The organism is Chryseobacterium sp. CH25 (genome assembly GCF_004119455.1).
Classification (GTDB): Bacteria; Bacteroidota; Bacteroidia; order Flavobacteriales; family Weeksellaceae; genus Chryseobacterium.
This window is the reverse complement of sequence record NZ_NRQT01000005.1, coordinates 57,672-115,342: the sequence shown is the minus strand read 5'-3', so window position 1 is coordinate 115,342 and position 57,671 is coordinate 57,672. Positions and strand designations below refer to the sequence as shown.

55 protein-coding genes and 1 pseudogene (2 of these 56 cut by a window edge) are annotated in these 57,671 nt (G+C 36.1%); 35 read left to right on the top strand and 21 right to left on the bottom strand.

Annotated features, from left to right (window positions below):
• The 4 genes from BOQ64_RS13415 to BOQ64_RS13400 all read left to right on the top strand — a co-directional run.
• Nucleotides 1-1,046 carry the 3' portion of a TolC family protein gene (locus tag BOQ64_RS13415; protein WP_129057344.1) on the top strand. It extends 211 nt beyond the left edge of the window, so only the last 1,046 of its 1,257 coding nucleotides appear in the window; the start codon falls outside the window, past its left edge; its stop codon occupies nucleotides 1,044-1,046.
• A 5-nt stretch (nucleotides 1,047-1,051) separates the two neighbouring features.
• On the top strand, nucleotides 1,052-2,098 hold the full coding sequence (locus tag BOQ64_RS13410) for an HlyD family secretion protein (RefSeq protein WP_129057343.1): 1,047 nt from the start codon (nucleotides 1,052-1,054) through the stop codon (nucleotides 2,096-2,098).
• A gap of 247 nt (nucleotides 2,099-2,345) precedes the next feature.
• Nucleotides 2,346-3,908, top strand: a complete 1,563-nt coding sequence (locus tag BOQ64_RS13405; protein WP_129057342.1) for an MFS transporter — start codon at nucleotides 2,346-2,348, stop codon at nucleotides 3,906-3,908.
• Nucleotides 3,909-4,010: 102 nt separating this feature from the next.
• The gene (locus tag BOQ64_RS13400; protein WP_262708765.1) at nucleotides 4,011-5,390 is read left to right on the top strand and encodes an aldehyde dehydrogenase; all 1,380 of its coding nucleotides are present in this window, start codon (nucleotides 4,011-4,013) and stop codon (nucleotides 5,388-5,390) included.
• Nucleotides 5,391-5,473: 83 nt separating this feature from the next.
• Here BOQ64_RS13400 and BOQ64_RS13395 read toward each other — a convergent pair whose 3' ends face one another.
• The gene (locus BOQ64_RS13395) at nucleotides 5,474-6,043 is read right to left on the bottom strand and encodes a thioredoxin family protein (RefSeq protein WP_129057340.1); all 570 of its coding nucleotides are present in this window, start codon (nucleotides 6,041-6,043) and stop codon (nucleotides 5,474-5,476) included.
• A gap of 80 nt (nucleotides 6,044-6,123) precedes the next feature.
• Between BOQ64_RS13395 and BOQ64_RS13390 the strand changes: the two genes are divergently transcribed.
• Genes BOQ64_RS13390 through BOQ64_RS13375 form a run of 4 tightly spaced genes read left to right on the top strand, consistent with a single transcriptional unit; the run spans nucleotide 6,124 to nucleotide 9,337 of the window.
• On the top strand, nucleotides 6,124-7,008 hold the full coding sequence (locus BOQ64_RS13390; RefSeq protein WP_129057339.1) for a lysophospholipid acyltransferase family protein: 885 nt from the start codon (nucleotides 6,124-6,126) through the stop codon (nucleotides 7,006-7,008).
• 6 nt (nucleotides 7,009-7,014) lie between these two features.
• Nucleotides 7,015-7,998 carry a glycosyltransferase family 2 protein gene (locus tag BOQ64_RS13385; RefSeq protein ID WP_129057338.1) on the top strand — a complete coding sequence of 328 codons (984 nt, stop codon included), beginning with the start codon at nucleotides 7,015-7,017 and terminating at the stop codon, nucleotides 7,996-7,998.
• Nucleotides 7,999-8,046: 48 nt separating this feature from the next.
• On the top strand, nucleotides 8,047-8,604 hold the full coding sequence (locus BOQ64_RS13380) for a 3'-5' exonuclease (RefSeq protein ID WP_129057337.1): 558 nt from the start codon (nucleotides 8,047-8,049) through the stop codon (nucleotides 8,602-8,604).
• 16 nt (nucleotides 8,605-8,620) lie between these two features.
• Nucleotides 8,621-9,337: a T9SS type A sorting domain-containing protein gene (locus BOQ64_RS13375; RefSeq protein ID WP_129057336.1), complete on the top strand. Its 717-nt coding sequence runs from the start codon at nucleotides 8,621-8,623 to the stop codon at nucleotides 9,335-9,337.
• Nucleotides 9,338-9,340: 3 nt separating this feature from the next.
• Here the strand turns inward: BOQ64_RS13375 and apaG are convergent, their stop codons facing one another.
• From apaG to glgB, 7 genes are all read right to left on the bottom strand, one after another.
• Nucleotides 9,341-9,730, bottom strand: coding sequence for a Co2+/Mg2+ efflux protein ApaG (gene apaG / locus BOQ64_RS13370; RefSeq protein ID WP_129057335.1), 390 nt, complete (start codon nucleotides 9,728-9,730; stop codon nucleotides 9,341-9,343).
• 81 nt (nucleotides 9,731-9,811) lie between these two features.
• Entirely contained in the window at nucleotides 9,812-11,065 is a 1,254-nt protein-coding gene (odhB, locus tag BOQ64_RS13365; RefSeq protein WP_065394207.1) for a 2-oxoglutarate dehydrogenase complex dihydrolipoyllysine-residue succinyltransferase, read from the bottom strand.
• Between the two features lie 38 nt (nucleotides 11,066-11,103).
• The gene (locus tag BOQ64_RS13360) at nucleotides 11,104-13,917 is read right to left on the bottom strand and encodes a 2-oxoglutarate dehydrogenase E1 component (RefSeq protein ID WP_129057334.1); all 2,814 of its coding nucleotides are present in this window, start codon (nucleotides 13,915-13,917) and stop codon (nucleotides 11,104-11,106) included.
• Nucleotides 13,918-14,041: 124 nt separating this feature from the next.
• On the bottom strand, nucleotides 14,042-15,082 hold the full coding sequence (locus BOQ64_RS13355; RefSeq protein ID WP_129059731.1) for an SRPBCC domain-containing protein: 1,041 nt from the start codon (nucleotides 15,080-15,082) through the stop codon (nucleotides 14,042-14,044).
• Between the two features lie 241 nt (nucleotides 15,083-15,323).
• A complete protein-coding gene (locus tag BOQ64_RS13350) occupies nucleotides 15,324-16,592 on the bottom strand; it encodes a glucose-1-phosphate adenylyltransferase (RefSeq protein WP_129057333.1) in 1,269 nt (422 codons plus the stop codon).
• Nucleotides 16,593-16,684: 92 nt separating this feature from the next.
• Complete coding sequence (locus tag BOQ64_RS13345) at nucleotides 16,685-18,091, bottom strand: glycogen synthase (protein WP_129057332.1); 1,407 nt, start codon at nucleotides 18,089-18,091, stop codon at nucleotides 16,685-16,687.
• Between the two features lie 3 nt (nucleotides 18,092-18,094).
• Nucleotides 18,095-20,041, bottom strand: a complete 1,947-nt coding sequence (glgB, locus tag BOQ64_RS13340; RefSeq protein WP_185147077.1) for a 1,4-alpha-glucan branching protein GlgB — start codon at nucleotides 20,039-20,041, stop codon at nucleotides 18,095-18,097.
• Between the two features lie 198 nt (nucleotides 20,042-20,239).
• Here glgB and BOQ64_RS13335 point away from each other — a divergent pair, with 198 nt between their 5' ends.
• From BOQ64_RS13335 to BOQ64_RS13290, 10 genes are all read left to right on the top strand, one after another.
• The gene (locus tag BOQ64_RS13335) at nucleotides 20,240-21,364 is read left to right on the top strand and encodes an alpha/beta hydrolase-fold protein (protein WP_228448371.1); all 1,125 of its coding nucleotides are present in this window, start codon (nucleotides 20,240-20,242) and stop codon (nucleotides 21,362-21,364) included.
• 5 nt (nucleotides 21,365-21,369) lie between these two features.
• Nucleotides 21,370-22,785 carry a leucyl aminopeptidase family protein gene (locus BOQ64_RS13330; RefSeq protein WP_129057330.1) on the top strand — a complete coding sequence of 472 codons (1,416 nt, stop codon included), beginning with the start codon at nucleotides 21,370-21,372 and terminating at the stop codon, nucleotides 22,783-22,785.
• Nucleotides 22,786-22,925: 140 nt separating this feature from the next.
• Entirely contained in the window at nucleotides 22,926-24,140 is a 1,215-nt protein-coding gene (locus BOQ64_RS13325) for an acetyl-CoA carboxylase biotin carboxylase subunit family protein (RefSeq protein ID WP_129057329.1), read from the top strand.
• Nucleotides 24,141-24,144: 4 nt separating this feature from the next.
• On the top strand, nucleotides 24,145-24,405 hold the full coding sequence (locus tag BOQ64_RS13320) for a hypothetical protein (RefSeq protein WP_129057328.1): 261 nt from the start codon (nucleotides 24,145-24,147) through the stop codon (nucleotides 24,403-24,405).
• Nucleotides 24,406-24,452: 47 nt separating this feature from the next.
• Nucleotides 24,453-25,166: an alpha/beta hydrolase-fold protein gene (locus BOQ64_RS13315; protein WP_129057327.1), complete on the top strand. Its 714-nt coding sequence runs from the start codon at nucleotides 24,453-24,455 to the stop codon at nucleotides 25,164-25,166.
• 295 nt (nucleotides 25,167-25,461) lie between these two features.
• Nucleotides 25,462-26,415 (top strand): RimK family alpha-L-glutamate ligase, encoded by a 954-nt coding sequence (locus tag BOQ64_RS13310; protein ID WP_129057326.1) that lies wholly within the window; start codon nucleotides 25,462-25,464, stop codon nucleotides 26,413-26,415.
• Nucleotides 26,416-26,445: 30 nt separating this feature from the next.
• Entirely contained in the window at nucleotides 26,446-27,567 is a 1,122-nt protein-coding gene (locus BOQ64_RS13305) for a carboxylate-amine ligase (protein WP_129057325.1), read from the top strand.
• Between the two features lie 33 nt (nucleotides 27,568-27,600).
• On the top strand, nucleotides 27,601-28,434 hold the full coding sequence (locus tag BOQ64_RS13300) for a type 1 glutamine amidotransferase (RefSeq protein ID WP_129057324.1): 834 nt from the start codon (nucleotides 27,601-27,603) through the stop codon (nucleotides 28,432-28,434).
• A gap of 203 nt (nucleotides 28,435-28,637) precedes the next feature.
• Entirely contained in the window at nucleotides 28,638-29,816 is a 1,179-nt protein-coding gene (locus BOQ64_RS13295) for a hypothetical protein (RefSeq protein WP_129057323.1), read from the top strand.
• Nucleotides 29,817-29,839: 23 nt separating this feature from the next.
• Nucleotides 29,840-30,301: a hypothetical protein gene (locus BOQ64_RS13290; protein ID WP_129057322.1), complete on the top strand. Its 462-nt coding sequence runs from the start codon at nucleotides 29,840-29,842 to the stop codon at nucleotides 30,299-30,301.
• Between the two features lie 34 nt (nucleotides 30,302-30,335).
• Here the strand turns inward: BOQ64_RS13290 and cphA are convergent, their stop codons facing one another.
• Nucleotides 30,336-32,966 (bottom strand): cyanophycin synthetase, encoded by a 2,631-nt coding sequence (gene cphA, locus BOQ64_RS13285; RefSeq protein ID WP_129057321.1) that lies wholly within the window; start codon nucleotides 32,964-32,966, stop codon nucleotides 30,336-30,338.
• Nucleotides 32,967-33,163: 197 nt separating this feature from the next.
• Between cphA and BOQ64_RS13280 the strand changes: the two genes are divergently transcribed.
• The 4 genes from BOQ64_RS13280 to BOQ64_RS13270 all read left to right on the top strand — a co-directional run bounded on the left by BOQ64_RS13280 (nucleotide 33,164) and on the right by BOQ64_RS13270 (nucleotide 35,791).
• A complete protein-coding gene (locus BOQ64_RS13280) occupies nucleotides 33,164-33,778 on the top strand; it encodes a cyanophycinase (RefSeq protein ID WP_317127588.1) in 615 nt (204 codons plus the stop codon).
• Nucleotides 33,778-34,053 (top strand): hypothetical protein, encoded by a 276-nt coding sequence (locus BOQ64_RS24730; protein ID WP_317127587.1) that lies wholly within the window; start codon nucleotides 33,778-33,780, stop codon nucleotides 34,051-34,053. The genes BOQ64_RS13280 and BOQ64_RS24730 overlap by 1 nt, the downstream gene beginning before the upstream one ends.
• Before the next feature lie 557 nt (nucleotides 34,054-34,610).
• Nucleotides 34,611-35,453, top strand: coding sequence for an isoaspartyl peptidase/L-asparaginase (locus BOQ64_RS13275; RefSeq protein WP_129057320.1), 843 nt, complete (start codon nucleotides 34,611-34,613; stop codon nucleotides 35,451-35,453).
• A 101-nt stretch (nucleotides 35,454-35,554) separates the two neighbouring features.
• On the top strand, nucleotides 35,555-35,791 hold the full coding sequence (locus tag BOQ64_RS13270; protein ID WP_129057319.1) for a YtxH domain-containing protein: 237 nt from the start codon (nucleotides 35,555-35,557) through the stop codon (nucleotides 35,789-35,791).
• Between the two features lie 105 nt (nucleotides 35,792-35,896).
• Here the strand turns inward: BOQ64_RS13270 and BOQ64_RS13265 are convergent, their stop codons facing one another.
• Genes BOQ64_RS13265 through BOQ64_RS13245 form a run of 5 tightly spaced genes read right to left on the bottom strand, consistent with a single transcriptional unit; the run spans nucleotide 35,897 to nucleotide 39,603 of the window.
• A complete protein-coding gene (locus BOQ64_RS13265) occupies nucleotides 35,897-36,634 on the bottom strand; it encodes a hypothetical protein (protein ID WP_129057318.1) in 738 nt (245 codons plus the stop codon).
• Complete coding sequence (locus tag BOQ64_RS13260; protein ID WP_129057317.1) at nucleotides 36,631-37,161, bottom strand: PH domain-containing protein; 531 nt, start codon at nucleotides 37,159-37,161, stop codon at nucleotides 36,631-36,633. The genes BOQ64_RS13265 and BOQ64_RS13260 overlap by 4 nt, the downstream gene beginning before the upstream one ends.
• Nucleotides 37,162-37,219: 58 nt before the next feature.
• On the bottom strand, nucleotides 37,220-37,855 hold the full coding sequence (locus BOQ64_RS13255; RefSeq protein WP_129057316.1) for a GNAT family N-acetyltransferase: 636 nt from the start codon (nucleotides 37,853-37,855) through the stop codon (nucleotides 37,220-37,222).
• An 18-nt stretch (nucleotides 37,856-37,873) separates the two neighbouring features.
• Nucleotides 37,874-38,728: a PH domain-containing protein gene (locus tag BOQ64_RS13250; protein ID WP_129057315.1), complete on the bottom strand. Its 855-nt coding sequence runs from the start codon at nucleotides 38,726-38,728 to the stop codon at nucleotides 37,874-37,876.
• Between the two features lie 11 nt (nucleotides 38,729-38,739).
• A complete protein-coding gene (locus BOQ64_RS13245; protein ID WP_129057314.1) occupies nucleotides 38,740-39,603 on the bottom strand; it encodes a PH domain-containing protein in 864 nt (287 codons plus the stop codon).
• Nucleotides 39,604-39,808: 205 nt separating this feature from the next.
• Here BOQ64_RS13245 and BOQ64_RS13240 point away from each other — a divergent pair, with 205 nt between their 5' ends.
• Entirely contained in the window at nucleotides 39,809-40,774 is a 966-nt protein-coding gene (locus tag BOQ64_RS13240; RefSeq protein WP_228448370.1) for a dimethylarginine dimethylaminohydrolase family protein, read from the top strand.
• A gap of 71 nt (nucleotides 40,775-40,845) precedes the next feature.
• Here BOQ64_RS13240 and hisS read toward each other — a convergent pair.
• The 3 genes and pseudogenes from hisS to BOQ64_RS13225 all read right to left on the bottom strand — a co-directional run bounded on the left by hisS (nucleotide 40,846) and on the right by BOQ64_RS13225 (nucleotide 43,139).
• Nucleotides 40,846-42,212: pseudogene (gene hisS / locus BOQ64_RS13235) on the bottom strand (histidine--tRNA ligase).
• A 124-nt stretch (nucleotides 42,213-42,336) separates the two neighbouring features.
• Nucleotides 42,337-42,792 (bottom strand): HRDC domain-containing protein, encoded by a 456-nt coding sequence (locus BOQ64_RS13230; RefSeq protein ID WP_228448369.1) that lies wholly within the window; start codon nucleotides 42,790-42,792, stop codon nucleotides 42,337-42,339.
• 14 nt (nucleotides 42,793-42,806) lie between these two features.
• Nucleotides 42,807-43,139: a single-stranded DNA-binding protein gene (locus BOQ64_RS13225; RefSeq protein ID WP_045497669.1), complete on the bottom strand. Its 333-nt coding sequence runs from the start codon at nucleotides 43,137-43,139 to the stop codon at nucleotides 42,807-42,809.
• Nucleotides 43,140-43,498: 359 nt separating this feature from the next.
• On the opposite strand from BOQ64_RS13225, the gene BOQ64_RS13220 reads away from it, so the two are divergent.
• Together BOQ64_RS13220 and BOQ64_RS13215 are read left to right on the top strand one after the other, a co-directional pair.
• Complete coding sequence (locus BOQ64_RS13220) at nucleotides 43,499-44,374, top strand: AraC family transcriptional regulator (protein WP_129057312.1); 876 nt, start codon at nucleotides 43,499-43,501, stop codon at nucleotides 44,372-44,374.
• 67 nt (nucleotides 44,375-44,441) lie between these two features.
• The gene (locus BOQ64_RS13215; protein WP_129057311.1) at nucleotides 44,442-45,608 is read left to right on the top strand and encodes an iron-containing alcohol dehydrogenase; all 1,167 of its coding nucleotides are present in this window, start codon (nucleotides 44,442-44,444) and stop codon (nucleotides 45,606-45,608) included.
• A gap of 77 nt (nucleotides 45,609-45,685) precedes the next feature.
• On the opposite strand, the gene BOQ64_RS13210 is transcribed toward BOQ64_RS13215, so the two are convergent.
• Together BOQ64_RS13210 and BOQ64_RS13205 are read right to left on the bottom strand one after the other, a co-directional pair.
• A complete protein-coding gene (locus BOQ64_RS13210; protein WP_129057310.1) occupies nucleotides 45,686-46,711 on the bottom strand; it encodes a methyltransferase in 1,026 nt (341 codons plus the stop codon).
• Nucleotides 46,712-46,848: 137 nt separating this feature from the next.
• Entirely contained in the window at nucleotides 46,849-47,640 is a 792-nt protein-coding gene (locus BOQ64_RS13205; protein WP_129057309.1) for a hypothetical protein, read from the bottom strand.
• Between the two features lie 436 nt (nucleotides 47,641-48,076).
• Between BOQ64_RS13205 and BOQ64_RS13200 the strand changes: the two genes are divergently transcribed.
• From BOQ64_RS13200 to BOQ64_RS13160, 10 genes are all read left to right on the top strand, one after another.
• Complete coding sequence (locus BOQ64_RS13200) at nucleotides 48,077-48,679, top strand: HPP family protein (protein ID WP_129057308.1); 603 nt, start codon at nucleotides 48,077-48,079, stop codon at nucleotides 48,677-48,679.
• Between the two features lie 5 nt (nucleotides 48,680-48,684).
• Nucleotides 48,685-49,029, top strand: coding sequence for a hypothetical protein (locus tag BOQ64_RS13195; RefSeq protein WP_129057307.1), 345 nt, complete (start codon nucleotides 48,685-48,687; stop codon nucleotides 49,027-49,029).
• Between the two features lie 28 nt (nucleotides 49,030-49,057).
• Nucleotides 49,058-49,828, top strand: a complete 771-nt coding sequence (locus BOQ64_RS13190; RefSeq protein WP_228448368.1) for a TIGR01777 family oxidoreductase — start codon at nucleotides 49,058-49,060, stop codon at nucleotides 49,826-49,828.
• Complete coding sequence (locus BOQ64_RS24725; protein WP_317127592.1) at nucleotides 49,798-49,968, top strand: DUF1731 domain-containing protein; 171 nt, start codon at nucleotides 49,798-49,800, stop codon at nucleotides 49,966-49,968. The genes BOQ64_RS13190 and BOQ64_RS24725 overlap by 31 nt, the downstream gene beginning before the upstream one ends.
• A gap of 6 nt (nucleotides 49,969-49,974) precedes the next feature.
• Nucleotides 49,975-50,565: a Crp/Fnr family transcriptional regulator gene (locus BOQ64_RS13185; protein WP_129057306.1), complete on the top strand. Its 591-nt coding sequence runs from the start codon at nucleotides 49,975-49,977 to the stop codon at nucleotides 50,563-50,565.
• A 51-nt stretch (nucleotides 50,566-50,616) separates the two neighbouring features.
• Entirely contained in the window at nucleotides 50,617-50,976 is a 360-nt protein-coding gene (locus tag BOQ64_RS13180) for a DUF4406 domain-containing protein (RefSeq protein ID WP_129057305.1), read from the top strand.
• A complete protein-coding gene (gene nudK, locus BOQ64_RS13175) occupies nucleotides 50,963-51,544 on the top strand; it encodes a GDP-mannose pyrophosphatase NudK (protein WP_129057304.1) in 582 nt (193 codons plus the stop codon). The genes BOQ64_RS13180 and nudK overlap by 14 nt, the downstream gene beginning before the upstream one ends.
• Before the next feature lie 48 nt (nucleotides 51,545-51,592).
• On the top strand, nucleotides 51,593-52,051 hold the full coding sequence (locus BOQ64_RS13170; protein WP_129057303.1) for a DUF2750 domain-containing protein: 459 nt from the start codon (nucleotides 51,593-51,595) through the stop codon (nucleotides 52,049-52,051).
• A gap of 9 nt (nucleotides 52,052-52,060) precedes the next feature.
• Nucleotides 52,061-52,720, top strand: a complete 660-nt coding sequence (locus BOQ64_RS13165; protein WP_129057302.1) for a DUF2306 domain-containing protein — start codon at nucleotides 52,061-52,063, stop codon at nucleotides 52,718-52,720.
• Between the two features lie 593 nt (nucleotides 52,721-53,313).
• A complete protein-coding gene (locus tag BOQ64_RS13160) occupies nucleotides 53,314-53,694 on the top strand; it encodes a VOC family protein (protein WP_129057301.1) in 381 nt (126 codons plus the stop codon).
• A 154-nt stretch (nucleotides 53,695-53,848) separates the two neighbouring features.
• Here the strand turns inward: BOQ64_RS13160 and BOQ64_RS13155 are convergent, their stop codons facing one another.
• Both BOQ64_RS13155 and BOQ64_RS13150 read right to left on the bottom strand, forming a co-directional pair.
• On the bottom strand, nucleotides 53,849-56,311 hold the full coding sequence (locus BOQ64_RS13155; RefSeq protein WP_129057300.1) for an SEL1-like repeat protein: 2,463 nt from the start codon (nucleotides 56,309-56,311) through the stop codon (nucleotides 53,849-53,851).
• A gap of 15 nt (nucleotides 56,312-56,326) precedes the next feature.
• Nucleotides 56,327-57,671 carry the 3' portion of a tetratricopeptide repeat protein gene (locus tag BOQ64_RS13150; protein ID WP_129057299.1) on the bottom strand. It continues 956 nt past the right edge of the window, so 1,345 of the gene's 2,301 nt are visible here — the last part of the coding sequence; its start codon lies beyond the right edge, outside the window; its stop codon occupies nucleotides 56,327-56,329.

Below are 57,671 nucleotides of genomic sequence, written 5' to 3'. Positions count from 1 at the left end.
CTACAAAATATGATGCGATCAACGGAATGTATGATTTTACGTTATCCGCTTCCATTCCTGTTTATATGGGTGGAAAAATAAAGAATACAGAGAAAAAAGCAGCTATTGACAGTGAAATTTCGACTTTAAAAACACATCTTGATGAAAGACAGCTTACAATGGAAGTGATTACGGCCTTTCTTCAAATCCATCATTTGAAAGAACAGCAGCATCTTATTAATGATAAAATGAAGGAAGATTCAGTAAACATTAAACAGGTAAAAGCTTTAAAAGCAAATGGCGTAGTTACGGTGAATGAAGTATTGAGAACTTCACTACAGCTTTCTAACCACAAAATGAGCTGGACAGAACTGGACAACGACATACAGATTGCTGAGCATAAACTTAAAACTCTTCTTTCCCTTCCGGAACAGCAGGAAATGCATGTGGATACCCAGGATCTAATCTCGGATAAAGCAGCTATTCCTTACGTTGATGAGTTAACAGAAACTGCTTTAAACAAAAATGAATCCGTTGAAATTACTCACAGAAACCTTTCATTAAAACAATTGGATCAGAAAATCATTAAAGCCAATTATTTACCCAAAGTTACTGCTGGTGGAGAATATTTCTTAAAATATCCGAATATGATGTTCTTTCCCCCTGAACCTTATGCCTATCGTTTGGGAATGATTGGCCTTAACCTTACCTATCCTATCGAAAACCTGTACAAAAACAAATATAAAATGCAGGAAGCAAGGGAAAATATTGATCTGGCTAAACTTCAGATTGAAGAAAACGAAGAAAAAGTAAGGCACAATGTGTATGAAGCATACAAAAAGTTTGAAGAAACAGACCAAAAAGTAAAAATAGCAGAGGAAGCTATTGATCAGGCAAAGGAAAATTACCGTATTGTAAGAACAAAATATGCCAACAAATTAAGCCTTATTACAGAGCTTATTGATGCAGACAATACCTATCTGGAAGCAGAATCTAATCTTATTTCCGTAAAAATTAACAGACAACTTAAATACTATCAACTCCAGTATACGATTGGAAACTTATAAAAACTATGGCACAGAAACAACTGACACAAAAAGAAAAAAGAATTAACAAGAGTATTACTTTACTTGCATGGATTCTTATCATCAGTGGAATCACAGGAATGGTAAGCTTCTATCTTTTTTCGAGAAAAAATGTTACCACCAACGATGCCCAAATCGAACAATATATTACTCCTGTCTCCAGCAAGGTTTCAGGATTCATCAAAACAATAAAGTTTAACGAAAATCAGTTTGTACACAAAGGAGATACACTCATTGTTATTGACAACAGGGAATTTGTCAACCAGGTGCATATGGCTGAAGCCAATCTGAATGCTAATACAGAAAATATCACCACCATTCAAAGCAGCGTTAATACAAAGGCAAGTGATACAAAGATTATTGATGCTAAAATTGCTTCTGCAAGAATCGATATATGGAGAACGGAACAGGATTATAAAAGATATAAAAATCTGTTAGCTGAAGATGCTGCTACAGAACAGGAATTTGAAAATGTAAAAGCATCTTACGAACAGTCTAAAGCCAACCTTTTAGCACTGGAACAGCAGAAAAATGCCGTAAGAGCTGGTGCTAGTGAACAACAGACCAAAGTTGCTCCGGCTAAAAGCCAGATTCAACAAAGCTCAGCCAGCCTTAATAATGCCAAATTATTCCTTTCATACACTGTAATTACAGCTCCTTATGATGGCTGGGTAGGAAAGAAAACAATTCAGGAAGGACAACTGATTAAAGAAGGCCAAGCATTAGTACAGATCGTAAGCAAAGAAAAATGGATCATTGCCAACTATAAAGAAACTCAGCTTGGACAGATTGATCAGACTCAAGAAGTCATCATCACCGCAGATGCTTACCCGGATGTTGAATTCAAAGGAAAAATTCTTTCAGTTTCTCCTGCATCAGGATCTCAGTTCTCTTTAGTAAAACCGGATAATGCCACCGGAAACTTTGTAAAGATTGAACAGCGATTTCCAGTAAAAATTATTCTGGATCATAACAAAGACAATGAGAAACTGCTTTCCGGGATGAATGTTCTGGTGAGTGCTAAGAAGATTTAGGGTTGAGAGTATTAGAGTACGAAAATATCCGGTTGTATTATCATTTTCAAATTAGTTCATTTTCAAATCTTCAAATTAAAATTATTTTTTTGCGAAAAGGCAAGACCGCAAAATACAGATCTGCTGATTTTTTCTTTAAGCATATTTGTTATTTTACCTTTTACTTTTACCCCTTTGCCCTTTTGTCTTTTCGCTTTTTTATTATAACCATGGCTAAATACTGATTTTATTAGCCTTCCAAACAACTATGCAACACAATACAGTTTATCATAAATGGGTACCACAATGGCTGAAACTGCCATTACTTATATTGGCATTGTTTCCCCACCTGATGCTGTTATCACTGTTACATTCCAACAGTGCCTTCACATCTTCTTTTATGGATGTAGATTCAGACGACATCCAATACCTAATGATTTTGATGTATGGGACCTTTGTGGTTACCCTTTTAGTTTTACAAAGATTTATGGCTTACTTCAGTGTGAAATATTATGTTCTGCTGATGTCTTCCATTTCGGTAATTATCCTTTATGTTTTATCAGTTACCAATGATTATCATATCATTCTCGTCATCCGTTTCTTAGAAGGAATTTTTGGACTTTTGGAAGGAGCTATTTTCCTGCCTCTGATTATTGCAGAACTGAAAACAAAACACGCTAAAGTTCTGGCTTATCTTTTTATGTATTCTATTATGCTTACTGGCGGAACCGTAACCACTTCCCTATTGAAATCTAGTATTGAAGACTATGATTTCCAGCATATGGTCTTAATGATGGTATATTTCCATGTATTTGTACTTATCATCGGAATTGCCATCTTCAACAGAAACAGATTTTTCCCTAAAAAACCATTATATCAACTGGATATTTCCAGCTGGTTTTTACTTTGGGTATGTTTACAGGCCGGTGGTTATGCCATTATTTATGGAAAAAGACTGATGTGGTTTGAATCAGACACCATCATTATATGCCTGTTTGTATTTCTGCTTTCAGGCGGATTGTTTATGTTAAAACAGAGAAATTCCAAGAGACCTTTATTTCATTTTGAAGTTTTCAGTTCTAAAAACGTCATTGCAGGGATGATTCTCTTTTTTATTTTTTATCTAATCCGTTCAGGGTTAAACAATGTATACAGCATTATGGCCACCGTATGGAAATGGCCATGGGATTATATTGTCAATATTCAGTACTGGAATGTTGCGGGAACACTTTTGGGTGTTTTTTTATCAGGAATCTGTCTGGTGAAAGGAGTTTCATCAAGAATTGTATTCTTCACAGGATTTCTTTTACTGGCCATAGACTGTGCCTGGTTTACCTATACATTCTATCCGGATACTACCCTTTCCACAATTTGTCCGCCATTATTTCTGCAGGGAGTCGCACAGGGATTATTATTCACACCTCTGGTTTTCTTTCTTATTTCAGCCACACCGGAAGAGTATGTTTCCAATGCTACAGCTCTTGGGACTACTACCCGCTTTTGGACAACCGCTATCGGATATGCTTTGATGCAAAACCTGATGTTATTTTTAACTCTAAAACATACTGATAGCCTAAGTTCTAATTTTACAGATACCAATCCGGTCTTCTACAGTCAGTGGAATCAAATTTTCGGAGCTAATATGGCAAAACTCCCGGTTAATGAATCATTATCCATGACTGCAGGTGCCTTTAAAGCCAAAATAAATGCTCAATCTATCCTGCTTTCCAACATGGAAATTTTTACAGGTTTGTTCTGGCTGGCTTTGATTACAGCTCTCCTATTACTCCTTTATCATCCGGTGAGAATAGCAGTTAGAAATATTATGTAGAGAAAAAGAAAGCTGAAATTAAAATAATCCTTAAATACCCACCATCTCCAAAACATCAAAAATAACTCCCAACTTTGGCCGGTTTATTGTTGCTTGTTTTCAATACAAAAAAGCTATCGTATGGAAATTGAAAAAGTTCTACAGAGTCAGAGAGATTTTTTTAAAACACAGCAGACCAAAAGTCTTGCCTTCAGAAAAATGTATCTTGAAAAGCTCAGAAAGCTTATCATTTCCAACGAAAATCTATTGTATGAAGCTATTTACAAAGATTTCGGAAAATCTAAATTCGATACGTTTACCACAGAAATCTCTTTTATTCTGAATGATATTGATTATTATCTGAAAAATTTAAATTCACTTTCCAGACCAAAAAAAGTAGGCACCAACCTTGTTAATCAGCTTGGAAAAAGTAAAATTCATTCCGAACCGTTGGGCAATATTCTGGTAATCGGAGCATGGAACTATCCTTATCAGCTGTCTCTTTCACCCATTATTGCTGCTATTGCTGCCGGGAACTGCTGTATTCTGAAACCCAGTGAAATTGCAGAAAACACAATGAAAGCAATGTCCACAATCGTCAATGAAAATTTCCCTTCCGAATATCTGTATGTTTACGAAGGTGGCATTGATGAAACAACAGAGCTTCTGAAATTGAGATTTGATAAAATATTCTTTACAGGAAGTACCAAAGTAGGCAAAATTGTATACAAAGCAGCTGCAGAGCAGTTAACCCCTGTAGTTCTTGAGCTTGGCGGAAAATCACCAGTCATTGTTACTAAAAATGCCAATCTTGAGGTTGCTGCCAAAAGAATTGTCTGGGGAAAATTCCTGAATGCCGGACAAACCTGTGTTGCTCCGGATTATTTATTGGTTGAAGAATCCATACAGGAACAGTTTCTGGAGATGTTGAGAAAATATATAAAAGAGTTTCAATACCGTCCGGATTCTGAACAGTATACAAAAATCATCAATCATCGTAACTTTCAAAGACTGGTTCATCTTATTGATAAGAAAAAAATATATTTCGGCGGAGGTTCTGATGAAGAAAAACGATATATAGAGCCTACCATTCTGCACCATATAGATTGGAGCGATCCTATTATGGAGGAAGAAATCTTTGGACCCATTTTACCTGTCATCGGTTTCCAGAATTACAATATGGCCCTGAATGCAATATTAGAAAAGGAAAAACCTCTGGCAGCCTATCTTTTTACCAACCATACTGAAGAAAAAGAAAACTTTACCCAAAGATTGTCTTTTGGTGGCGGATGCATCAATGATGTTGTAATGCATTTAAGCAATGATCATTTACCGTTTGGTGGTGTGGGAAATTCAGGAATAGGAAATTATCACGGGAAATTCGGCTTTGAAGCATTTTCTCACCAAAAAGCAGTGCTTGAAAAAACAACATGGGGTGAACCGAATATTAAATATCCACCATATTCTGAGAAAAAATTAAGCTGGATTAAAAGGTTTTTATAATTCTCGCAGTTTTTACGGATTACGCAGTTTTTTTTACGGAAAATAAAAAAGGTTGCTTCAAGTAGAAACAACCTTTTAATTTTTTATGCTTTAGGTTTCCAGGTATTGAAGAACTCTTTTACCTTGTCCTTGCTGTACCCTTTTCCTTCTTCAAATACATCGCTCTGCTGAACTTTAATCATCTTCCCATTTTTATCCAAAACAATGAATACAGGGTATCCGAACTTTTCACCAGGATTATCATACTGAGCAAAAACTTTCTCATTCTTATTATCCGGAGAATAATTCAGGTGGTAGTATAAGAAATTTTTATCTACCAAAGCTTTCAATTCAGGAGTTTCCTGTACGAAATTATTAAATCTAAGACACCAGATACACCAGTTTCCACCAGCCTGGATCATAATATTTTTACCTTCTTTTTTAGCCTGCGCTACCAATTTATTAATATCTGCCTGAGCATCTGCTTTTGGATTATATGGCTTAGGAAGTTTTGCTTTTTCTTCAGCAGCTTTCTTCTTAGCATCCAATTCTTTCTGTTCAGTCGGCACAATAAGAGCCGTTTTTTGCTTTCCATTATCTGGTAAGTCCTTTACGTTCTGTGCAAAAGTTAAAGTCCCTAACCCCAGCAAAGCGATCAATGTCAATTTTTTCATAACATAAAAATAAAAAAATAATACTTATCTCCCTGCAAAAATAGAACCATAATTTTATTATCACTAAATTTGCCTGTTTTATGAGCTTTTTAATTAAAATATTATTTTTCATCTCAAAACTTCCGCTTAAAATATTATATATTTTCTCGGACGTTATATTCTTCCTAAATTATTATCTGGTAGGGTATAGAAAAAAGGTGATTACCCAGAACCTTAGAAATTCCTTCCCTGATAAAACTGAAGATGAGATTAGAAAAATCCGAAAAAAATTCTATCGCAATTTCTCAGATTATCTGGTAGAAACTATAAAGTCATTCAGTATTTCTGAAACGGAATCCAGAGTAAGAATGCAGCATATTAACCAGGAACTTTTTCACGAAGCCAAAAAGGAAGGTAAAAACATCATTTTACTGGCCGGCCATGTGTTTAACTGGGAATGGATTAATGCATTGGCCAGGATTATTCCGCAGGCTCACTGCCATCCGGTTTACAGGAAGGTAAACAGTGATTTTTGGGAAAATCAGATGAAAAAGGTGAGAAATAAGTTCGGGAATGAAGCTCTGGAAGCCAATGAAGTGATCCGAAATATCTTCAGATCTGAAAACAACGGAGATTCTGCGTATATGTTTGTAGCAGATCAAACCCCACACTTTTCTCATGTTACCTATGGATTAGAGTTCATGCACCAAAGAACTCCAGCATTCATTGGTTACGATAAACTGGCAACCCGAATGGATCTTGCTTTTATCTATTGCGAAATGAAAAAGGTAAAACGTGGCTATTATCAGGTAAACTATTATAGAATCTATCCGGATAATGAAAAATTTACAGAGCATGAAGTGGTAAGGAAATTCCACAAAATGCTTGAAAACACGTTAAATAAATATCCGGACAACTATCTTTGGTCACACAGAAAGTGGAAGTATCAGGATTCTATCAAAATTTTTGATACTGAAAAAAATTAGATTTACATGCAGAACAAACTGGCTGTTGCCATCTTAAACTGGAATGGAAAAAACTGGCTGGAAAAATTTCTTCCAAGTGTAGTTCAGTTTTCTCAACATGCAGATATTTATGTTATTGATAACCTTTCTACTGATGATTCCATAGCATTTCTGAACACCCATTTCCCTACCGTAAAAATCATTAAAAATGATAAAAATTACGGATTTGCCGGTGGTTATAATGAAGGGTTAAAGAAAATTGACTATGAGTATTACTGTCTTCTTAATTCAGATGTAGAAGTTACGGAAAACTGGATAGAACCTGTGTTAAATCTATTTGAAAAAGATGCTTCAATTTCTGCTGTTCAACCTAAGGTTTTATCCTACAATCATAAAAATTTCTTTGAATTTGCCGGAGCTGGCGGTGGTCTGATTGACAACCTTGGTTATCCGTATTGCCGGGGACGTGTTTTTGATGATCTGGAAGAAGATAAAGGACAATATGATGATGAAACAGAAATCTTCTGGGCATCGGGATGTTGCTTTTTTATCCGTTCCAAAGATTTTTGGGAGCAGAAAGGTTTTGATGAGCGTTTTTTTGCGCATCAGGAAGAGATTGATCTTTGCTGGAGACTTATTAATTCAGGAAAGAAAATCTTTTATACCGGAAAGTCTAAAGTATATCATGTAGGTGGTGGAACTCTGAATAAGCAAAGTGCTCAGAAGACTTATTTGAACATAAGAAATAACCTATCTATGATGCTTAAAAACCTGCCATTTCCTAAGCTGATCTGGCTGATCTTTTTCAGGCTTTGTCTGGATGGTGTAGCCGGAATTTATTTTGGGCTAAAACATGGCTTTCCTCACCTTTGGGCAGTTGTAAGGGCACATTTCGGCTTTTATGCACAACTTCCGGGAACATGGAAACTTCGTCAGAAACACCAAACAAATCAGTTCTATCAGTCGAAATGGTTAATCTTTAATCATTTTCTAGGTGGAAGCAAAAAGTAAAAACACATAGTTTTAAACTATACACAATTTTAAACTTTAAATACAGTTATGGATTTCTGCGCAATAGATTTTGAAACAGCCACTCATGAGAAAAATTCTGCCTGTGAGATGGGAATCTGTGTGGTACAGGACTCTAAAATTGTAGAAACCAAAACATGGCTCATCAAGCCACCTAGCTTCCCCTACTTCAACAAATTTAACATTGCAGTGCATGGGATACAGCCAGAAGATGTACAGGATGCTCCTACTTTTGATGAGATCTGGCATGAAGCAGAGGAATTAATGTACGGATCATTGATGATTGCCCACAATGCAGGCTTTGATTCTTCCGTTTTGAGAGGCTGCCTTCAGCATTATGGGATGTTTACTCCAAAAATCAATTATCTGTGCAGCATACAACTTGCAAAAAAATCCTGGAACTATCTTCCAAAGTACGGACTGAAGCCTTTGGCTGAATACCATAATATACAATTCAATCACCATAGAGCCGGAGCGGATGCAGAGGTCTGCGCAAAAATTTCTTTACTGGCTTTTGAAAAATTATTTATTACAAGAAATGAAGAAATAGATGAAACAATATTAAAAAAATATATCAAAAAACTGTAACTTTAAAACAAAAACCATGAAAAAACTTCTACTATCTCTAACCGCTATTGCCGGTATTTTTGTTCATGCCCAAACAGCACTTCATGGTGCAGACTGGCATTTAAAGAAAATTGTAAAGAATAACGTTACCTATACCATTCCTACAAACAGTGAAATGGCAAGCCCTATTTTAACGTTTTCATCTGCGCCTAATGCATTAACAAACATGAATAGCCCTATTTGCGGAACGAATATCTGGGCCCAGTTATATAATGCCGAAATAACTGCCAATAGCTTTAATTTCTGGGCTAAAGGCATAGGCAATACAAATACGTGTACCCTCCCTGAAAATATAGCTTTTTATAATCAGTATTATGATTATTTCAGCATGAGTTCTAATAATTACAGCTATCTTATTACTTATAATGGCGGAACAAGAGAGCTTGTTATCACCAACAACTATGGAGACCAGGCTTTTTATCAATCAGGACTTTTGGGAACAAAAGACACCCTGTTAAAACAATCAGAAAAAACAATAAGCATCTATCCTAACCCAATAAAAGAGGACTTCATTCATTTGAAAAATGCTGAACGAATTGAATGGATAAAGGTATATAATACAGAAGGAAAACTGATTATGAATAATCAGTCTTCTGATTTTAAAATTAATGTCTCTAACCTGCTAAAAGGGGGCTACTTTATGGAAGTAAAATCTAAAAGTGGTATTAGCAGACATCAATTTATCAAAGAATAATTTTTAATTGCTCAAAACTTCCGAGAGTAGGTTAAATTTTGGAATATCAATCTCTAACGTTTCCTGTGTTTCAAGGTTTTTAACCAGGTATTTTCCACTCATATTTCCTACTCCGGAGCGAAGCATTACATTGGAAAAATAAGAGAAATTTTCGCCGGTTCCTATCTCTGGAGTCAGACCGATAACGCCGTCTCCGATAATCTCTGTATATCCAAATCCTACATCAAAGATGAGCCATTTTCTTTTCAGTACTTTTATAGGAAAGCTTCCGTCATTTTCTATAGTGATATTGTACTTGAAAACATAACGGTTTTCGGATGGATAACTGTTCTTACTATCATATTCAGGTATAACTGAAACTTTGATATTGGAAGTCATTTTTGAAAACATCATTATTGCATTTTCTTAATAGATACAAAAATCTCGCCTTTTTTAAGGCGAGATTATATATTTATATTATAATTTTATTAAAAACTACAATCCAAGGCCTTTTCTTTCGTCACCTCCCATTAATACCTGAACAGGATTGTCGATACCTTCTTTTACCGCTACAAGGAATCCTACAGATTCTTTTCCATCGATAATTCTGTGGTCATAAGACATAGCAACATACATCATTGGTCTGATTACTACTTGCCCATCAACAGCAACTGGTCTCTGGATAATGTTGTGCATACCTAAGATTGCAGATTGCGGCGGGTTGATGATTGGTGTAGATAGCATAGATCCGAAAGTACCACCGTTTGTAATAGTAAATGTACCACCAGTCATTTCATCAACAGTAATTTTACCGTCTCTTACTTTTGTAGCAAGATCTTTGATGTTTGCTTCAACAGCGCTGAAAGACATGTTTTCTGCATTTCTCAATACAGGAACCATTAATCCTTTAGGACCTGAAACTGCAATAGAGATATCGCAGAAATCATAGTTTACTTTGAAGTCTCCGTCAATAGATGCATTTACATCCGGATACATTTCTAATGCTCTTGTAACCGCCTTTGTGAAGAAAGACATGAAACCAAGTCCTACTCCGTGCTTTTGAGCGAATTCTTCTTTATATAGTTTTCTTAATCTGAAGATTTCAGACATGTCAACTTCGTTGAAAGTTGTTAACATAGCTGTTTCATTCTTCACAGAAACTAATCTCTGAGCGATTTTTCTTCTTAAAACTGAAAGTTTTGTTGTAGTTGTAGATCTAGAACCAGTAGCTGTAAGAGGGCTTCCTCCTAATGCAGGAACTGCTGCTAATTCAGCATCAGTCTTAGTGATTCTTCCGTCTCTTCCTGTTCCTGAAACCTGACCAGCATCCATTCCTTTTTCGTCAAGGATTTTCTTAGCTGCCGGAGATGGAGCTCCTGTAGCATAAGTTGTTGGAGCAGCAACCGGAGCAGCTGGTTTTGGAGCTTCTTGTTTAGCAGGTTCAGCAGCTTTTGGAGCTTCTTCCTGTTTTGGAGCTTCAGCAGCAGGTGCACCACCTTCTGGTCTTGCAGCATCCATATCAATTAAACAAACTACCTGACCTACTTGTACTACATCACCTTCTTCTGCTTTTAAAGTGATAACACCACTTTGTTCTGCCGGCAATTCAAGAGTTGCTTTGTCTGAGTCTACTTCAGCGATAGGTTGATCTTTTTCTACATAATCACCATCTTTTACAAGCCACGTTGCAATTTCAACTTCTGTAATTGATTCGCCCGGTGAAGGAACTTTCATTTCTAAAACTGACATATCGAGTATTTTTTATTTTTTAATTGATTATTATTTAATTAAGCTGTTACTGGTCTTTTTGCAGGAGCATCGTCTCTGTCGAATACTCTGTTGATTACTGCATTTTGGTTTTTCTCAAACATTTTATGGCTACCTGGAGCTGGAGCACCGCTTGGTACCGGAGCTACAACCTGGATTCCTGTATCTCTGAAGTTTCTTAAGATATAAGACCAAGCTCCCATGTTTTCAGGTTCTTCCTGAGCCCACACTAATTGTTTTCTGTTTTCGTATTTGTTGAAGATCTCTTCAATAGCATCTGCCTGAAGTGGATATAACTGCTCGAATCTTACTAAAGCAATAGTATCACAGTTTAATTCTTCTTTCTTCGCTAATAATTCGAAGTACAATTTACCTGAACAAAGAACTACTTTTTCTACTTTTTTAGGATCTGCAGTTGGATCGTCTAAGATTGGCTGGAATGAACCTGTTGCGAAATCTTCAAGTGGAGAAACTACTTTAGGGTGTCTCAATAGAGATTTAGGACTCATTACAATCAATGGTTTTCTGAACGCCCATTTCAGCTGTCTTCTCAATAAGTGGAAGTAGTTAGCAGGTGAAGTAATATTTGCTACTACCATGTTTTCATTAGCACAAAGTGTTAAGAATCTCTCCAATCTTGCTGAAGAGTGCTCTGCACCCTGACCTTCTGAACCGTGAGGCAATAACATAACCAATCCGTCCTGGATTTTCCATTTTTCTTCTGCTGCTGCAAGATATTGGTCAACGATGATTTGAGCACCGTTTACGAAATCTCCAAACTGAGCTTCCCAGATTGTTAATGTATTTGGAGAAGCCATTGCATATCCATAGTCGAAACCTAGAACACCATATTCTGAAAGGTGAGAGTTGAATACATCAAATCTGCTTTCTGAAACGTGTCTTAATGGGATATATTCTTCTTCTGTATCTTCTGTTTTTACCACAGCATGTCTGTGAGAGAATGTACCTCTTTCTACATCTTCTCCAGAGATTCTTACGTTGTGACCTTCTACAAGTAGTGTAGCATAAGCTAACCACTCTCCCAGTGCCCAGTCTAATGAGTTTCCTTCAATAGCTTTAACACGGTTATCGAAAAGTCTTGTAATCTTGTTGATGAATTTTTTATCAGCCGGAAGTGTTGACATTTTAAGCGCCAACTCTTTTAATTTAGCTAAGTCATATTTTGTATCAACTGGTAACTGAACTGCTCCTCTTTTTCCGATTGGATAGTTTACCCAATCTTCAGCCATGAACACATCCATTACGTTTTTCTCGATCTCTTTAGAAGCATCAAAGTCTTTATCAAGAAGGGCTTTGAATTCCGTTTCCATTTTTGCAATTACATCGTTTGAAGTAATGCTGTCTTTAAGTAATTTCTCTTTATAAATTTCTCTTGGATTCGGGTGCTTAGAAATAGCCTTATAAAGGTTAGGCTGAGTAAATCTTGGCTCATCCCCTTCGTTGTGACCATATTTTCTGTATCCTAATAGATCGATGTACACGTCTTTTCCGAATTTTGCTCTGAAATCAGCTGCAAAATGGATTGCGTGAACTACTGCTTCAGCATCATCAGCATTTACGTGCATTACAGGAGATTCTGTAACTTTTGCGATATCTGTACAGTATGTTGATGATCTTGCATCGTGGAAGTTTGTTGTGAAAGACACCTGGTTGTTTACAACAATGTGAACTGTACCACCTGTTCTGTATCCTTCAAGGGTCATCATCTGAGCTACCTCGTAAGCAATACCCTGTCCTGCAATAGCACCGTCACCGTGGATGATGATTGGTAATACTTTAGAATAGTCTTTATACTTATCGTCTACTTTTGCACGGCAGATTCCTTCTACTAGAGCTGCAACGGTTTCAAGGTGAGACGGGTTAGGTGTAAGGTTAATGCAAACTTCTTCTCCTGAAGCTGTTTTGATCTTCTTAGATGATCCTAAGTGATATTTAACGTCACCTGAGAACACATCTTCTTCGAATTCTTTTCCTTCAAATTCTGAGAAGATCTGTTTGTAAGATTTTCCGAAGATATTGGTCAATACATTCAGTCTACCTCTGTGAGCCATCCCCAAAACAACTTCATCTACTCCTAACTGAGAAGATCTTGAGATCAACTGATCTAAAGCTGGGATTAATGTTTCACCTCCTTCTAATGAGAATCTTTTTTGTCCTACAAATTTTGTGTGAAGGTAGTTTTCAAAAGCAACTGCCTGGTTTAATTTTAATAAGATTTCTGTTTTTTCATTTGCAGAAAGGCTTGGGTGGTTTTCATTTACCTGAAGCCATCTTTTGATAAAATCTTTTTCTTCAACATTGTTGATGTGCATGTACTCTACTCCGATAGAATCACAGTAGATGCTTTCAAGGTGCTTGATCAAATCTGCTAAAGTAGCAGGCTCTTTCATTCCTGTTTCAACTGCACAGTTGAATTTTGTATTTAAATCTGCTTTAGAAAGACCGAAGTTTTCGATATCTAAAGTAGGTGTATAGTGTCTTCTTTCTCTAACTGGGTTTGTTTTTGTAAACAGGTGCCCTCTTGTTCTGTAAGCCTCAATAAGGTTTACGACTTTAAATTCTTTCTTGATGTGTTCAGGAACTTCTCCGTTTGTTACCGCCTGAGAAATTTGTTGTACTGCAGGAGCAGCGCTGGCCGAAGCCTGAATAAATTGAATGTTATCGTCATCTCCGTAGTTCTCCAAAGCAAAATCGAAGCCTTGAAAGAAAGCTTTCCATGATGGTTCTAAAGAATCTGGGAATTTTAAGTACTGTTGGTATAAATCCTCAATTAACTGAGAATGAGCTGCGTTTAGGAATGAAAATCTGTCCATTATTACAGTTTATCTATTTATTAAAATTTATTTGTAGAATTAATCTTCAAATTTAATAAAAAAACCGAGTTAGAACAGTCTGAAACCGTTAAAAAAACTTAAGAAAAAAATTATTCTGAAAAAATTACTTATACACTGATAATGAGAGCTTAAGGTTTACGTCCTGACCTTCCATTGGACGTTCAATAAAGGTCTGACGGATATCTCCGAAGCGCATCTCGTCTTTTTTGGCTTTCTGAATCAGCTGCTGAATTGCCCTAATTCGGCCTTCATAGCTCCCTTTGTAGTAAATTACGTAGTTTTGTGATGGATTTACGGACCTAAAATTAAAGTTATTGTCAGACACTCCAATTTTCTTGGAAAGTGGAATTCCCAGGAAGTAGGAAACTTCTTTGTCTTTGTAATTATCTCCATCCGTCATCAGAACCGGATATCCAAATTCATCATCTTTTTTACCAAGGTCCATCGATACGAAATTATATACTTTGTTATAATTCATCACGATGTTTTTGTAAAGAGCATCTTTTTTATTGGCAGTACTCACGTTAATTCCCAATAGCAGTTTATCTTCTTCATTTTCCACCATCAAACTGTCATACTTAATAGCTGCCATCTGATTGTCTTTTTCAACCTTATTTCCGAGGGAATTTTTAAGATTGACCATACTTTTGTTGATATTTTCAGCAAATCGGTCTTCTGTCCAGAAATTTTCCACTCTTCTCCAAACGGAAAGTTTCGGAGTGTGTACATACCACGTAATTTTGGTCTTTTCTGCTGAAACGGGCTTAAATTTAACATCAACTAATGTCGGATTTTCATTTTCATCTTCAAAAAGCTGGTATTTTAAAGTCTTATTAAGATTCTCATAACGGATAAACATTTCTCCATCCGTATCATTTTTTTTATCTACATAACTGATCGCACTTCCCTGTCCTTCATAAGGCGTATAATAATCTATATCCATGGCCTGTGAACTGGTGAAGAAGTTGTTCCATCTCGTAAAATTCTGAAGATTATTAAACTGAGAAAAAACTTTATCTACCGGATAATCAATTTCTTTTTCAACGGTAAAGTTCTTGCTTTCATCCACAAAATAATACATGGAAGCAGCATAGGCACCTCCCAAAAGAACAATAAGAACAGTTAGATATTTAAAAATACGCATCGCACAAAAATAATACAAATAAAAAAAGTGACCAATATGTGGATCACTCTAGTTTTATGTTTAACAATAATTAACCTATTTAGAGGCTGGAAGCGGGGTGTAGGAAGATGGAAGTAACTGTTATTCCAACGATTACTGCTTCTCCTTTGATTGAAATTATTATTTATAAGTCTTCCAATAAAGAAAAACAACATTCATCACTTCGGCTGCAATAACTTCCAGCATCCCACTTCCTTACTTCTTACCCAATATGTGTTCCCGGTGCCAGCACTGCTCCTTTTTTCACCACTACGATACCATCCTGTACAGAATAAGTTCCGTAATCGCCATCTGGGATATGTTTTCCACCGATAATTTTTACATTGTCTCCGATGTAGCAGTTTTTATCAAGGATTGCTTTTTCAATATAGCAGTATTTCCCGATTCCCATATTTGGGCGGCCAGCTCTGTCATTTAGGACAATTTCTGTGGTATTTTGATAGAAATCTGCTCCCATTACGTAAGAGTTTACGATAGTACTTCCTTTATCTATTCTTGTTCTGTTTCCAATCACAGAATTTTCAATTTTATCTGCCATGATGATACATCCATCTCCAAACACCGCTTTACTTACATAAGAACCGTTGATTTTTGACGGCGGAAGCATTCTCGCTCTTGTATAAATGGGTGAAGAGGAAAACAGATTGAACTGCGGAAGATCCAGACAAAGATCCAGATTGGCTTCGTAGAATGATTCTATAGTTCCTATATCTGTCCAGTATCCTTCATATTGATAGCTTAATGTTTTATATTTTCCGATAGAATTTGGGATAATATCTTTTCCGAAGTCATCCCCAGCTCCTTCCTCAAACATTTTTTTAAGGATTGTCTTTGTAAAGATATAAATCCCCATAGAAGCCAGATATTCTTTACCTCTGTGTTTATTTTCTTCTGAAACTTCAGATTGCAGGCCATCCAACATACCATAATCCGGTTTTTCGTAGAAAGAGGTGATATTTCCTTCATCATCGGATTTTAAGATTCCAAAGCCGGTTGCATCTTTAGCATTAACAGGAATGGTTGCAATGGTAAGATCGCCTCCGTTTTCAATGTGAAAATCGAGCATTTCACGGAAATCCATCTGATACAGCTGATCTCCGGAAAGAATTAAGATATAATCATAATCATATTTTTCAAGGTGCTTCATGGATTGACGCACGGCATCTGCGGTTCCTTGGTACCAGCTGTCATTTTCCACATTCTGTTCAGCAGCCAGAATATCTACAAAGCCCTGACTAAAGATATCAAAGTGATAAGAGTTCTTAATATGTGAGTTTAGAGATGCCGAATTAAACTGAGTTAATACCAGAATTTTATTCAATCCTGAGTTCAGACAGTTTGAAATAGGGATATCTACCAGCCTGTATTTTCCTGCAATAGGCACTGCCGGTTTGGATCTGGTATACGTTAATGGGAATAATCTTGTTCCTCTTCCACCGCCCAGTACAATAGAGATTACATTTGGATTCATAAATATATTGCGTTTTTTATTGTATTAAGTTTACTGTTCTATTCTTGGTGTTTATTCAATTTACTCCTATTAAGGGCAAATCTTTTATTATATCAACTATTATATAAAGCTATATATTTTTCTGCAGATTTCTCCCATGCAAAATCAAAATTCATATTGGCATGAATAAGTTCTTCCATGATTCCTTTCTGATGATAGATTCCAAGTGCTCTGTTCATCGCATGAACAATATCATCTACTCCAGGATATGTGAAGTTCAGACCGGCTCCACCGGTTGAAATATCTTCCACTGTATCTTTCAGTCCGCCGGTGTACCTTACTATCGGAACAGTTCCATATCTCATAGAGTACATTTGATTTAAGCCACATGGTTCTACTCTTGATGGCATCAACAGAAAATCCGCGGAAGCATAAATCTTATGAGAAAGATGTTCTTTATACCCTAAATCCAAAGCAAAATTGGTATAGGTATGATCATATTCTTTAAGTTTATTCTCTATATAGACATTTCCAGAGCCCAGAATCATGATATTTAAAGCTCCATAGCTCTGTTTAATACTTTTCCAGACCACATCCGGTAAAAGATCTGCTCCTTTTTCCGTAGCAAATCTTCCAATGAATGCGAACAGAGGAAGTTTTGGGTTCAGACCATATTCTTTACAAAGCTTTTCTTTATTTTTCTTCTTTTGGGCAACGGCATTTTTGATGTTGAAATTAAAATCCAGCATCGGATCGGTTTCCGGGTTCCAGACTTCGGTATCAATTCCGTTGATAATACCATAGGCTTTTCCAAATTCCTGGCGAACTAAACTTTCAATTCCCCTGAAACTGATGAAAAGTTCTTCCAGATATCCTTCAGAAACGGTAGTAAAGGCATCTGCACATTTAATCATACTGGCTAATGGATTCATCAGTCCGTTCCAATCCATTAATCCCCATTTATAAGAATCAAAAGAAGGCATATAATTGGCCATATTCCAGCTCATCATCCCCTGATATTCTCCGTTATGAATAGTTCCTATGGTTTTCACGCCTTGTAAAAAGCTAAATTCAGGACAGTGTTCTACCATAAAAGGAACCAACCCTGTATGATAATCATGACAATGAAGAACATCCGGCCGGATTTCCATAGCACACAGCCAGTGCAGAACTCCATGCTGAAAAGCTAAAAACTGAAAGCTTTCATCCTGGTAACCATAAGGATTATCTCTATCCAAAAGCCCGGGAATTCTCACCATATAAAGCTCAAACCCCAGCACATTGCTCTTTTCCTTCATCACCTGAACCTGCAGCATATTGAATCCCTGATGAATAAATCCATCAAATACCACCTCAAATTCGTGTTCGCGGACAAAAGGTTTGTTATACCATGGCATTACCACCTTGGCTTCTATTCCTTTTACTTTATTCTGATATTTCGGAAGGGCACCAACAACGTCTGCCAGCCCGCCTACTTTGGCTACAGGATAACATTCTGTACTTAAATGATAGATAACCATTCTTTATCTTTTGTGTTTAATTCTGTGTAATTTATACTTTTTATCTTTTTGCTGCCTCAAAATAATTCCTGCAAGAGGAGGTAATTTGAGGGTCATAAACTTTTGGTGTTCTGTTCCGTCTTCATATTTTTCTTCCAATATTTCAGATGCTACTCCACTTCCGCTGTATTCTTCATCATCAGAATTGAGAATAACCTCCCAATGCGTTCCGTTGGGAATCTTTATTTTGTAATCCAAAACCTTCGGAGCAAGATTTAAAACAGTCATCAAAACATCATCTCTTCTTTTTCCTTTTCTAAGATACACATAAACTGAGTTTTCCAGATCATCTGCCTCTATCCATTCAAAGCCGTGTTTATCAAACTGATTTTCGTATAAAGCAGATTCTGATCGGTATAAATGATTGAGTTCTTTCACCAGATTCTGCAATCCTTTATGAACAGGGTATTTCAACAGATGCCAATCTAGGCTTCTGGTAAAATTCCATTCGCTGGTTTGCCCAAATTCATCACCCATAAAAAGCAGCTTAGCGCCTGGATGGGTATACATATATACATACAAGGTACGGAGATTGGCAAATTTCTGCCATTCATCGCCTTTCATTTTATAAATAAGACTTGCTTTTCCATGTACCACTTCATCATGCGACAGAGGCATCATATAATTTTCATTATACATATACATGGAAGCAAACGTAAGCTTATGATGATGGAATTTTCTATTGACAAAGTCTTCCTTAAAATAATCCAAAGTATCATGCATCCAGCCCATCATCCATTTCATTCCAAAGCCTACACCACCATCATGAACAGGTTTGGTAAGCATTGGAAAATCTGAACTTTCTTCAGCAATGGTCATAATACTGTTCCCGAATTCTTTATAAACAGCAGTATTGAACTCCTGTAGAAAGGCTTTCGCTTCAAGATTAACGTTTTCACCATATATATTAGGTTCCCATTCGCCTTCATTCCTTGAATAGTCCAGATGAAGCATTGAAGTTACCGCATCTACACGAAGTCCGTCGGCATGATAACGATCCAGCCAGAACATCGCATTCGAGATCAAGAAAGATTTCACTTCATTTCTTCCGTAATTGAATATATGTGATTTCCAATCGGGATGAAAGCCTTTTCTCGGGTCTTCATGTTCATATAAATAGGAACCGTCAAAACGATGAAGTCCATTAGCATCTCCCGGAAAATGGGAAGGTACCCAATCCAGAATAACACCTATATTATTCTGATGAAGCTCATCAATCAGGAACATCAGATCCTGTGGTGAACCAAAACGTGAAGTAGCTGCATAAAATCCCGTAATCTGATATCCCCAACTTGGATCATAAGGGTATTCCATCACAGGCATAAACTCTACATGCGTAAACTCCATTTCTTTTATATATGGAACGAGTTTTTCTGCAATATCACGGTAGTTCAAAAACTGGTCAGGATTTTTTCCATCTCTCACCCAAGAACCTAAATGCAGTTCATATACGGAGACAGGGGCGTCCAGACTGTTCTTTTCACTGCGGTTCTCCATCCACTCCTTATCATTCCACTCATACCAGGTTGTAGAAACCAATGAAGCTGCCTGGATATTCTGTTCCCAGCTTAAAGCATAAGGATCACTTTTTTCTAAAATTTCTCCTCTGGCTGTTTCAATAGCATATTTATATAAGGTACCCCATGGTAAGTCTTCTATAAAGCCTTCCCAGATCCCCGATTCATCCCACCTTGGGAACAAAATATGATCTTTATGATTCCAGTTATTAAAGTCTCCAATCACAGAAACTTTTTTAGCATGAGGGGCCCAAACTGAAAAATAAACTCCCTTTACGCCATCCTTTTCTACAGAATGCGCTCCAAATTTACCATACAGCTTATAATGCCTACCTTCTTTAAAAAGATACACATCATGATCGGTGAAAAGCGTGTAGGTTTTAACAGAATTCATCAAGATCAGTTTGTATTTATATTTTGCCTGAAACTACGAAAAATACTGACAATAGCGATTAATTATTCATCAAATAATTATCAAGTTAGTTTCCCTCATTCGTTTCCTATCAAATATATCATTTTTTAATTCACTTTTTATGATTCTCAAAACAATCTTTTTTATAAATTTAGCATTCTAACAATTTATTAAACACTTATGATGAGATTTGAACTTTATACGGATGAAAAAGACGACAGGCCAGTTTTTATCACCGGCAATTTCAATAACTGGAATCCCAAAGACTATTATTATCAGCTTCAGCAATCAGATTCACTTCATTATTTCATAGAAATTGAAGACGAAAAACTTGCTGACGATATTGAATACAAATTCACCAAAGGTGGCTGGGAGAATGTAGAATTGGACAAATACGGCAATATTACTCCCAATCGGAAAGTAAAAAAATCCCAACAGAAAGCATTTGATACTATAGAAAAATGGAGGTTAAACTGGGGACCTTTCAAAGAAGAATTTTTCCCTACGGCTGAAGTGATTTCTGAAAAATTCTACATCCCACAGCTGGATCGTTACCGTAAAATATGGGCAGTACTGCCTTATGATTATCATACTTCGGATAAGAACTACCCTGTTTTATATCTTCAGGATGCCCAAAACTTGTTTAACGAAGGAAGCGGTTTCGGGAACTGGGAAATTGATAAAAAACTGTCTATCCTTGCCGAATATGGACGTGGTGATGTTATCGTTATTGCCATAGAACATGGAAGTGAAGATAGAATCAAAGAATATATATTCGATAATGACAATGTAGCCAATGGCTCTGAGGGAAAAAAATACATCCGCTTTATTACCGACACTTTAAAACCTTATGTAGATGAAAATTACAGAACAAAAAAAGACCGTGACAATACAGGAATCGGTGGCAGCTCACTAGGAGCATTAATCAGTATTTATAGTGGATTTCTTTACCCTGAAGTATATTCCAAGTTATTAATCTTCTCTCCTTCTCTTTGGGTAGAACCGAATAATAATTTTCCGATGATGAGCTTCCGGGTTCCGTTTAAGACCAAAATATATTTATATGGTGGTGGACAGGAAGGCTCTAAAATGGTCAAAAGAATTCATATTTTTGAAGAATATCTGAAAAGATGGGAGAAAAAGAATCTTTTCGATTTTGAATTCAGGACCAGCATTAATCCTGAGGGAACACACAGTGAGTTTTACTGGTCACAGGAATTCCCAAGAGCTATTGAATGGCTGTTCTATGACAATACTGAAAACCCTGTTGAAGTAAAACCACAACAACAAAGCATTAAGAACTAAATTTTATGAAACTGATCAACAAAAAAAATAAAAATTACACTCAGGTTTTCCATTTATTTACTGAAGAAGAATGGGTTAAAACAGGGAAAAATTTCAATAAAAACATTGCAACATTTTTCACTGGAAAAAAGTATGAAGTATTCGTCAATGCCCATGAAGAAGGCATTACTTACTTTATCGGATTGGGAAAATCCACTTTACAGAATTTCGAGCTCCAGCAAATAGCGTTGAAATTCTCACAGACTCAAAAAGAGAAACTACAGGATACTCCTACTTTACTTCTGGCTGACTTTCTCAATGAAAAACAGTTTGAAGAATTTATGAAAGGATTACTGATTGGAACTTACAATTATCCTTTTGAAAAAAATCATCCTTTCTGGAATGCAAAATTTGAGCTTCATTTCGAAAATTTAAGCCAGAAAAAACTGGATGATATCAGTCAAAGAGCCGAAGCTTTAAGCAACGGACAAATCGCCTGCCAGGAGTGGATGAATAAACCGGCCAATCTAAAAAGACCGGACACTTTTAGTCTGTACCTTAAAAACCTTGCCAAAAAGTATGACCTGAAATATACTGTTTTCAACCGTAAAAAATGCGAGGAATTAGGCCTTGGAGCTTACCTTGCCGTAAACCAAGGAAGTGCTCATGATGCCGCTTTTACTATTTTAGAGTATAAAACCACGGTTAAAAATGCCAAAACATTTGGATTGGTTGGCAAATGCGTATTGTTTGACACGGGAGGAATTTCTCTGAAACCCTTTACCAATATGCATTATATGAAATCTGATATGGGCGGGGCAACAGCCGTTTTGGGAACTTTAATCTACGCAGCAGAAATGAAACTTCCGGTTAATATCGTTGCGGTTCTTCCTATTACAGACAATGCTATTTCTGAAAAAGCTTTGCTTCCGAGTGATGTCATTACCGCCTATAACGGAAAGACCATTGAGGTTATGGATACCGATGCAGAAGGCAGACTGATTCTGGCTGACGGACTCTCCTATCTTGCTAAAAACTACAAAACAGATTTCCTTATTGATCTCGCAACTTTAACAGGAAGTTCAGTAAGAATGTTTGGAGATACCTGCGGAGCCCTGTTTTCCAATAATGAAGAGTTGAAAAACCTTTTGATAAAAACCGGAGATCGCACCAACCAAAGGCTATGGAATTTACCACTATGGGATGTTTGGACAGATGATATACAATCTGATGTGGCAGACTTAAAAAACATGTCTCTAAAACCTGTTGGTGACTGTATTATCGCAGCTAAATTCCTAGAGCATTTCATTGAGAATCACCCTAAATGGGCCCATTTGGATATTGCCGGAGTTGCCTTCGGAAATGTAGGATATGCTAAAGAAAAAGCAGCAACCGGATATGGGGTTCAATTGCTCACGGATTTAATCGAAAATTATCATTAAAAATTAGTTTATTAGAAAAATTCTCTGTATACTTGATTAGTGATTCAGAAAAGCGCACCATATTTTATTTTTTGATATTAATCAAACAATAAAGAATTGCTTTTATTTTTGATAATTCACTAAAAATTAAAAAACATTATATGGGGGAGAAAATTATAGTATGTATTTCGTGCTATTACAAGGGCTATGATTTCATGGATGAAATGAAGCAGCTCGGTAATAAAATCATCTTAGTAACATCAGAAAATCTTAAAGAAAAAAATTGGCCCTGGCATGCCATTGATGAGGTATTTTATATGCCTGAGATCAAACCCTCTGTGTGGAACCTGGAACATCTGATCCAGGGGTTTTCCCACCTGATGAAAACCAGAAAAGTAGACGCTGTAGTTGCTCTTGATGACTACGACGTGGAAAAGGCTGCCCTCATCCGCGAAACATTCCGTATTCCGGGAATGGGACAGACTACTCACCGTTATTTCAGAGATAAATTGGCGATGCGTCAGAAAGCAAAAGACTCAGATATCAGTGTTCCTGAATTTACAGCCGTTTTCAATGATGATACAGTGAATGAATTTGTAGAAAAGGTCCCTGCTCCATGGGTACTGAAACCTCGTTCAGAGGCTTCAGCATCTGGAATTAAAAAAATCACAACCAAAGAACAGCTTCACGAGGCATTAGATGTGCTTGGTGAAGAGCGTCATCTTTTTCTACTGGAAAGTTTTAAACCAGGAGATGTATACCATGTAGACAGTCTTACTTTCAATAAAGAAATTGTATTTACTTCTGCATCCAAATATCTCGCCCCTCCAATGCAGGTTTCTCATGAAGGTGGTGTTTTCAGATCCAAAACTCTAGGAAGATACTCTGAAGAATTCAAAGCATTGGAAGACATTAATTCCAGAGTGCTTTCCAACTTTGGACTTCTTAACGGAGCTACTCATACCGAGTTTATCCGTGGAAAGGAAGATGGAAAATGGTACTTTCTGGAAACTTCTTCGAGAGTGGGCGGTGCTCATATTCCCGATTTAGTAGAAGCTTCAAGCGGTATCAATATCTGGAGAGAATGGGCTAAAATTGAAGATGCACTTTTAAGGAATGAAAACTATAATGTTTCTCCTCCTACAGGGTATTATGCAGGACTTATTGTTGCTCTTATTAAGGATAAAGAACCTGATTACAGCAAATTTGAATGTGAGGAAGCAGTAAAATTCCTTCCTATCGATTATCATGTGGGGATTGTTTACAAATCCAGTGAGGCTTCTGTAGTAGAAGAAAGACTGGATAGTGCTGCAGAGAAAATTAATGCTGAAATGCTGAATATACTTCCTCCAAAAAGCAGTAAATTAATGTCTTAAAAAAATGAATAAAGAAACTGATATTCAAAACAGTATTGATTTTATTAAATTAAATCTGTCAGAAAGATCTGTTTTAATTAATAATTTAGAAAAGATTGATACCGGAAAATGGGAAAACAAGGCCTATTACAGATTTGTTGATTCTACTAATGCTAATCAACCTGGTTCCCAATGGGTTTTTAAAGAAAATATCATTCTGAAACATCCTGAATTGGGAACTCTGGTCCTGGATATTATTGGAACACGACAAACTTGGAGGAATTGAGTTTCTCAACAGATTATAAGATTCATATTAAAACCAAATAAGAAAAAATGCCTCATATAGAACATACAGATTACTACTCCAACATATTGGGAACAAGTCTTAAAGTAGAAGTGACCGGACATTACGGTCATCCTATCATCATGTTTCCTACCTCCCAGGGACAATATACCCAGAATCATGATTTTCACCTTAACGGAAGTATCAACTGGTTCATAGAGCAGGGAAAAGTAAAGCTTTATAATATTCAGACTATTGATGCCTGGAGTTTTTATGATGAAAAAATATCTCCACAGCAAAGAATAAAAAATTATGAGCGCTACGTACAGTTTCTGATTCTGGAATTTATTCCCTACATCCAAAAGCTCCATAAAACCCATCGTGTAGCGGTTGCAGGAGCAAGTTTCGGAGGTTATCATGCCGCTAATTTTGCTTTCAGATTTCCGGATGTGGTGTCACATCTGTTTTGCCTCTCTGGAGCTTTCAGCATAAGGAATTTTATGGACGGTTATTCCGATGACCTTGTATACTTCAACTGTCCAAGGGAATTTGTAAGGAATGATGAAGCCTGGAAATACAAACATATGCATATTGTATTGAGTACCTCAGATCAGGATATCTGTAGAGATAAAAATATTGAAATGGCTGAAATCTTAAGGGTAAAAGGGATTGAATTCTGGTATGACGAAAGAAAATGGATCGGCCACGACTGGCCATTGTGGAGGATGGTTTTCCCAACCTTTATTGGAGCTTATTTCTCTTAGAGTATTTAACCATTATTTTTAACCACAAAAGGCACAAAAGTTTTTAACACTTAAGTTACTTGAAGAGACTACTAACTGTTTTAGAAGTACACTTAAGTTTTTGAAAATCTTAAATTTTCAATTTTCACAAATATCACAGTTGAAGACGTGATGTTCCCCTCCTCTGGAGGGGTGTCGAAAATTCAAAGAATTTTTGACGGGGTGGTCAAAAAAACAATATAAGTTAAACCTGGACTGAAAATCATATTTCATTCCTCGTAAAAAGAAAAAAATATACCCATTAAAAACAAAAATTATGACAAAAAAAGTAGGAATTCTATTCGGCATGGAAGACACATTTCCCTGGGCATTTATAGACAAGGTGAATGAGCTGGGTGGTGGAGATATTGTGGCTGAACCTGTTACCATTGACAAGCTTGAACAAGGTGCAGACTATGGATATGCTGTAATCATCGACAGAATTTCGCAGGATGTTCCCTTTTACAGAGCGTATCTGAAAAACGCAGCACTTAACGGTACTTATTTAATTAATAATCCGTTTTGGTGGAGTGCTGATGAAAAGTTTTTCAACAATGCCCTGATGAGTAAACTCGGTATTCCGTTACCAAAAACAGTATTGCTACCCTCTCATGAAAGACCGGACAATACTTCGGAAACTTCATTCAGAAACCTGAAATTTCCACACGATTGGGAATATATTTTCAATTATGTAGGATTTCCAGCTTATATGAAACCTCACGACGGTGGCGGCTGGAAAAACGTGTATAGAGTGGAGAATCCGGATGATCTTTGGAACAAGCTTGGAGAAACAGAACAGCTAGTAATGATGGTTCAGGAGGAAATTATTTTTGATGACTATTACAGAGTGTATTGTTTAGGCAGAAAATATGTTCACATCATGCCGTACGAACCTAGAAATGCGCCTCATTTAAGATATGCCACCACCCATCAGACACAAGGCGAAGAGCTTGAGAAACTATTGAAAACCATTCATGATTATACCATTACAATGAATGAAGCATTAGGATATGACTTCAATACGGTGGAATTTGCGGTAAGAGACGGAATTCCTTATGCTATCGACTTCTGTAATCCGGCTCCGGATGCAGACAGAAATTCTGTGGGAGAAGAGAATTTTGCATGGATTATAGAGCATGCTGCTAAACTGGCGATCGAAAAGGCCAAGGAATATGTTCCTGGGAAACCCAATATCGCTTGGGGAACCTTTGTGAAAGATTCCATAAAATAATATTGAAAAAGAATAAAAAAACACAAGACAATGCATCATCAGTTTACTATTGGAATCGAAGAAGAATATCAGATCATTGATGTTGAAAGCAGAGATCTGATTTCTCACGTATCAAAAATTATTGAAGGCGGAAAAGCGGTATTGAGTGAAAATCTAAAGCACGAAATGCACGAATCCATGATTGAGATGGAAACCGGAATCTGCCAGAATATTCAGGAAGCCCGCACAGAATTAACGAATTTAAGAAGACATCTCATCAATACAGCCCATGAGCAGGGACTTCGTGTTTCCGGCGGTGGAACTCACCCTTTCTCACATTGGTCAGACAATAGTATCACTCAGGGAGAAAGGTACATCAAAATTGTTGATGATATGGGCGATGTAGCCCGTGAGAACCTTATTTTCGGACTTCATGTGCATATTGGAATTCCTAATCGCGAAGAAGGCGTAAGAATTCAGAATGTCATGCGTTATTTTCTGCCTCACGTCTATGCGTTATCCACCAATTCTCCTTTCTGGATCGGAAGGTATACAGGCTTTAAATCTTACAGACAGGAAATTTTCGTAAAGTTTCCAAGAACCGGTATTCCAAGCTACTTCAACTCAGTAGCAGAGTTTGACAGCTATGTTGATCTTCTGGTAAAAACAGGAACCATTGACAATGCTAAAAAGATATGGTGGGACTTAAGAGTTCATCCGTTCTACCCTACTATTGAGTTCAGGATTTGCGATATGCCATTAAGAATTGATGAAACCGTATGTCTTGCGGCCATTATGCAAAGTTTAGTGGCTAAAATTTATAAACTTCATCAACAGAACCTGAGCTTCAGAAGCTACAGAAGATTATTGTTGAATGAGAATAAGTGGCGTGCTTCCAAAAGCGGTATTGAGGCCCATCTTATTGATTTTGGAAAAGAAGAATCTGTTCCCTACCCTGTTTTATTAAAAGAACTTCTAGAATTCATTGATGATGTAGTAGATGATTTAGGATGCCGAAAAGAGGTTGAATATGCCTGGAAAATTCTTGAAAACGGAACGGGTGCTGATCGGCAGCTTCAGATTTTTAAGGAAACCGGCGATCTTACTAAGGTTGTGGATTATATGATCTCAGAAACAGAGTATGGTATCACCCATGGCGAACCTGCTTCATAATATTTTTGGTAACTTTACAAAAAATATGATGTAATGAAAGATATTCGAATTGCTCTGCTGGACATGAACAACAATCATGTCAATCAAGGCTTTAGAAACATTAAAGAAATTTCTGAAACGTTTCAGCAGAACTCTGAAGACAATGTAATCATCAAAACGTTTGATGTCAGGTTTAAAGACGAAATGCCTGAAATCGGAGACTTTGATATTTTCATTTCTTCAGGCGGACCAGGAACTCCACACCGTGAAGGTTTCGCGTGGGAAGACAGGTTTGCTCATTTTTTAGATTCCATTTTTGAACACAATAAATACAGTGAAGATAAAAAATATCTTTTCCTGATCTGTCATTCATTTCAACTGGCAAGCATTCACTGGAAATTAGGAAATATCTGTAAAAGAAAGTCCTATTCTTTCGGAGTAATGCCAATACATAAAACCGAAGAGGGTAAAGATGAATTTTTATTCAAAAATCTTCAGAATCCTTTTTATGCAGTAGATTCCAGAGCTTATCAGTTCATTGAACCGGACCATGACCGTTTTGAGGAATTGGGAATGACTGTGATGGCAATTGAAAAATTCCGTCCTCATATCAATCTGGAAAGAGCAGTAATGGCGGTTCGTTTTTCTGACGAGATATTCGGAACTCAATTCCATCCGGAAGCAAGTCCTGAGGCTTTGATCGAAAACCTTAAAGACGACAAGAACAGAGAAGCTATGATTGAAAATTTTGGAATGGAAAAATATCTTGAAACGATGGACCGAATTGATGATGAGGATAAAATCATCCTGACCAGACACCAGATCCTTCCGAGATTTCTTCAGTTCGCAAAAAAAAACATTTTGAAAGAAGTTGAGTCTTTGGCTTAATAAGTTTGGAAGCTGGAAGAGGGAGGCTGGAAGTTACCAGTAGTCATTAAACTTCTGTCAACTTTTGATTTTAATCAGGTATAAAAAAACACCTTAATTTAAAATACAGACTTCAAATACTTCCCTCTTCCAGCATCCAACTTCCATCCTATAAAATATCGGGCATTATTGCTCGATTTTTTTAACATCACAAAAGAAAAAATATGATCCCAAAATACAGAAAACAGTTTAATCAGGAGTTTTCAGATGAAAAATACACTCAACTTAAAGAGATTTTAAAACAAAAAGGAGGTATAGAGCCTGGTTTTAGAATTTCCGAAAGTCCGATTTTCCTTACCAAAGAATTTGAAAGTAAATTGCTTGACGCCAGTGAAAGTATCATTAGCCAGATTAAAGATCTTCCAGCAGAAACCCTTCAGAAAGCCATTCCAGATAACTGTAGAGTTCCCAACGATACAAACCAACCACATTTTTTCACCATTGATTTTGGAGTCTGTAAAAGTGAAAATGGGGAAATTGAACCGCAATTAATCGAACTTCAGGCATTTCCTTCATTATATGCCTTCCAAAAGATTTATGAAGATACATTCTGTGAAGTGTATCCTTTCCTTTCAGAGATTCGTAATACAATGTCTCATAAAGACTTTCAACAGCATTTAAGAGATCTGATTGTAGGTGATGAAAATCCGGAAAACGTAATTCTTCTTGAAATCTTTCCGGAAAAACAGAAAACAGCCATTGACTTTGCTCTAACAGAACAATTATTAGGCATAAAAACGGTGTGCCTTACCAAGGTAAAAAAAGAAGGCAAGAAATTATATTATGAAAATGATGGTCAGCTTGTAGAAATTAAAAGAATCTACAACCGTGTTATTTTTGATGAATTAGACAGAATACCGGATCTTAAAACTGAATTTGATTTCCGTGAAGATGTGGATGTAAAGTGGATCACGCATCCAAACTGGTTTTTTAAAATCTCTAAGTTCCTTTTGCCATTATTACAACATCAGTTTGTTCCAAAAAGTTATTTCCTTCATGAGTTTCCTGAAAATGAAACCCTTGAAAACTTTGTATTGAAACCACTCTTTTCTTTTGCAGGAAGTGGAGTGAATTTGAATCCTACGAAAGAAATCACCAATGCTATTGATGATAAGGAAAATTACATTTTACAGAGAAAAGTAACTTATGAACCCTTGTTTGAAGATATTAATGGAGAGTTTTCAAAAGCAGAAATCCGTTTGTTGTATATTTGGCGAGAAAATGATGAACGTCCTATTCTACTGGAAAATCTGGGAAGAATGACAAAAGCAGCAATGGTAAATGTGGATTTCAATAAAAAAGATGCTATTTGGATTGGAAGTTCTAATGCTTTTTTTGGATAAATAACTTATAAGACTAATAATACATGGAAGAAAAATCAACAACTTTTGATGAGTTTGATAACTATAACAGTTTAACACGAAGACGAAATCTATTACCCGTTTGGATTAAAATTTTCTTATGGATGTTTTTAATTGGCGGTACTGTATCTCTTATCTTGTTGATGGCAGGTTCTCTTATGACTCATATTTCTTTATCAATATATGGAATAAATGCCACACATCCCTATTCAATGACTGGACTTTTGATTTCATTGTTGTTTTTGTTCAAAGGTATTGTTGCCTACGGACTCTGGTTTGAACAAAAATGGGCACCGCAAGCTGCAATAGCTGACGCTATTATAGGAATTGCTATTTGCTTCATTATGATGGTAGTAATCCCTTTTACTTCACTAAAAATTAATTTCACAATTAGACTGGAACTTATTCCTTTATATTTCTATCTCGTGAAAATGCGAAACATAAAGAAAGTTTGGGAAAATATGTAAAAACAAAACCTCCGATTTGTCGGAGGTTTTATTTTTATAGATTCTTATCGTCTTCCAGCAATTCTCTTGCCTGATATTCCTGTACGAGATCAATAGCATTGGAAATCACATCGCTTAAAGCGGTAATGAATGTTCCTTCTTCTGCCATTCCCATAGCATGTTTTAACGCTTCTATTTCTTTTGGAATAATCTCATAACTGACATCTTTTCCTGAGGCCTGCATCCCGTCTATAATCAATCCATTGATTTCCTCCTCTGTTCTTCCCCGAAGGTGTTTCTCATTTCGGATGATGATATGATCGAACATTCTTCCTGCAATCTTTCCACATTCCCTGATATCGTTATCTCTTCTGTCTCCAACACCGGAAATAATACCTATTTTCTTGGTAGCTTCAACATTTTTCAGATAATCTTCAATCGCTTCATATCCGGACGGGTTGTGAGCAAAATCAATCAGTACTTTAAAACTTTTAAACTTAAAGACATTTAATCTTCCCGGGGTAAGCTGTGCACTTGGGATAAAAGTTCTTAGTGAATTGGAAATATCTTCAATTCCAAATCCATGAAGATAGCTTGCCAAACTGGCAGCCAGCACATTTTCGATCATGAATCTGGCTTTACCTTCCATAGTAATCGGAAAATCTTTGGCTTTACCTATTCTGATCTTCCAGTCTCCTTTTTTAATGGTGACAAACCCTTCTTCATAAACGCAGGTTATTCTTCCTTCTTTTGCAAACTTTACAATATGGGGGTTATTCTCATCCATACTGAAAATAGCAACATTAGAATCAAGATCCTTCACGATCTTCATGGAATACTCATTATCTGCATTCAAAACGCTCCAGCCGGTTTTCTTTACACTGTCTAAAACAACCCGTTTTACTCTGGTAAGGTCCTTCAGACTGTGGATATCATTCATTCCCAAATGATCTTCTTCAATATTCGTGAGAACTCCGATATCACATTGTGAGAACCCCAGTCCGGAACGGAGAATTCCGCCTCTTGCCGTTTCAAGAACAGCAAATTCCACCGTAGGATCCTTTAAAATAAACTCTGCGGAAATCGGTCCGGTAGTATCTCCTTTGGAAAGCATTGTATTTTGAATATAAATCCCATCTGATGTAGTGAACCCTACTCTATAGCCATTGCTTTTCACAATATGGGAAATCAGTCTTGTTGTGGTTGTTTTTCCATTTGTACCTGTAACTGCAATAATTGGTATTGTAAACGGTTTTCCCTGTGGATATAACATATCTACAACCGGAGCAGCAACGTTCCTTGGAAGCCCTTCACTTGGAGCCAGATGCATTCTGAATCCAGGTGCTGCATTGACTTCTATGATTGCCCCACCACTTTCTTTTAAAGGCTGGGTAAGGTTTTCAGCCATAATATCAATCCCGCAAACATCCAGTCCTATAATTTTGGAAATCCTTTCTGCCATCGTGATATTTTCCGGATGTACCATATCTGTAACATCTATGGACGTACCTCCTGTAGAAAGATTAGCTGTGGACTTCAGATAAACAACCTCTCCCTTTTGCGGAACAGTTTCCAGTGTATACTGAAGTTTTTCAAGCAGTTCTAAAGTGTCTTTATCCACTTCAATTTCGGTAAGAACATTCTCGTGACCATACCCTCTTCGTGGATCCTGATTTTCTTTATCGATAAGCTGCTGAATATTCAATTCACCGTCTCCCACAATATGGGCAGGAACTCTTCTTGCTGCAGCGACCATTTTATTATCAATCACCAATACCCTGAAATCATATCCTGTAATGTATTTTTCAACGATTACCTTTCTTGAATATTTCTGAGCATGCTCCAATCCAATTTTAGCAGCTTCCCAATCATTAACATTGATAGAGGAACCCTTTCCATGATTCCCATCCAAAGGTTTTAAAACAATAGGATACCCTATTTTTTTAATAACTTTATCTAAATCTTCTTCATCTACAACCAAATCTCCTATTGGCACCGGAATAGCCGCATCATGAAGCATTCTTTTGGTTAACTCTTTATTACAGGCAATATCTACTGCAATAGAGCTTGTTTTTCCGGTAATTGTAGCCTGAAAACGCTGTTGATTGATTCCATATCCAAGCTGTACCAGTGAATTTGTTCCCAATCGGATCCATGGTATTTTTCTGGAAACAGCTTCTTCTACGATACTTCCCGTAGATGGCCCAAGGCGGACACGTTCTCTAATCTCTTTCAGTTTATGGATACAGGCATTCAGATTGTATTCTTTGTCTTCAATTAAAGCTTCCGCAATCTTTACCGCCTCTTCAGCAGCATAAATTCCTACATTTTCTTCAAGATAGTTGAATACTACATTATACACTCCCGGAGTTTTAGTTTCCCGGGTTCTTCCAAAGCCAACATCCATCCCCGCCAGAGTTTGAATTTCCAAGGCGATATGTTCAATGACATGTCCCATCCAGGTTCCCGTTTCCACTCTATGGAAAAAACCTCCTTCCACTCCTTCTGAACACCTGTGGGTAATCAGTGACGGGATTAATTTTTCAATTCTTTCCCTGAATCCTTCTATTTTATTGGTAGGATAATTTTCCATTTCCTCAAGGTCTAACCTCATCTGTATCAGCTTCTTTCTTCTGATACTCCAGATATTAGGACCACGTAGTGCCTGAATCTTTTCGATTTTCATAGTCTATTGGCATTTTAACAGTTAACAATAACTTATTTTACAACCAAATATAATATAAAACCCTAAACAAAACCATAGTGCAATTGAAGATTTATCAAAAAAGAATTAAATTTCATTAACATTTCTAAAACATTAAAAATCAACTAAAGATGGCACGAATTTCGCCAAACATGTTAATTATTTTTTAATTTTGTACCATGACTAAACCTGTAGGAAAATTAATTGTTATCGGAGGAGCTGTAAACAAAGGAAGTTTTTCAGAAACCGATTATGATCAGAATATTGAAAAGAATCTTAACTTTTTTGAACGCGGAATTTTGCGAAAGATCATCAGCGAATCAAAACATAAGGAAGATTCTGTTATTGAAATCGTAACAACAGCCTCCCAAATTCCTCAGATTGTAGGTACAGAATATAAAAAAGCATTTGAATTCTTAGGAGCAAAAAATGTGAATATCCTTGACATTCATAACCGTGAAGAGGCTAATTCTGATGCTATGGTAGCCAGAGCAAATGCTGCAGATGTTATGATGTTTACTGGTGGAGACCAATTGAGGCTAACATCTATTCTTGGTGGAACAAGATTCCACGATACGGTTCTATTAAAATATCAGGAACAGGACTTTATTTATTCCGGAACTTCTGCAGGTGCTGCAGCGGCTTCTGAAAATATGATCTATCAGGGAAGCAGTTCTGAGGCTCTGTTAAAAGGAGAAATTAAAACTACACAGGGGTTAGGTTTAATTGATAATGTTATCATTGATACGCATTTGTACAAAGAGGCAGAATTGGACGTCTTTTCCAGGCAGTAGTGAATAATCCGAGAACTCTGGGAATTGGTTTAGGAGAAGATACTGGATTGTTCATTCATAATGATGTGATGACAGCTGTAGGGTCAGGACTTGTGATTTTGGTAGACGGAAGATTTATTAAGGATACCAACCTTACCAATATTAATCTGGGTGAACCTATTTCTATTGATAATTTAACGGTTCATGTGATGTCTATGAACGATCATTATGACCTTACAACGAAAACTCTTACGATTGAGAATTCACAGTTCAATCCAATTCCACAGGATAAATAGACCAACTTATACAACTATACAAACGGGACTTCGGTTCCGTTTTTTTATTTAATATTCCTTTCCTATTTTAGGTTTTGGTTAAAGCCAGTGGAATATGATTAATTTATTTGGCCGGGCTTCCTTCGGCTATGCTCAGGATTATAGTCCACCCCTAATGATGTTGATTTCCGGATGGATAAGCATAAACGCAATAGTTGTTTAACGACAAGATCTTTTATTTTTCAAATTGTCACTAATAGCTTTATTGAGATTCCTACGGAATGACAAAAAGATTTTAATATCTCAAAATACATGATACAAACAAACCTTGTCATTCCGTAAGAATCCAAACTATTAATAAACTTGTTGAAGATTTTAAATCAAGGTAAAGCCCGCCCAAATTGATGTTGATATCCGTGTGGATATACATAAATGCAATAGTTGTTTAAAGACAAGATCTTTTATCTTTTATCTTTTATCTTTTATCTTTTATCTTTTATCTTTTATCTTTTATCTTTTATCTTTTATCTTTTATTTATAAATTACCTTCGTAAAAATTATTCATCAACTCTTATTCTATGAAAATCATCATCCACGGAGGCTTTTTCTCAGAAAGTGACCAAAGCCATGAAGTAAAAACTGCAAAACAGAACTCTTTAAAAGAAATTGCTGAGAAAGCATACCATTACCTTCAGACTCATTCTGCCTTTGATTCGGTGGCTTATGCCGTTTCTTTGCTGGAAGATGACCCTTTGTATAATGCGGGAATAGGTTCGCAGATTCAGAGTGATGGTGTGATCCGTATGAGTGCCGCTATAATGGATGGTGAAACTCAGAAATTAAGTGGTGTCATCAATATTCAGGATGTAAAAAATCCCATTTTTGTAGCAAAGGACCTAATTGGAGAGGATGACCGGGTTTTAGGTGGGCAAGGCGCAAAACGTTATGCTACAGAACACGGATTTGAAAATTTCTCAACTGAAATTCCCCAAAGGAGAAAGGAGTATGAAGCTAAGCTTGGTAACGGAGGTAAAGGCACTGTAGGCTGTGTAGCCATTGATAAGGATGGAAAACTGGCTGTTGCCACTTCTACAGGTGGCAAAGGTTTTGAGATCCCAGGAAGAATTTCAGACTCTGCCACTGTGGCCGGAAATTATGCCAACACCTTCTGTGCAGTAAGCTGTACCGGTGTGGGAGAAGATATTGTAAGCAATGCCACCGCCACAAAGATTGTTACGCGTGTAACTGATGGAATGAGCCTAGAAACGGCTTTCACTAAAACTTTTGACGAGCTTAAAACAATTGACGGATTTGCCGGTGCTATAGCCATTGATAAAGATGGGAACATCTATCATCAGGACTCCTATCCTACTATGGTTTTCGCCAGTTTTGACGGTGAAAATTTCGATATCTTTTCTTAATTTTAACATTATTTTATAATTCTGCCTAATTTTTTGGCACGTATTTTACATATGTATTAATAACAAATTTTAATATTAATATCTTTTAAAAAATAGAAATCATGGGAAACAAAACAAAAGGCTTATTAGCTTTACTAGGGTTAGGTGCTTTGGCTTATTGGAAATATAAGAATTCAAGTCCAGAAGATCAACAAGCGGTAAAGGATAAGCTGAATACAGCAAAGGATAATCTTAACAAATGGGGAAATGACCTTAAGACTAAAGCCAACGATGTTGCTTCCCAGGTTCAAAGTAAAGTAGAAGAGGCAAAAACAAAAGCTGAAGACTCTTTAAACTAAAAAACAGAAAGTAGTTTTTTTAACATTCATATATAGAAAAAGTCATCGTAGTAGTTTGCGATGACTTTTTGTTTTATAAAATCTGAATTAAAATACAGCTCTACTTTAATTTCCCTGAATAATATAATTTTTCTCTATTAATTTCCTTTCAGGTTCATTGGGATTATCCGGTTGAAACCAAACTTCAATCTTACTTCCATAATAATCTCCCCAGTCTCCTTCTGTTATCGTAAAACCATCATTACCACTTGAAAATTCTTTCAACTCATCACTAGGATTGAAGACCTTTCTCATCGATTCTTTTTTAATCTCTTTTTCAGAAAGAATCCTGTTGGTATTAAAATCATATACTTTTAAATAAACCTTCCCTTTTTCTATTTTATTCAGGAAAACATCATATTTATAAGATCCCGGCTGCAAGTAATCATAGATAAGAACATCAGTCTGGGTAACCTCTACGAGCTCTTTCTCATCTACAAACTGCTTCAAAGGCATTGAAAATTTTGCATTCTTTGGATTCTTAATATCATTATTATAAGGCTTATAAGGGCTTTTAGGCGGGTAAAAAGCGAATAATACACCAATTATGGTAAACATAATAAAGCTTAAAAGGCATTGCCAAAGACCATTTTTAAATTCATCTTTTTTAAACAGCCTTGAAATTCCTAATATAAAACTTGCTCCCGCAACCAGAAATGGTGTAACTGAGAAAAAGTTCCATGTAAATTTTCCAATGGGTAAAATAAGAATCATTAACCAACAGAGAATCCCTATAAATAATGTAATTAAAGAGGTAAAATACCACCTCCAGTTTAATGCTCTAAAAACAACTTCTTTTATCATAATCTGTCTATAATTTTTTTCTTCTGATCATTAAATTCTTCTTCACTCAAAATTCCGCTTTCTTTTAATCTTCCCAGCTGTTCCAGCTGATCCAGAGCACTGGGTTCAGATTTATACTGAACATACCCTTCAGGACGGGACATAAAATCTCTTACTTTTTCGCAAAAGAGTTTAGCTTCGTATTTTCCTACTCCACCAATCTCAACCAGATCATCAGAAACCTGGATATCTATAGAAGCCAACATCATTGCTGTTTCGTATTGTATTGAGCTTATTTTGGTATAGGAATAATCCTCCACAGTTAGTCCATACATAAATTCTTTATCTACAAAGATTAATCTTCTGTCTGTGGCTACTAAAATGATGTGATGCTGTGTTGTTTTATTTCTGCCTTCAACGAGGTAAACAATTCTTTCATCCACTGAAAGAATATCCGGCAGAGCACGAATCTCTTTTCTGGCAAAAATGGTTGGATTGATATCCAGTTTATCGAGTTCTTCTTTTATTTCGTCAAGTCTTGATCCCATTGTTATCGTTTATGAGTTTAAATTACTATTCCTTTTCAATTCAATAAAAGTATTCGCCTTAAGCTGGAATCACAATAGAGGAATGCAAAGCATACACTTTCCAGCCTAAATTTTCATACAATAGCTTTCCTTCTTCTGTAGCGACCAAAAGATTATTAGAAAACCCTTTTGATAAAGCGATTTTTTCCAATTCTTTCAATAAAAAAGATGCTAATCCTTTCCTCTGATGGTTTATTTCTGTAATTATTCTATCATAAACGGCCACATCATCTATCAAAGAAACACGCCCAATGGAAGCCTGTTCACCATTTCCGGCTACAATTCTTACCACAAAAGTTGTATTGTATTCTGAAAATTCCAAATGATAACCCTCTGCCAGACTGATTTTCGGAAAAATCATGGGATGAAAACAAGTCATCAGATATCCTTGTGCCTGTAGTTGCCATTTTTCAGGAATGTTTTCTATAAACTGATCAGGAGAAGTGCTTACCTTCAGATGAACCCAAGGTTCATTAATGGATTCGGTAAGTTGAAAAAAGTCTTCATTAAGTTCTGGAAATACAAAACGTTCTTTTTGTGTTTCATCTCCTACAAATACATGAAACCCGGACTTATATTGAACAGGAAAGGATACTTCTCTTGATAAGCACCATCCTTTAAGCCAGTTTTTTACGATTTCCGTTTTATCTTTCATGGTTAGCTGTTAAAAGTTTTATTTTAATTGTTCCAATAATTTCTTTTTTTGCTCTGTAAACTCAGTATCTGTCAGGATGCCATTTTCTCTCAATTTCCCAAGTTTTTCTAACTGTTCAAGAATTTCAAGGGAGTTTGCAGTGTTTACAGCTTTATTTGTATTGGTATCAGGAGAATTGGTGATCTGTTGATGTTGTTGTACCGGACTGTTATAAATAGGTCTTATAATATCATAGAACTTTTCAGCATCTTCTTTATCCATAAAACATTCAAATTCTACCACTCTTTCCTCAAGATGTAACTTAATGATTGGAGATCTAGGATCTGTTACAAAGCTTACAGACTTAATTGTTTCATTGGGATAATCATTAATTTTGGCTGCTCCAAACATTGCCTTTGAAACAGAGATCATTCTTTTTGAAGTTGCCACCAGTATTCCTGCTGCCAATGTATTGACAAACTGAGCGTCTGTAATACCAAGCATCTTCTCATCCTCGGAAATAAGAGAAGGCAGTTCTTTAACTTCTCCTTTTGTAAATACAGAAAGACTGGCTTTTAGATTTTCAAGTTCTGCTTTTATTTTCAGCTTTCTCCTTTTATATTCTTCTTTCGAGATATTTTGCGGTTCTTCTTCAGCTATAGCCATAGGAAGGCTTTCCGCTGAGGAGCTGGGTTCCATATTTTGATTCTGAACGATCTGGTGAATATCATTAATGCTGAACTGATTGAGATTATACAGAACTTCCTGATTGATATAGCTTATTTTATCTAAACATTTATTGCATAATACACCGCCGTCTGAAAGCTTATTTTCACCCAAAAGCTTATCCATAGACGTTAATTCTGTAGTACACAATGAACAAATATTACTCATTTTTTTATTTTTTATAATTTATCAAGCAGTTTTTTCTTCTGTTCTGCAAATTCTTCTTCACTCAATATACCCATTTGTCTTAATTTCCCAAGCTTTTCCAGCTGCTCGAAAATATCTTCTGAGGAATCTTTTGAGGTATTGGATACACTTTGAGGAGCCGGAGTCTGAACATTTTGAAAGAACGACTGTGGCTGCACCGGCTGCTGATAGGTTGATCTCCCAGTTCCTCTGAGCTCTGCATTTACAGTATCACAGAATGTTCTTCCATCCCCTTTATTATGCAGTTTAAACTCAACAGTTCCTCCTCTTGTATTAACCCTTAATACGGAATACAAAAGATTTTCAACCTGATCCAGAGAAGTAATATCTTTATGGGCATATTCATTTTTTACCACACCGCCCAGGAATTTTTTATCCATGAAAATCACTCTCCACTGGGTTGAGAAAATAATTCCTTCCCTTTTATTATGAAGATTGATACATTCTGCAATAGCAATTAATCTTTCATTCTGATCCAGAACTTTATCCAGTTCATTTACTTCTTCATTGGCTAAAACACTTAACCTGGCTTTAAGAGTTACGATCTGATCCTTTATTTCATCCAATCTGGTAGGAGCATCATATTCATAATTTCCTGTTCCCGAATAGGATGAACTTCCCGGATTTTGGCTTGCATCAATTTTACTTTTAAGGAACATTCCTGTTATTTCAGCAAAATAGAACTGATGTAGATTATTGATAAGATCTCTATTGATTGTTATTGCTTTATTAAAACATTCAGCACACAAGTAACCGCCATCTGCAAGTTTATTTTTCTCAACAAGCATATCGGTAGACGTTAGCGGAGTTCCGCATAATGCGCAAATAGTATTCATCTGGTTTTTAATTTTTAAATGATATAGGCTCAAACAGTTTTAGCCTGTTTTTTGTTCTGGCAGCCCAAATTACAAATTCTGATTCTATATTTACCCTCAAAAATATTTAAAACTTCCCGTTTTTCAGGTATTTTTTTCCACTGTTCTTAAAATTAACCTATCTTAACAGGTAATTTACTTCTATTCTGATTGAAAAATGAATGCTATGATTTTTGTTGAAAATGAATTTGATCCATTAAAAAAGGTTGTATTGGCACAATCTGAATTTGGTTACCCCAAAGAACCCCGTCCGGAAGACCTTAGATTTCTGACTAAAGAAGTAGTACAGGAAAACTTTGAAAACAGAGGAAAAGATCATGCTGACGCATTTCCGGAACTTCAAAAACAATGGGAACAGGAAAGAGCAAACTTACAGGAAACTCTGGAAAAATATGGTGTGGAGGTACTTCGTCCCCGTAAACTTACCTTTGCAGAAAAAGAAACAGTAGGAACAGCAGGATATTCCAACTTTTTTGTACGAGATCCCTTTTTTACAGTTGGAAGCTTCGTTATTGAATCTTCGCTCAGATTTCTGCATCGAAGAAATGAGATCCTCCCGGTACGCGATTTATTTCTTCAGGAAGTATATCCGCAAGATTGTTCTTATATAGCCGTTCCACAACCTGAGGTGGCAGATCCTGAAGATAAAACTTTGGGAAAGGGTCCTTTTTTGGAAGGTGGAGATGTTTTGATTCTGGGGAAACAAATTTTCGTAGGAAATTCGGGTTTAGCTTCTAATAGTCTTGGAATTCAATGGTTAAGAAAACTTTTAACACCACAAGGCTATACTGTGGAAGAAGTGAAACTTCATCCTGATATTTTACACTTAGACTGCGCTCTTGGGTTAATAAAAAATGGTTTAATGGTTATTTGTGAAGAAGCTTTTTTAGAAGGTATTCCTGTAGCATTAATGAATTGGAAAAAAATTCATGTCAGTCTCCATGAAGCCATGAATCTTGCTACAAACGGGCTTCCTGTTTCTCAGGAAGTTTATATTACAGATCCTGCGTTTCAACATATTGGTAAACAAATAGAACAACACGGTATTAAAGTAGAATATATCGATTTTTCTATCAGCAGAAGCTTTGGAGGATCTTTCCGATGCAGTACGCAGCCTCTTTCAAGATATTAAAAGAAATCGCTTTAAATAGAAACGGCTCAGGATTTAAAATCCTGAGCCGTTTTTTATATTTAAATAGTATTCTATCCTAAGAACTCCTCCAAAGAAACAGTCTTCTGTTCTCCGGCTTCAAGATCTTTGAAGGTTACTGTACCGTTTTTAATTTCTTCTTCTCCTAAGAAAACAAGGTTTTTAATTCCTTTTTTCTCTGCGTAAGTAAATTGCTTATTAATTTTTGCATTCTCAGGGTATAGTTCTGATGAAATACCTTTTGCTCTTAACTGCATAATCAGTTTTAAAGCCTCCGTAGTCTCTTCACCTCCGAAATTGGCAAACAGATATTCTATTTTAGAAGAAGCTTCTTCAGGGAAAGATTCAATTCTTCCATCACCAGATAAATTCTGTCTAATCCGAATGAAATACCAATTCCCGGGATATTTTTAACCCCAAACACTTCTGTAAGGTTATCATATCTACCACCACCACCAATGGAGCCCATAGCCACCTCATCTGCTTTCACTTCAAAGATTGCTCCGGTATAATAATCAAGACCTCTTGCTAAGGTAATATTGAACACCAGATTCTGCATATCAACACCAAGGTTCATAGACTGAGTAAGAACAAATTCTAACTCTTCTACTCCTTTCAATCCGATCTCGTTGCCTGCGAATTTTTCTTTCAACTGAAGAAGATTCTCCAGAGCATCATCAGACTGGCTGAATAAGAAGTCTAGTTTATCAATAGATTCCTGAGAGATTTCTCTTTCCAGTAATTCTTTAACAACTCCTTCTTTTCCAATTTTATCTAACTTATCTAATGCTACTGTAAAGTCGATCAATTTGTCTGTAATTCCAGCATATTCAGCTAATCCGGAAAGGATCTTTCTGTTGTTCATGTGAATGGTAACAGGAACTTTCAGATCTGCGAATGATTTCAAATACAATTGAACTAAATCCACTTCCTGCAGTAAGCTTTCACTTCCTACTACGTCTGCATCACACTGATAAAATTCTCTATATCTTCCTTTTTGAGGTCTGTCTGCTCTCCATACCGGCTGAATCTGGAAACGTTTGAACGGAAATGTTAATTTCCCATGATTCATCGCTACAAATCTTGCAAAAGGTACAGTAAGGTCATAACGAAGAGCTTTATCTGTCAGATTTTCTGAGCTAAAAGGTTTCTCCAACGCTCTCTGAAAGTCATTAAGCATTTGATGTTTTTTATCGTCCTTTGCTTCATTAATACTTGAATTCAGGATTTTAAAAATCAAACGATCTCCTTCTTCTCCGTACTTTCCTGTTAAAGTAGAAAGATTTTCAAAGCTTGGGGTTTCCAATGGCTGAAATCCGAATAACTCAAAATTATTCTGTAGAATATTGATGATATATTTTCTTCTGGAAACTTCCTGTGCCGTAAAATCTCTCGTTCCTTTTGCTAAACTTGGCTTCATTTATTGTATGTCATTTTGATAAGTACAAAAGTACGGAATTGCAGGGACTTTACACAGCATAAAAAAGCTGAAGAAGCAATCTTCCTCAGCTTTCAGAGTTAATAGGATCATTTATTCCGAAAAATCAGACACTTTCAAGGATTTCCAATATTTCTTCACCATAATTTTCAATCTTATGTTTTCCGAATCCTTTAATCTCCAGCAGTTCTTCTTTTCTGGCAGGTTTATACTTGGCTACAGACATCAGCTCTTTATTGCTTGCTATGAAGTAAGTAGGCAGATTTTGTTCTCTTGCTTTCTCCGATCTCCAAAGTTTCAGGGCATTGAGAATTTGTTCTTCATCGGAATTCAGGAAATCATTTTCTGCTGAGTATTTAACAACCTTTGGCTCTTTTACTGTATTTTTCATCAATTTTGATTCCTCGAAATACAGGATTACAGACCAATAACATTCATCATTTACAAAAGCGGTTTCCACTTTTATAATCTCGTTTCTTTCCAGAAAATCGTCAAGCATTTTCTGATCTTTGTAGAGAAGCTCTTCAGGAAGTCTGATCTTAAAAACTTTTACTTTCATCATTTGGGTTTTTAGATTTATTTACCTCCCAGCAACAGGATCTCATCTACTCTAATTTCCGTAATGTAACGCTTTACACCATCCTTATCATCATAAGATCTGTATGTAAGCTTACCTTCAATTGCAATTTCTTTTCCTTTAGGGACATACTTTTCCATAATTTCTGCAACTTTCCCGAAAGCAATCAGATTGTGCCATTGCGTCTCTTCTACCTTTTCACCCTTAGCGTTTGTATAATGATCGCTAGTAGCTAAAGATACACTTGCTTTTACATTTCCGTTTTCGAAGTTTACCATTTCAACTTCTTTACCTGTGTAACCAATTAATGTTACTTTGTTTCTTAGTGACATAACTTTTAGATTTTAATGATTAATATTTCAGATAAGAGACGTTCACTGTTTTCTCAAATCTCTGTTGCAAAGTTTGCGATATCCCCAAAGGCCAGTCGGTTATAAACTATTTAAATTCGTTTGTAGTCGTTTGTTATCGGATAATGAAAATTAAAAGCGTTTAGAAATATTTACTTCTGATAGTAAAAAATATTGATTCAATTTGAAAAATAAAAAGTTATAAAGTAATTAGCCACTAATGCACGAATTCTTTTTATTCGTGCATTAGTGGTCATATTATTTAGATTTAAATTAATTTTGTCTTCTGCTTCTTACTAAAAAGAAATAACAGTGATTTTTGAATATAAAGAAATGTATATATGAGGACGCTAGAGATTAAAAAGAATATTCAGAAAGAAGAGGATAAGAATCTTTCTTTTCGGGTTTTTGATTTAACCAATGACTATTTGAAAGAGTATGGGAAACCCCATAAAAAGGATCATTTTTTTATTATTGTTATCGAAGAGGGAACGTTGCAGCTGCATATTGAAGATAAGATTCATTTTTTAAAGCCTGGAAAAATATCTGTGGTATTTCCAGATCAGGTTCATTTTATTTCTGATACCAGTGATGATCTGAAAGGAAAAATTATTCTTTTTGAAGAAATCCTGTTTTGTTCGGATATTCTGAAAAATGAGTTGAGTACTTATAATGTAAATCTTTCCACACAACTTCACTGTACAGTTTTATCTTCAGAAGATTTTCAACAGAGTTTATATTTAATCTCCATTATTCAGGGGATTTATCAGCAGCCAAGTCTTATTAAAAAGGAGCAGGCAAGGTTTCAGATCAAAATATTTCTGTTAGGTTTAATTGAATCTGTTCATGGGTTACATCCTATTTTACATAAAGAAACTGCAGACAAACCTATTTATGTTCGTTTTAAAAAATTACTGAATGAGCATTATAAACAATACAGAACGGTTCAATATTATGCTGACGAACTGGCTATTACCACGAAAAAATTAAATTCAATTACAAAAAAACATTGTGGAGAAACAGCCATTCAAGCCATACATAACCGAATTTTAATCGAGATTAAACGACAGTTGATGTTTTCTGATCTTTCACATAAGGAAATTGCATTTGATCTTGGTTTCAATTCTCCTTCCGCTCTCAACAAATTTGTAAAATCTAAACTGAAAGAAACTCCCACTGCCCTTCAGCAGGAATTGGCGCAAATGTATAACACATAATCCTGTTTGTATAACATCGTCGGTTTAGCCTTGTCTAATTTTGTCTCATTAAAATCAAACAAAAAAAATGAGCAAATTATTTATTGCAGGAGAAGTATTCCATGGTGCCGGAAGTCTTTCAGAATTAGCAAATATTAAAGGTAAAAAAGCAGTAATTGTAACAGGAGGAAGCTCTATGAGAAAAAGCGGAACTCTTGATAAAGCAATTGCATATCTTACAGAAGCAGGAATTGAAACTCAGCTTTTTGAGGGTGTAGAGGAAGATCCATCATCAGCAACATGTTTAAAAGGAGCTGAAATGATGAAAACATTTGAGCCGGATTGGATTATAGGATTAGGAGGCTGTTCCGCTATTGACGCCGCTAAAATCATGTGGGTATTTTATGAATATCCTGATGCCGATTTTGATGCTATGATTAAGCCATTCACGGTTCCGGTTTTAAGAAATAAAGCAAAGTTTATCGCTATTCCTTCTACAAGTGGTACAGGAACTGAAACCACAGGTCTTGCAGTGATTACAGACAGAGAAAAAGGGGTAAAATATCCTATTGTTTCTTATGAATTAACACCGGATATTGCGATTGTAGATGGAGAAATCTGTGCTTCAATGCCTGCACATGTGACTTCCAATACAGGTCTTGATGCATTGACACATTGTGTGGAGGCTTTTGTTTCCAATATTGATAATAATATTGCAGATGCGCTTTCAAAAGGGGGCCTTGAGATTGTTTTCAATAACTTAAAAGAAGCGGTAGAAAACCCAAACAATATTACAGCACGTCAGAATATGCATGATGCGTCTTTTATGGCAGGTTTGGCATTCAATAATGCGTGGTTAGGGATTGTTCACTCTTTATCTCATCAGGTTGGTGCATTATACGGGATTCCTCACGGAGCTTCCAATGCTATTTTCCTTCCGAACGTTATCCGTTATAATGCTCAGGCCACGGAACGTTACCCTGATTTAGCCAGAGTAATTGGTAAAGAAACAGCTGAAGATCTTGCTCAGGCTATTGAAACATTACGTTCAGAGGTCAATAATCAATCTGCAATCAAAGAATTTGGAATTTCAAGAGAGGATTGGGATAAAAACATTGATTATATTACAGCCAATGCACTGGCAGATCCTTGTACCGGTTTTAATCCTAGAGTTCCTACTTTAGATGAATTAAAAGCTATTTATAATGCTTGTTATGAAGGTCTTGTTTATACTGAAGAATTAGTTTTAGGATAATCTTTAAATTTTAACGTTAAAAAGCAGGAGCCTATTTTGAGTTCCTGCTTTTGCTATTTAACCAAAAGATCCTAAGGTTATATTTTTTCACATTCAATAATACTTTTAGCTTCTGTACCAATATCAATAAAACGGGTAAAATGTAAGCCTGCTTCCTCTATGAGTTTTTTAAATTCGCTTAGCGTTCTTTCTCTTCCTGTGAGACATGACAGCATTACAATGTCTAAAATTTTAGCAACGTGAGGCTTATTTCTGGAGTCATCCGGAATTACAGCATCTATAATGAGCAGTTTTCCTCCGTTGGGCATGGCATCATAACAGACTTTCAGAATCTCTATACATTCTTGATCACTCCAATCATGCATAATCCATTTCATTGTGTATAAATCAGCTCCTGCTGGAACCTTATCAAAAAAGCTTCCGATACTTACTGAACATCTGTCTTTTAAATTTTCAGGGATCACAGAGGCTGTTACTTCTATAACATTAGCTTCATCAAAAATAATTCCTGAACTTTGAGGATAAGCATTGAGTATGGTGTACATCATAGTTCCATTTCCTCCACCTATATCCACAATTGTTTTATAGGGACTAAAATCATAAGTATTCATAATCCCTTCCAATTCCATTCCGGACATCCCAGTCATTCCCTTCCCAAAATTAACTCCGGCTTCAGGATTTCTTTTGTAATATTCCCAAACACCTACTCCATGAACGTGTTCAAAAGGAATTTTCCCGGTCTTTGCATTATACGTTAATTCCATATAAGCAGGAAAATGCTCACCAAGAATTGCGAGAACAAAATTCTTAGCTGTACCCGGTACATCGGTTTGCAAAGCTGCTCCGAAATCATTCAGGGCAAATGTTTTGTCTTCCAGTTCTTCAAAGATTCCTACTCCACTTAACGCTCGCATCATTCTGTAAAGGCTTTTTGAGTCAGATCCTGTTTTTTCGGCCAGGGAAGAAATTGTTTGTTTGCTTTCAGCAAGATAATCCGCAATATTAAGTTCAGCAGCTGTTTTTACACAACCGGCGATCCAAACATCTCCAAGTACTTCAAACATTTTTAAAGTGAACTCAGGTTTAACTGATTGTTTTTCCATAAATAGTTTTTGATTGTTATGTATTTAATATGTTTTAAACAAAATATATTGTTGTCTATACTGATCCAGCAAATAACTAAAACAGGAACAAACCTGTTGAGTTTGTTCCTGTATGAAGTTTATTAAGTTTTTAAAAATTAATCTTTTGCCTGTGAAACTCTTGTTATACTATCAATAGTAGCATCCAGCGCAGTATCAGATTTTATTTTAATCATATAGCCGCTACCAATAGATAAAGGGTCTGCAACACTCACCAGATAAAAAACCAGATTTCCTGAAGTTACTCCGTTGGGAGCTACAGCAGTCTGATCTATAGAAAAAGTTGAAGGTGGAACCGGATTGGAAAGATTCACCGTGACAAAAGCTACAGAACCATTATTCTTATTGCTGTAACTTACAATTACCCTCCACATATGCACTTGTCCAGGAATAGGATTTTCTAAAAACCGTCCTGTGGCAGGAGTGTATATATCATCAGGCACCGGACTGGCAATATTTTCCGGCCATGTGGTGGTAGGTGATGCTGCAAAGTCTGTCACAATATTCATCGGAGTTTGATAAATAATGTTTTGATAAGTCATTAAAGCAACTCCACCCGAAGATCTGAATGCAAATGAAGGCTTTACTCCTGCTCCACTATTCAGTTTTACAACTCCTTCATTGGCTGTTGTAAGTGTTTGTGAAGAAATTATGGTACTCCACTGTGTTCCGTTGTAGTACCTCAGTGTTTTATTGGTTGAATCATAAATAACCATTCCTGCAGTAGGGGCTGGTACATTGGCAGGGGGATTGGCATTTCTTGTTAATACAACAGCAGAATTAGTGGAAGTAACATCTAAAACACCCTGAGGATTTGTTGTATTAATCCCTACTTGAGCAATTGTGAATGAGGAACATAAAAAACTGATAAATAAATTGGTCTTTTTCATGGTATGTTTTTTAAATTATTCATATCAAATTTACAAAAAAACACATTCAAGTGAAATATAATTTAAATATATTTATATGAAAACAAATAAGTTATACTAAAAAAAAAAATTGATAGAAAAAAAATTACATATTTTCGATCAATAAAGGTTTATGAATTATTCATACAAAATAAATATTTTAAATTAATATACCTTTCAACAACAAGAATTTGACACTTGTTCTTCCGTTTTTCAGGTAAAATCAGCGTATTTTTTATTATTCCATCTTATATATAGGTGTATTTTTTTCAGAAACTAATGCTTTTAATAAAAATATCTCAGCTTTCACTCTATCCATTTACAAACGGATAATTCTGTATCTTTGTCCTATCTTCAAAAAGAGCCTCAGCCATTTTGCAGAAAATCAATGATAAAAAGTAAAAAAGAAGACAAGTACATGAAGAAGACTATAAAAAGAACGTTCAGAGTCTCGAAATATGTGATCTATAAAGAAACCCTGGTTGATTACAAGGAGCATTTCTGGTCATTCTTAGGTGCTTTTTTCGGAATTGGACTCATTGCATTCATTCAGTCTCACTCTTTAGCAGAAACAGAGAATATATTTCTGATTGGTTCCTTTGGTGCTTCCAGTGTTCTGATTTATGGAGCAATTCAAAGTCCATTGGCTCAGCCGAGAAATCTGATTGGCGGACATGTTCTCTCTGCATTGGTTGGCGTTACGGTGTATAAGATTGTTCCGGATATTATATGGCTTTCTGCCCCATTAGCAGTGGCACTTTCTATTGTATTGATGCAGTACACAAAAACCCTGCATCCACCGGGCGGAGCAACAGCTCTGATTGCGGTAAGCTCAACCGGAAAAATTCCAGAATTGGGATATTGGTATGTTATCTCTCCGGTTCTTTCGGGGTGTATTATCCTGTTGCTTGTGGCTTTGTTTTTCAACAATATAACGCCGAATAGAAGTTATCCTTCACACAGCAGGTTTATAAGACTGTTAAGAAAAAAACATGCTCATGGACACAAAGTGAAAAAATAAATAGTATGAATTGCCTGGAATGTGGCGAAAAAATCATCGGAAGGTCTGATAAAAAATTCTGCAATGATGCCTGCCGAAATGCCTATAACAACAAGCAGAACAAAGATTCTACGAATCTGATGCGAAATATCAATAACAAGCTCCGCAAAAATTACAGGATTCTTACGGAAGTAAATATTGATGGTAAAACAAAGATTTCCAAATCTAAACTGGAAAGTATTGGTTTTGATTTCGATTATTTCACCAATATCAAAGTTTATAAAAATGGTTCTGAATACAAGTTTATTTATGATTACGGATATAAACTTTTAGAAGAAGACTTTGTTTTGATCGTTAAAAATCAGGCATAATTTACACACCACCACAAAATAGATCAATATGAAAGAAGTTGTTTTGATTACAGGAGCAAATGGCCTTATTGCAAAAGAACTTGCAAAAAGAATCGGAAATGAATTCGAAGTAAGGCTTCTTACCCGAAAAAAAAGACAGGCGAATGAATATGAATGGGATCTCAAAAAAGGAACCATTGATGAAGAGGCTTTGGAAAATGTTTCTCATATCATTCACCTTGCTGGTGCTAATATTTCAGAAAAACGCTGGACTGCAGAAAGAAAAAAAGAACTGATTGCCAGTAGAGTGGATTCTGCCTCTTTATTACGAAATACTTTAAGAAAAAAAGAGATTAAATTAAAATCATTTATCTCTGCTTCCGGTATTAATTTCTACGGAACTCTGACTACAGAAAAAATATATTCGGAAAATGACCCTCCAGGACATGATTTCCTCAGTGAAGTGGTTGTTTTATGGGAAAGAGCTGCCGATCATTTTAAAGAACAGAATCTTGCAGACAGAATTGTAAAAATCCGTACTGCTGTTGTTCTTTCTGAAAAAGAAGGAGCCTTAAAAAAAATGCTTCCCCCGATACAATATGGGATTGGTTCTGCTTTGGGAAGCGGTAAACAGTATATGCCATGGATTCATATTGAAGATATTTGTTCTATTTATGAGTTTGCATTAAAAAATACTGGCTTTCACGGTGCTTATAATGCTGTTTCACCTCAGCATGCTACCAATTCTAATCTCACTAAAGAAATTGCTGAGGTTCTGAAAAAACCTTTATTCATGCCAAATGTTCCTGCTTTTTTTTAAAGTTATTATTTGGGGAACTGGCAAGCGCCATTTTAGAAGGTTCGAGAGCTTCTTCAGAAAAAATTCAGAATACAGGGTTTCAATTTAAGTTTCCAGGTTTGCATGAGGCATTGGAGAATTTACTAAAAAGAGAGAGCTAATTCTGTATGGAAGAGAATTTAATTCTAAAAAATATATCCAGACATATTTCTCTCAGCAACGAAGAGACTTCTTATTTTTTATCTCTTTTGAAAGAAAAAAAGGTTCAGAAAAAAGAATCACTGGTAAAGCAGCAGCAGCCCTGTAAAGATATCAATTTTGTTGTATCAGGTATTTTAAGAGCCTTTTATATGGATGATTCAGGAAAAGAATCAACTATTATGTTTGCAGTTTCTGATTGGTGGATCACAGATATGTATTGCTTTATTAATGAAAAACCTGCTATGCTGAATATTGAAGCTCTTGAAGAAAGTTCAATTTTACAACTCTCCAAAGATCATCTGGATACCCTTTACTGCAAAGTTCCGAAATTTGAAAGGTTTTTCAGAATTATGATGCAAAATGCCTATATCAGGGAACAGCTCCGCACCATCGAAAATTTATCACTTCCTGCAGAGGAGCGGTATTATAACTTTCTTAAGAAGTATCCTCTGGCTGCAGAACGTGTTACTCAAAAACAGATTGCTTCATATCTTGGTATCACCCCCGAATTTTTAAGCATCATTAAAACGAACAGGCAAAAAAGTAACTGCTCTTAAACTACATTATTTTTTTTCTCTTCCAAGTTCTGTTATTTTATCAAAAAAATTATGCTCATACTTATTGCAGGTCCTTATCGCAGCGGAACCAATGACGACCCTGAACTGATTCAGCAAAATCTTGACAACCTTGAAGCGGTAGCTCTTCCTATTTTCAGAAAAGGACATATTCCTATCATTGGAGAATGGGTTGCCCTCCCATTGATGAAACTGGCAGGTTCTACCCAGATTGGAGATGAAACCTGGGAAGAAATACAATATCCGGCTGCTCATCGTATTCTTGAAAAATGTGATGCCATTCTCCGAATTGAAGGGGCTTCTAAAGGAGCTGATGAAGACGTTAGAATTGGTAGAGAAAAAGGTCTAAAAATTTATTATAACATAGAAGACATCCCTTATGCAAAATCCTGATATTACGATTTTAAAAACCGACATTTTATCTGACAACTGGTATACTTTAAACAAAGTTACTTTTACCATCCGTAAAAAAGACGGAACTACAGAAACCCAAAGCAGAGAAGCCTATGACCGGGGAAATGGGGCGGTTATTCTGCTGTATAACACAACCTCAAACAATGTTATTCTGACGAGACAATTCAGACTTCCAACTTATATTAACGGAAATACTTCCGGAATGCTTATTGAAGCCTGTGCCGGACTTTTAGACAATGATAATCCTGAAGATTGTATCAAAAGAGAAACGGAAGAGGAAACCGGATACAAAATTTCTAAGGTTGAAAAAATATTTGAAGCGTATATGTCTCCTGGTTCTGTGACGGAGATTCTTCACTTTTTCATTGCTGAATATTCTAATGATATGAAGATTAATGATGGTGGTGGCCTTGAAGAGGAAGGTGAAAATATTGAAGTATTGGAGTTCCCTTTTAATAATGTCCTTACTATGATTGATACTGGTGAAATTAAGGATGCAAAGACAATAATGCTGCTACAGCATTTGAGGATTAAAGGTATTTTGTAAAAAATCAGTATATTTCTTAATACAACTCATTTAATTTAATAAACACTTATGCTTCAGGACCAAATTACCCTTAAGAACCGCTATAAAGATTTCATCAGAAAAGTAAGTGAAACAGAAACCGTATATGGTTTAAAAGATGATAAAGGATACGCTACATCCTACTCCAACGATTTGGAATATGAAGACGGTGAACCTGTACAAATCATCTGTTTCTGGTCTGATCCTGCAAGGGCAAAATCCTGTATAGACAAAGGATGGAACCGTTATGAAGTCTCTCCTATTCCACTTAATGAATTTCTGGAAAACTGGTGTCTGGGAATGAACAGTGATGGACTGATTGTAGGTGTTGATTTTGACAGCAACCTGTTTGGCTATGAAGCTGAACCTTTAGAACTTGTTCTCGAAGTCATCGAAGAGCTTAGGAAAGATGGAAAGGTTCTGATATTAAGAAAATTTGAGGATCTTGAAGATATGGAAAATCAGATCAGAGAGGTATTAAAAGACTAAAAGGATTTCATGACAAAGTTATTGGGAATAAGGATTGCTAAAGTAATCGCTGTGTTTTCGGTTCTTATTTTCAGTATTCTGATGCTGAAAACAATTTCCCAGTACACTTCTCTTGATAAAACGGTTGGGTTTCTTGCCTTTAAACAGCAGGTGGTGGATAATCCCTATTGGATGGCGTTCTTTTACATCCATATCTTTTCAATAACACTTTGTCTTCTGGCAGGATTAACACAATTTTCACCACAATTCTTAAGGGAAAACAGAGGTTTACATAAAATAATTGGCAGGATTTACGTTTACAATATTCTTATGATTAATGTTCCGGCATGTTTCGTATTGGGATTATTTTCGAATGGCGGATTAATAGGGATTACCGGGTTTCTGATTCAGGATATTCTTTGGGCTTATTTTACAGTAGTTGCTGTACTTTCTATTAAAAAAGGAAATATTATCAGACATAAAAACTTTATGATTTTAAGCTATTCGGTAACAACCACTGCTATTACTTTCAGAATTATAAAGAATCTCTTTTATGATGAAAAACTTCACGATTATGAACTTTTTTATGGCATGAATGTATGGCTGGCCCTTATTATTAACCTTTTGATAGCATATCCTTTTCTTAGACAAAAAAATCATCTATCGCTCAAAAGAAACATTCGTAATTAAAATAAAAATGCTGATAAAGGAGATCAAAAGAAATGAACCTATAAATATCAAAATAGTAAGCATTTTTTTGTATTTGTGATTCTTTGTCCATCGGTTACAAAACCTAACAATCACATTAGAAATCCCTGCAAAAATAATTATAACGAAGAGGAAAAACAGGAGAATAATAAGGTAAATCCAGTCAAAATCCATAGAATGATATTTATATAAAAAGATTATTTTAAAGTCAAATATTATCTGGATAAATCAAGATTAGCCAGAAAAATATAAAGGCTGATATATGATATCAACAGAAATGATCCTATAAAGATCAGCGTATTAAAAAACACTTCGTATTTGTGATTCCTGGTCCATTGGTTGCAGAAACGCATGATCAGGTAAGAAATCCCTCCAAATACAGCAACAATAAAAATGAGAAAAAAGTAGATCATGGTTATACTTATTAATTATGTAAAGCTATTATTTTAAAATTAAAAAAGGACTGGTAAAACTAATGTCACTAATTTAAAGCACAAATAACTCTAATATGGAAGCATACAAGTTGTGATATTCGTGAAACCATTTGTGTTATTTGTGTTTAAAAACAAAAAATTATGAAGATAAAAAACATCGATCACATCGTATTAACCGTAGCAGACATCAACAAAACCATAGAATTCTACACCGAAATCATGGGTTTTGAAGTAGTAACTTTTGGAGATAACCGAAAAGCACTCACTTTCGGAAATCAAAAGATCAATCTGCATCAAAAAGGCCATGAATTTGAGCCTAAAGCTGAAACTCCTACCTGTGGATCTGCGGATCTTTGTTTCATTGCCCAAACAGATATTCACGAGGTAATGGATGAGCTGAAGCAAAAAAACGTGGAGATTATTGAAGGTATTGTGGACCGTACAGGCGCTGTAGGAAAGATAAAATCTGTCTACTTCCGTGATCCGGATCAAAACCTCATTGAGGTAAGCAACTATCTTTAATGGCCACTAATGCACGAACTCTTTATTTAAATTCATAATCTTGTCAAATAAACGTTTTGTCATTCCGTAGGAATCCAGGCTGCCCTATTCCAATCATGAAGTTGGGATTCCTACGGAATGACAAAGGTTTTTGAAAACAATCAATACAATCTGATTAAACATCCATATCATTTTCTTCACCAAATGCCTTCCAATATTGGTATTTCTCCGGATCAGCAAAGTCAGGGTCTTCTTTATAAAAATAGAGAAGTCTTCTCAGTGCTGTGGTATAATACCCGTATTCCAAAGACTTTTCATAGTATTTAATTGCTTTTTTAGGGCTTATTTTCACTCCTAACCCCTCATCATACATAATTCCGTAGTAAATATCGGAGTATGTACCTTCGGTGTCTTTTTTCAAATACCGCTGAAGATTATCAAAATCACTTTTCTGATAGTAGAGCTCAGCTAAATTTTCATCATTATAATAGAATTTCTTTTCTGCCTGTTTATAGTAGTCCAATGCAAGATCATAATCCTGTAATACATATTCTCCATAAAAATAGAGAAGTCCAAGGTTCTGCATTGCCAAGCCATCTCCTAATTCTGCCGATTTCCTAAAACATTTTAAAGCTTTTTTAATATCCTGAGGGTATCCCACTCCACTCTGATAGTGATAGCCAAGGTTGTTCCATGCAACGGCATGGTTTTTAGAAGCCGCTTTTTCATATAGGGCAAGCCCTTTCTCCAGATCATAATATTCAGGATACTCGTTATGAACATAAATATATCCAAGTTCCACCATCATATCTGTATTTCCACGGTTCACTCCTACTTTGTACAATCTTACAGCCTCTTCAATTTTCCCTTCTTCAATGTATTCTGTAGCTCTCGACATCAAGGTTCCATCATCAAAATACTCTTCGTAACCTGAACCTTTTTTCTCAGTCCATGCTTTATAAAAATCAAGGAAATGCTTTTGATCTTTTCCACGAAGATTATGTCTTTTTTCATACAAAGCTCCCAGCTGATGATCAGAAATCTGATGTAATTTTCTTTCAGCATCAAGGATAAACATTTCATCTCCTTTATAAAGGCAAAGCATCTGTTCATTATACTCTATTCCTTCACCAATATAGTCGTAAATACCGCTTTGAGTATCCATTTTCTGGTCGAAATAGAACATTCCTTCCGAAGTGGTAATACGGAAGATTTCCTCTCTGCAGGATTCTATTTTTTTATATTCTTTAGAGGAAGGCAGTAACCAACGGTCTTCAGCAGCATTATACAGGCCCCAACCGTTTTCATCAGACAACAGGAATACATTATCCATAAACTGGGTAAACCAATCTCTGTGAATATTTTCAATGGTATGCCCTTTTAACCTGTATTCACCGGATCTTATATCATAAATATACCATTGCTTAGTTTTCCTGTAAGCAAAAGAAGTGTAAGAACCATCCAGAATCATCATGGTATCTACTTCGGTATCCAGAAGAGTTCCGTCAGCTTTTATAATGCTGATTTTCTTCTGGAATTTATTCGGTTTAACCCAATAATATCCTTCTCCAAATTCACTCAATACATCTTCAGGGTATTCGCCCAGGAAAACGCCATCAAATGTGTAAAAAGCTTTTTTGGATGTACCTTCCAGCGAACGGTAGATCATTCCTGAATAATTAAACTCAAAAGGTTCATCAAAACCCTCTTGAATAACAGATTTATTGAAAATATCAATGAGAAAGTACTTCCCTTCTTTTTTAGCATTAAAATGGTAGACATGTCTTACCATTTCCAGATCTTCATATTCACAAGGGATCACAATTTCTCCGGTTTCGATATTAAGTAACCCACATTTCTGATCTGTTTCTATAATCCCATAATTATTATTGTGAATGAACAGAGCATCATAAACTTCTTCGTAAATGCATTCAATAAGGACCTTTCCATCGTTTCTCAGGTATCCGTATTTGCCGTTTTTCTGTGCTACCGCAATGCCTTCTTCACTAAAAGCAAATATTTCTTCATAAACAGGTGGCGTTATGATATTTCCTTTTTTATCTTTCAGTCCCCAAAGACCATTGTCTTCAAAAGTATCTGAGATATCTTTATACAGATCTTCATTCCAGTAGCCTAGGCCATAGTCAATCCAATCTGTTTCCAGCATTTCTAAAAAAGAAGTGTAGCCGCTTCTGGCAACAACTTCTTTCTCTAACCAGCTCAGATTCTGCTTAGATAGAGCTTTATCATATAGTTTGCTCTTCTCCTTAATCTCAAACGCCCAGTTTTTGGCCTGATCGGAATGCTTTTCTTCACTCATATTGAAAACATCCCAACCATTGATAACTAACGTGTCATAAGGCAGATCATCAAGCATCTCAAACATTTTGTTGACCGGTTCATAATAGGCCTTTTTGTAAAGCAGCTGATAGTGTTCGCCCAACAACTGATAGAATGATTTCAGTCTTTGTACCCCATTTATCTTATCAAAGTACAGTAGCTTTCCTTTTGCTCTTGGATCACAGGAAAACAAAGGGAACAGCAATTCCGGGATTTCGTAATTCCATTCTCCCAGATAGTGCGAATACTGGTCTCCAGTTTTTGAATCTACATTATATACGTAAAGACGGTGTGCCATTTTTTTCTTTAATGATTAAAATCCGAATTTAGAAAACAGTCCGGGCTTCTTCCATGAAGCTTTATATTCATCTGCAATAGGATCATAATCTGCAACCGAACGTACCTGATCCAATATAGCGTGGGCATCTTTCAAATTTCCAGCCTGATATAAAACAACTGCTTTTGCCAACTCAACACTTTCCACAAGATCGTCATATCCCCATTCTTCAGCATTGTAAATGGTATTAAACCTTTCGGCAAGGGATAAAGTCTTATCTTTACTATTCAGTTTTTCATAAACTCTTACTCCATAGCTCAGCCAAAGTACATAATCTTCAGGATCCATTACTTCGTTACATTCTGCATCATATTCACTGAAAATGGATACCGCTTCATCGTAATTCCCTTGAAGGAAATCACTTTTAACGATCATATAAATGGTTTTAGCTTTATCAAAAGCATCCAAAAGGAATTCTTTTTTATTTTCTAGATATCTTTTAGCCGTCAACGCTACCTGTCCGTAATGTTCCTCTTCATTATAGATCTGCATCAAGGCATACTGAGGATTCGCTTCCTGTGGAAAACGTTCTGCCATCCCTTCATAATGAGTTTTTCTGACATGAAGATCCTGCCTGTCCAAATGGTGAAATAAAATGCCTTCCAATTTATTTTTTGCAGCTTCCAGATCCCTGTAGTCATAATCATCAATTTCAGGATTCTCTGTGGTATGTTGATAAATGTAGGTAAGTAATTCCTCTGCTTCTTTATCAACATCATCAACTCCCAGTAATTCATGAATCTGCACCTGAAGTGCCTTGTTGTAAAGGCTTTTATAAAAATAGTCTTCGGATTCGCCATAAAGATTAAAGTAGTTACTCAGTGCTTTTTCTGCCCTTTCATAATTTCCTCCATTCACCAAAGCATCAATTAAGGTCAGGTGAAGTTCCATGAACTCTGAATATCTAAGTCCTTCAGAAGCGATCTCTACTGCTGCCTGATAATCTCCCAGCAATGAATATTTAATGGCTAAATTATTACAGCACATTGCTCTGGTATGCAAGTCGTTGTAATAGTCGCTTTCAAACTTACCTTCTTCAAAATACTTCCCGAATGCTTCATGCGCCTGTTCATACACGGTACGACCCACATTGTGCCATTTCTGTTTATCATTTTCATCCTCTAATGCCTCTATACACTCGTTCAGTAAGACCCCTTCATTGTAAATGTCTGCGGGATAATCCGAAAACACAGGTACCTCAGATAATACCATTCTATTCAAAAGATATTCTGAGTCTGCTCTTCTTCTCCAGGCTGTAGCATTGGATGATAACTGCACAGCTTTGTCCAGTAAAGGAATAGCTTCAGCATAGCGCTCGTTT

What these genes read in the sequence shown, in the direction of transcription:
- BOQ64_RS13270 (WP_129057319.1), top strand. Translation starts at nt 35,555, where the DNA reads ATGGGAAACAAAACAAAAGGCTTATTAGCTTTACTAGGGTTAGGTGCT.
- BOQ64_RS13155 (WP_129057300.1), bottom strand. Translation starts at nt 56,311, where the DNA reads ATGGCACACCGTCTTTACGTATATAATGTAGATTCAAAAACTGGAGAC.
- BOQ64_RS13230 (WP_228448369.1), bottom strand. Translation starts at nt 42,792, where the DNA reads ATGATGAAAGTAAAAGTTTTTAAGATCAGACTTCCTGAAGAGCTTCTC.
- BOQ64_RS13380 (WP_129057337.1), top strand. Translation starts at nt 8,047, where the DNA reads ATGGATTTCTGCGCAATAGATTTTGAAACAGCCACTCATGAGAAAAAT.
- BOQ64_RS13310 (WP_129057326.1), top strand. Translation starts at nt 25,462, where the DNA reads ATGACAAAAAAAGTAGGAATTCTATTCGGCATGGAAGACACATTTCCC.
- BOQ64_RS13320 (WP_129057328.1), top strand. Translation starts at nt 24,145, where the DNA reads ATGAATAAAGAAACTGATATTCAAAACAGTATTGATTTTATTAAATTA.
- BOQ64_RS13405 (WP_129057342.1), top strand. Translation starts at nt 2,346, where the DNA reads ATGCAACACAATACAGTTTATCATAAATGGGTACCACAATGGCTGAAA.
- BOQ64_RS13245 (WP_129057314.1), bottom strand. Translation starts at nt 39,603, where the DNA reads ATGAATACTATTTGCGCATTATGCGGAACTCCGCTAACGTCTACCGAT.
- BOQ64_RS13185 (WP_129057306.1), top strand. Translation starts at nt 49,975, where the DNA reads ATGGAAGAGAATTTAATTCTAAAAAATATATCCAGACATATTTCTCTC.
- BOQ64_RS13200 (WP_129057308.1), top strand. Translation starts at nt 48,077, where the DNA reads ATGAAGAAGACTATAAAAAGAACGTTCAGAGTCTCGAAATATGTGATC.
- BOQ64_RS13180 (WP_129057305.1), top strand. Translation starts at nt 50,617, where the DNA reads ATGCTCATACTTATTGCAGGTCCTTATCGCAGCGGAACCAATGACGAC.
- nudK (WP_129057304.1), top strand. Translation starts at nt 50,963, where the DNA reads ATGCAAAATCCTGATATTACGATTTTAAAAACCGACATTTTATCTGAC.
- BOQ64_RS13160 (WP_129057301.1), top strand. Translation starts at nt 53,314, where the DNA reads ATGAAGATAAAAAACATCGATCACATCGTATTAACCGTAGCAGACATC.
- BOQ64_RS13220 (WP_129057312.1), top strand. Translation starts at nt 43,499, where the DNA reads ATGAGGACGCTAGAGATTAAAAAGAATATTCAGAAAGAAGAGGATAAG.
- BOQ64_RS13295 (WP_129057323.1), top strand. Translation starts at nt 28,638, where the DNA reads ATGATCCCAAAATACAGAAAACAGTTTAATCAGGAGTTTTCAGATGAA.
- BOQ64_RS13210 (WP_129057310.1), bottom strand. Translation starts at nt 46,711, where the DNA reads ATGGAAAAACAATCAGTTAAACCTGAGTTCACTTTAAAAATGTTTGAA.
- cphA (WP_129057321.1), bottom strand. Translation starts at nt 32,966, where the DNA reads ATGAAAATCGAAAAGATTCAGGCACTACGTGGTCCTAATATCTGGAGT.
- BOQ64_RS13170 (WP_129057303.1), top strand. Translation starts at nt 51,593, where the DNA reads ATGCTTCAGGACCAAATTACCCTTAAGAACCGCTATAAAGATTTCATC.
- BOQ64_RS13265 (WP_129057318.1), bottom strand. Translation starts at nt 36,634, where the DNA reads ATGATAAAAGAAGTTGTTTTTAGAGCATTAAACTGGAGGTGGTATTTT.
- BOQ64_RS13215 (WP_129057311.1), top strand. Translation starts at nt 44,442, where the DNA reads ATGAGCAAATTATTTATTGCAGGAGAAGTATTCCATGGTGCCGGAAGT.
- BOQ64_RS13165 (WP_129057302.1), top strand. Translation starts at nt 52,061, where the DNA reads ATGACAAAGTTATTGGGAATAAGGATTGCTAAAGTAATCGCTGTGTTT.
- BOQ64_RS13375 (WP_129057336.1), top strand. Translation starts at nt 8,621, where the DNA reads ATGAAAAAACTTCTACTATCTCTAACCGCTATTGCCGGTATTTTTGTT.
- BOQ64_RS13305 (WP_129057325.1), top strand. Translation starts at nt 26,446, where the DNA reads ATGCATCATCAGTTTACTATTGGAATCGAAGAAGAATATCAGATCATT.
- BOQ64_RS13205 (WP_129057309.1), bottom strand. Translation starts at nt 47,640, where the DNA reads ATGAAAAAGACCAATTTATTTATCAGTTTTTTATGTTCCTCATTCACA.
- BOQ64_RS13195 (WP_129057307.1), top strand. Translation starts at nt 48,685, where the DNA reads ATGAATTGCCTGGAATGTGGCGAAAAAATCATCGGAAGGTCTGATAAA.
- BOQ64_RS13240 (WP_228448370.1), top strand. Translation starts at nt 39,809, where the DNA reads ATGATTTTTGTTGAAAATGAATTTGATCCATTAAAAAAGGTTGTATTG.
- odhB (WP_065394207.1), bottom strand. Translation starts at nt 11,065, where the DNA reads ATGTCAGTTTTAGAAATGAAAGTTCCTTCACCGGGCGAATCAATTACA.
- BOQ64_RS13250 (WP_129057315.1), bottom strand. Translation starts at nt 38,728, where the DNA reads ATGAGTAATATTTGTTCATTGTGTACTACAGAATTAACGTCTATGGAT.
- BOQ64_RS13330 (WP_129057330.1), top strand. Translation starts at nt 21,370, where the DNA reads ATGAAACTGATCAACAAAAAAAATAAAAATTACACTCAGGTTTTCCAT.
- BOQ64_RS13315 (WP_129057327.1), top strand. Translation starts at nt 24,453, where the DNA reads ATGCCTCATATAGAACATACAGATTACTACTCCAACATATTGGGAACA.
- BOQ64_RS13355 (WP_129059731.1), bottom strand. Translation starts at nt 15,082, where the DNA reads ATGCGTATTTTTAAATATCTAACTGTTCTTATTGTTCTTTTGGGAGGT.
- BOQ64_RS13345 (WP_129057332.1), bottom strand. Translation starts at nt 18,091, where the DNA reads ATGGTTATCTATCATTTAAGTACAGAATGTTATCCTGTAGCCAAAGTA.
- BOQ64_RS13280 (WP_317127588.1), top strand. Translation starts at nt 33,164, where the DNA reads ATGACTAAACCTGTAGGAAAATTAATTGTTATCGGAGGAGCTGTAAAC.
- BOQ64_RS13325 (WP_129057329.1), top strand. Translation starts at nt 22,926, where the DNA reads ATGGGGGAGAAAATTATAGTATGTATTTCGTGCTATTACAAGGGCTAT.
- BOQ64_RS13190 (WP_228448368.1), top strand. Translation starts at nt 49,058, where the DNA reads ATGAAAGAAGTTGTTTTGATTACAGGAGCAAATGGCCTTATTGCAAAA.
- BOQ64_RS13385 (WP_129057338.1), top strand. Translation starts at nt 7,015, where the DNA reads ATGCAGAACAAACTGGCTGTTGCCATCTTAAACTGGAATGGAAAAAAC.
- BOQ64_RS13335 (WP_228448371.1), top strand. Translation starts at nt 20,240, where the DNA reads ATGATGAGATTTGAACTTTATACGGATGAAAAAGACGACAGGCCAGTT.
- BOQ64_RS13225 (WP_045497669.1), bottom strand. Translation starts at nt 43,139, where the DNA reads ATGTCACTAAGAAACAAAGTAACATTAATTGGTTACACAGGTAAAGAA.
- BOQ64_RS13290 (WP_129057322.1), top strand. Translation starts at nt 29,840, where the DNA reads ATGGAAGAAAAATCAACAACTTTTGATGAGTTTGATAACTATAACAGT.
- BOQ64_RS13255 (WP_129057316.1), bottom strand. Translation starts at nt 37,855, where the DNA reads ATGAAAGATAAAACGGAAATCGTAAAAAACTGGCTTAAAGGATGGTGC.
- BOQ64_RS13300 (WP_129057324.1), top strand. Translation starts at nt 27,601, where the DNA reads ATGAAAGATATTCGAATTGCTCTGCTGGACATGAACAACAATCATGTC.
- BOQ64_RS13350 (WP_129057333.1), bottom strand. Translation starts at nt 16,592, where the DNA reads ATGAATCCAAATGTAATCTCTATTGTACTGGGCGGTGGAAGAGGAACA.
- BOQ64_RS13410 (WP_129057343.1), top strand. Translation starts at nt 1,052, where the DNA reads ATGGCACAGAAACAACTGACACAAAAAGAAAAAAGAATTAACAAGAGT.
- BOQ64_RS13360 (WP_129057334.1), bottom strand. Translation starts at nt 13,917, where the DNA reads ATGGACAGATTTTCATTCCTAAACGCAGCTCATTCTCAGTTAATTGAG.
- BOQ64_RS13260 (WP_129057317.1), bottom strand. Translation starts at nt 37,161, where the DNA reads ATGGGATCAAGACTTGACGAAATAAAAGAAGAACTCGATAAACTGGAT.
- apaG (WP_129057335.1), bottom strand. Translation starts at nt 9,730, where the DNA reads ATGATGTTTTCAAAAATGACTTCCAATATCAAAGTTTCAGTTATACCT.
- BOQ64_RS13395 (WP_129057340.1), bottom strand. Translation starts at nt 6,043, where the DNA reads ATGAAAAAATTGACATTGATCGCTTTGCTGGGGTTAGGGACTTTAACT.
- glgB (WP_185147077.1), bottom strand. Translation starts at nt 20,041, where the DNA reads ATGAATTCTGTTAAAACCTACACGCTTTTCACCGATCATGATGTGTAT.
- BOQ64_RS13390 (WP_129057339.1), top strand. Translation starts at nt 6,124, where the DNA reads ATGAGCTTTTTAATTAAAATATTATTTTTCATCTCAAAACTTCCGCTT.
- BOQ64_RS13275 (WP_129057320.1), top strand. Translation starts at nt 34,611, where the DNA reads ATGAAAATCATCATCCACGGAGGCTTTTTCTCAGAAAGTGACCAAAGC.